Origin of the sequence: Neptunicoccus cionae, from assembly GCF_014643735.1 — a bacterium.
In the GTDB taxonomy this organism is placed as follows: domain Bacteria; phylum Pseudomonadota; class Alphaproteobacteria; order Rhodobacterales; family Rhodobacteraceae; genus Amylibacter; species Amylibacter cionae.
In genome coordinates this window covers 1-56,740 of sequence record NZ_BMKA01000004.1, presented here as the reverse complement: position 1 = coordinate 56,740, position 56,740 = coordinate 1, and the positions used below count along the sequence as shown (strand labels likewise).

General features: G+C 55.1%; 58 protein-coding genes (1 of these 58 cut by a window edge). 29 read left to right on the top strand and 29 right to left on the bottom strand.

The features are described 5' to 3' along the window. The 8 genes from soxC to IEX10_RS14130 all read right to left on the bottom strand — a co-directional run. Positions 1–657, bottom strand: the 5' portion of a protein-coding gene (gene soxC / locus IEX10_RS14165) for a sulfite dehydrogenase (RefSeq protein ID WP_188676627.1). Its footprint begins 627 nt before the window's first position; the window shows 657 of its 1,284 coding nt (coding positions 1–657); the start codon lies at positions 655–657; the stop codon falls past the left edge of the window. 25 nt (positions 658–682) lie between these two features. After that, complete coding sequence (gene soxB / locus IEX10_RS14160; RefSeq protein WP_188676624.1) at positions 683–2,386, bottom strand: thiosulfohydrolase SoxB; 1,704 nt, start codon at positions 2,384–2,386, stop codon at positions 683–685. Positions 2,387–2,480: 94 nt separating this feature from the next. Continuing rightward, a complete protein-coding gene (gene soxA / locus IEX10_RS14155; protein WP_188676621.1) occupies positions 2,481–3,326 on the bottom strand; it encodes a sulfur oxidation c-type cytochrome SoxA in 846 nt (281 codons plus the stop codon). Between the two features lie 25 nt (positions 3,327–3,351). Next, complete coding sequence (gene soxZ, locus IEX10_RS14150; RefSeq protein WP_188676618.1) at positions 3,352–3,681, bottom strand: thiosulfate oxidation carrier complex protein SoxZ; 330 nt, start codon at positions 3,679–3,681, stop codon at positions 3,352–3,354. Between the two features lie 20 nt (positions 3,682–3,701). Next, entirely contained in the window at positions 3,702–4,121 is a 420-nt protein-coding gene (gene soxY, locus IEX10_RS14145) for a thiosulfate oxidation carrier protein SoxY (RefSeq protein ID WP_188676615.1), read from the bottom strand. A gap of 55 nt (positions 4,122–4,176) precedes the next feature. Beyond that, a complete protein-coding gene (gene soxX / locus IEX10_RS14140; protein WP_188676612.1) occupies positions 4,177–4,650 on the bottom strand; it encodes a sulfur oxidation c-type cytochrome SoxX in 474 nt (157 codons plus the stop codon). Between the two features lie 129 nt (positions 4,651–4,779). Further along, on the bottom strand, positions 4,780–5,334 hold the full coding sequence (locus IEX10_RS14135; RefSeq protein WP_188676610.1) for a thioredoxin family protein: 555 nt from the start codon (positions 5,332–5,334) through the stop codon (positions 4,780–4,782). Between the two features lie 15 nt (positions 5,335–5,349). Next, on the bottom strand, positions 5,350–6,090 hold the full coding sequence (locus tag IEX10_RS14130; protein ID WP_188676606.1) for a cytochrome c biogenesis CcdA family protein: 741 nt from the start codon (positions 6,088–6,090) through the stop codon (positions 5,350–5,352). 70 nt (positions 6,091–6,160) lie between these two features. Between IEX10_RS14130 and IEX10_RS14125 the strand changes: the two genes are divergently transcribed. The 14 genes from IEX10_RS14125 to IEX10_RS14060 all read left to right on the top strand — a co-directional run bounded on the left by IEX10_RS14125 (position 6,161) and on the right by IEX10_RS14060 (position 18,330). Further along, positions 6,161–6,529 carry a thioredoxin fold domain-containing protein gene (locus tag IEX10_RS14125; RefSeq protein ID WP_188676603.1) on the top strand — a complete coding sequence of 123 codons (369 nt, stop codon included), beginning with the start codon at positions 6,161–6,163 and terminating at the stop codon, positions 6,527–6,529. Between the two features lie 66 nt (positions 6,530–6,595). Continuing rightward, positions 6,596–6,931 carry an ArsR/SmtB family transcription factor gene (locus IEX10_RS14120; protein WP_188676600.1) on the top strand — a complete coding sequence of 112 codons (336 nt, stop codon included), beginning with the start codon at positions 6,596–6,598 and terminating at the stop codon, positions 6,929–6,931. A gap of 45 nt (positions 6,932–6,976) precedes the next feature. After that, positions 6,977–8,032 (top strand): YeeE/YedE family protein, encoded by a 1,056-nt coding sequence (locus IEX10_RS14115; RefSeq protein WP_188676597.1) that lies wholly within the window; start codon positions 6,977–6,979, stop codon positions 8,030–8,032. A 74-nt stretch (positions 8,033–8,106) separates the two neighbouring features. Next, positions 8,107–9,330 carry a PhnD/SsuA/transferrin family substrate-binding protein gene (locus tag IEX10_RS20125; protein ID WP_188676595.1) on the top strand — a complete coding sequence of 408 codons (1,224 nt, stop codon included), beginning with the start codon at positions 8,107–8,109 and terminating at the stop codon, positions 9,328–9,330. Between the two features lie 115 nt (positions 9,331–9,445). Then, positions 9,446–9,910 (top strand): DsrE family protein, encoded by a 465-nt coding sequence (locus IEX10_RS14105; protein ID WP_188676592.1) that lies wholly within the window; start codon positions 9,446–9,448, stop codon positions 9,908–9,910. Between the two features lie 254 nt (positions 9,911–10,164). Then, complete coding sequence (locus tag IEX10_RS14100) at positions 10,165–10,917, top strand: FadR/GntR family transcriptional regulator (protein ID WP_188676590.1); 753 nt, start codon at positions 10,165–10,167, stop codon at positions 10,915–10,917. Continuing rightward, the gene (denD, locus tag IEX10_RS14095; protein WP_188676588.1) at positions 10,914–11,888 is read left to right on the top strand and encodes a D-erythronate dehydrogenase; all 975 of its coding nucleotides are present in this window, start codon (positions 10,914–10,916) and stop codon (positions 11,886–11,888) included. The genes IEX10_RS14100 and denD overlap by 4 nt, the downstream gene beginning before the upstream one ends. Before the next feature lie 74 nt (positions 11,889–11,962). Next, positions 11,963–12,934 (top strand): TRAP transporter substrate-binding protein, encoded by a 972-nt coding sequence (locus tag IEX10_RS14090; protein ID WP_188676586.1) that lies wholly within the window; start codon positions 11,963–11,965, stop codon positions 12,932–12,934. A gap of 73 nt (positions 12,935–13,007) precedes the next feature. Beyond that, on the top strand, positions 13,008–13,514 hold the full coding sequence (locus IEX10_RS14085; protein ID WP_188676584.1) for a TRAP transporter small permease: 507 nt from the start codon (positions 13,008–13,010) through the stop codon (positions 13,512–13,514). Beyond that, positions 13,511–14,794, top strand: a complete 1,284-nt coding sequence (locus tag IEX10_RS14080) for a TRAP transporter large permease (RefSeq protein ID WP_188676582.1) — start codon at positions 13,511–13,513, stop codon at positions 14,792–14,794. The genes IEX10_RS14085 and IEX10_RS14080 overlap by 4 nt, the downstream gene beginning before the upstream one ends. After that, positions 14,794–15,678, top strand: a complete 885-nt coding sequence (gene ltnD / locus IEX10_RS14075; protein ID WP_188677356.1) for an L-threonate dehydrogenase — start codon at positions 14,794–14,796, stop codon at positions 15,676–15,678. The genes IEX10_RS14080 and ltnD overlap by 1 nt, the downstream gene beginning before the upstream one ends. Continuing rightward, positions 15,678–16,913 carry a 3-oxo-tetronate kinase gene (otnK, locus tag IEX10_RS14070; protein WP_188676580.1) on the top strand — a complete coding sequence of 412 codons (1,236 nt, stop codon included), beginning with the start codon at positions 15,678–15,680 and terminating at the stop codon, positions 16,911–16,913. Before ltnD ends, otnK begins: the two co-directional genes overlap by 1 nt. Then, positions 16,913–17,560 carry a 3-oxo-tetronate 4-phosphate decarboxylase gene (gene otnC / locus IEX10_RS14065; protein ID WP_373287515.1) on the top strand — a complete coding sequence of 216 codons (648 nt, stop codon included), beginning with the start codon at positions 16,913–16,915 and terminating at the stop codon, positions 17,558–17,560. Before otnK ends, otnC begins: the two co-directional genes overlap by 1 nt. After that, on the top strand, positions 17,560–18,330 hold the full coding sequence (locus tag IEX10_RS14060; RefSeq protein ID WP_188677354.1) for a hydroxypyruvate isomerase family protein: 771 nt from the start codon (positions 17,560–17,562) through the stop codon (positions 18,328–18,330). The genes otnC and IEX10_RS14060 overlap by 1 nt, the downstream gene beginning before the upstream one ends. A gap of 9 nt (positions 18,331–18,339) precedes the next feature. Here IEX10_RS14060 and IEX10_RS14055 read toward each other — a convergent pair whose 3' ends face one another. From IEX10_RS14055 to IEX10_RS14030, 6 genes are read right to left on the bottom strand one after another with little or no spacing between them, the layout of a single operon-like run. Continuing rightward, positions 18,340–19,428: a DmpA family aminopeptidase gene (locus IEX10_RS14055; protein WP_188676577.1), complete on the bottom strand. Its 1,089-nt coding sequence runs from the start codon at positions 19,426–19,428 to the stop codon at positions 18,340–18,342. Continuing rightward, positions 19,425–20,354, bottom strand: coding sequence for a MurR/RpiR family transcriptional regulator (locus IEX10_RS14050; protein ID WP_188676574.1), 930 nt, complete (start codon positions 20,352–20,354; stop codon positions 19,425–19,427). Before IEX10_RS14050 ends, IEX10_RS14055 begins: the two co-directional genes overlap by 4 nt. Then, the gene (locus IEX10_RS14045) at positions 20,351–21,955 is read right to left on the bottom strand and encodes a dipeptide ABC transporter ATP-binding protein (protein WP_188676571.1); all 1,605 of its coding nucleotides are present in this window, start codon (positions 21,953–21,955) and stop codon (positions 20,351–20,353) included. The genes IEX10_RS14050 and IEX10_RS14045 overlap by 4 nt, the downstream gene beginning before the upstream one ends. Then, positions 21,952–22,755, bottom strand: a complete 804-nt coding sequence (locus IEX10_RS14040; RefSeq protein WP_229678562.1) for an ABC transporter permease — start codon at positions 22,753–22,755, stop codon at positions 21,952–21,954. The genes IEX10_RS14045 and IEX10_RS14040 overlap by 4 nt, the downstream gene beginning before the upstream one ends. After that, on the bottom strand, positions 22,752–23,690 hold the full coding sequence (locus IEX10_RS14035) for an ABC transporter permease (protein WP_188676568.1): 939 nt from the start codon (positions 23,688–23,690) through the stop codon (positions 22,752–22,754). The genes IEX10_RS14040 and IEX10_RS14035 overlap by 4 nt, the downstream gene beginning before the upstream one ends. 56 nt (positions 23,691–23,746) lie before the next feature. Further along, positions 23,747–25,246 (bottom strand): ABC transporter substrate-binding protein, encoded by a 1,500-nt coding sequence (locus IEX10_RS14030; protein WP_188676565.1) that lies wholly within the window; start codon positions 25,244–25,246, stop codon positions 23,747–23,749. A gap of 313 nt (positions 25,247–25,559) precedes the next feature. Between IEX10_RS14030 and IEX10_RS14025 the strand changes: the two genes are divergently transcribed. Further along, positions 25,560–26,105 (top strand): TetR/AcrR family transcriptional regulator, encoded by a 546-nt coding sequence (locus IEX10_RS14025; RefSeq protein ID WP_188676562.1) that lies wholly within the window; start codon positions 25,560–25,562, stop codon positions 26,103–26,105. Positions 26,106–26,202: 97 nt separating this feature from the next. Next, complete coding sequence (locus IEX10_RS14020; RefSeq protein ID WP_188676558.1) at positions 26,203–27,147, top strand: LysR family transcriptional regulator; 945 nt, start codon at positions 26,203–26,205, stop codon at positions 27,145–27,147. An 8-nt stretch (positions 27,148–27,155) separates the two neighbouring features. Here IEX10_RS14020 and IEX10_RS14015 read toward each other — a convergent pair whose 3' ends face one another. From IEX10_RS14015 to IEX10_RS13995, 5 genes are all read right to left on the bottom strand, one after another. Continuing rightward, complete coding sequence (locus tag IEX10_RS14015; RefSeq protein ID WP_188676555.1) at positions 27,156–28,325, bottom strand: acyl-CoA dehydrogenase family protein; 1,170 nt, start codon at positions 28,323–28,325, stop codon at positions 27,156–27,158. Next, positions 28,322–29,491, bottom strand: coding sequence for a CaiB/BaiF CoA transferase family protein (locus tag IEX10_RS14010; RefSeq protein ID WP_188676551.1), 1,170 nt, complete (start codon positions 29,489–29,491; stop codon positions 28,322–28,324). Before IEX10_RS14010 ends, IEX10_RS14015 begins: the two co-directional genes overlap by 4 nt. A gap of 111 nt (positions 29,492–29,602) precedes the next feature. Next, positions 29,603–29,920, bottom strand: coding sequence for a hypothetical protein (locus IEX10_RS14005; protein ID WP_188676548.1), 318 nt, complete (start codon positions 29,918–29,920; stop codon positions 29,603–29,605). Then, the gene (gene ctaD, locus IEX10_RS14000) at positions 29,917–32,400 is read right to left on the bottom strand and encodes a cytochrome c oxidase subunit I (protein ID WP_188676545.1); all 2,484 of its coding nucleotides are present in this window, start codon (positions 32,398–32,400) and stop codon (positions 29,917–29,919) included. The genes IEX10_RS14005 and ctaD overlap by 4 nt, the downstream gene beginning before the upstream one ends. Further along, on the bottom strand, positions 32,397–33,107 hold the full coding sequence (locus tag IEX10_RS13995) for a cytochrome c oxidase subunit II (protein ID WP_229678561.1): 711 nt from the start codon (positions 33,105–33,107) through the stop codon (positions 32,397–32,399). Before IEX10_RS13995 ends, ctaD begins: the two co-directional genes overlap by 4 nt. On the opposite strand from IEX10_RS13995, the gene IEX10_RS13990 reads away from it, so the two are divergent. Continuing rightward, on the top strand, positions 33,084–33,599 hold the full coding sequence (locus IEX10_RS13990; protein ID WP_188676539.1) for a DUF2231 domain-containing protein: 516 nt from the start codon (positions 33,084–33,086) through the stop codon (positions 33,597–33,599). The two genes, IEX10_RS13995 and IEX10_RS13990, sit on opposite strands and share 24 nt — an antisense overlap. Here the strand turns inward: IEX10_RS13990 and IEX10_RS13985 are convergent. The 3 genes from IEX10_RS13985 to hutC all read right to left on the bottom strand — a co-directional run bounded on the left by IEX10_RS13985 (position 33,572) and on the right by hutC (position 35,697). After that, the gene (locus IEX10_RS13985; protein WP_229678560.1) at positions 33,572–34,066 is read right to left on the bottom strand and encodes a CopD family protein; all 495 of its coding nucleotides are present in this window, start codon (positions 34,064–34,066) and stop codon (positions 33,572–33,574) included. The genes IEX10_RS13990 and IEX10_RS13985 overlap by 28 nt on opposite strands. 8 nt (positions 34,067–34,074) lie before the next feature. After that, positions 34,075–34,776 (bottom strand): cytochrome c oxidase assembly protein, encoded by a 702-nt coding sequence (locus IEX10_RS13980; RefSeq protein ID WP_188676534.1) that lies wholly within the window; start codon positions 34,774–34,776, stop codon positions 34,075–34,077. A gap of 231 nt (positions 34,777–35,007) precedes the next feature. Continuing rightward, positions 35,008–35,697, bottom strand: a complete 690-nt coding sequence (gene hutC, locus IEX10_RS13975) for a histidine utilization transcriptional repressor HutC (RefSeq protein WP_188676532.1) — start codon at positions 35,695–35,697, stop codon at positions 35,008–35,010. A gap of 279 nt (positions 35,698–35,976) precedes the next feature. Between hutC and IEX10_RS13970 the strand changes: the two genes are divergently transcribed. Beyond that, a complete protein-coding gene (locus IEX10_RS13970) occupies positions 35,977–37,002 on the top strand; it encodes a hypothetical protein (RefSeq protein ID WP_188676531.1) in 1,026 nt (341 codons plus the stop codon). An 11-nt stretch (positions 37,003–37,013) separates the two neighbouring features. On the opposite strand, the gene IEX10_RS13965 is transcribed toward IEX10_RS13970, so the two are convergent. Further along, complete coding sequence (locus IEX10_RS13965) at positions 37,014–37,916, bottom strand: LysR substrate-binding domain-containing protein (RefSeq protein WP_188676529.1); 903 nt, start codon at positions 37,914–37,916, stop codon at positions 37,014–37,016. A gap of 374 nt (positions 37,917–38,290) precedes the next feature. Between IEX10_RS13965 and IEX10_RS13960 the strand changes: the two genes are divergently transcribed. Then, complete coding sequence (locus IEX10_RS13960) at positions 38,291–39,331, top strand: aromatic ring-hydroxylating dioxygenase subunit alpha (protein WP_188676526.1); 1,041 nt, start codon at positions 38,291–38,293, stop codon at positions 39,329–39,331. Positions 39,332–39,466: 135 nt separating this feature from the next. Here IEX10_RS13960 and IEX10_RS13955 read toward each other — a convergent pair whose 3' ends face one another. Beyond that, positions 39,467–40,603, bottom strand: a complete 1,137-nt coding sequence (locus tag IEX10_RS13955; protein ID WP_188676523.1) for an S-(hydroxymethyl)glutathione dehydrogenase/class III alcohol dehydrogenase — start codon at positions 40,601–40,603, stop codon at positions 39,467–39,469. A 105-nt stretch (positions 40,604–40,708) separates the two neighbouring features. On the opposite strand from IEX10_RS13955, the gene IEX10_RS13950 reads away from it, so the two are divergent. Next, the gene (locus IEX10_RS13950) at positions 40,709–41,296 is read left to right on the top strand and encodes a HutD/Ves family protein (protein WP_188676521.1); all 588 of its coding nucleotides are present in this window, start codon (positions 40,709–40,711) and stop codon (positions 41,294–41,296) included. On the opposite strand, the gene IEX10_RS13945 is transcribed toward IEX10_RS13950, so the two are convergent. Next, positions 41,257–42,615: a formimidoylglutamate deiminase gene (locus tag IEX10_RS13945; RefSeq protein ID WP_188676518.1), complete on the bottom strand. Its 1,359-nt coding sequence runs from the start codon at positions 42,613–42,615 to the stop codon at positions 41,257–41,259. The two genes, IEX10_RS13950 and IEX10_RS13945, sit on opposite strands and share 40 nt — an antisense overlap. Positions 42,616–42,957: 342 nt before the next feature. On the opposite strand from IEX10_RS13945, the gene IEX10_RS20210 reads away from it, so the two are divergent. The 3 genes from IEX10_RS20210 (at position 42,958) to IEX10_RS13930 (ending at position 46,913) form a co-directional block, all read left to right on the top strand. After that, complete coding sequence (locus IEX10_RS20210) at positions 42,958–43,341, top strand: FAD-dependent oxidoreductase (protein ID WP_373287506.1); 384 nt, start codon at positions 42,958–42,960, stop codon at positions 43,339–43,341. A 155-nt stretch (positions 43,342–43,496) separates the two neighbouring features. Then, a complete protein-coding gene (locus IEX10_RS13935) occupies positions 43,497–44,528 on the top strand; it encodes an amidohydrolase family protein (RefSeq protein ID WP_188676515.1) in 1,032 nt (343 codons plus the stop codon). A 48-nt stretch (positions 44,529–44,576) separates the two neighbouring features. Further along, positions 44,577–46,913 (top strand): molybdopterin-dependent oxidoreductase, encoded by a 2,337-nt coding sequence (locus tag IEX10_RS13930; protein ID WP_188676512.1) that lies wholly within the window; start codon positions 44,577–44,579, stop codon positions 46,911–46,913. 16 nt (positions 46,914–46,929) lie between these two features. On the opposite strand, the gene IEX10_RS13925 is transcribed toward IEX10_RS13930, so the two are convergent. Beyond that, positions 46,930–47,907, bottom strand: coding sequence for a DMT family transporter (locus IEX10_RS13925; protein ID WP_188676509.1), 978 nt, complete (start codon positions 47,905–47,907; stop codon positions 46,930–46,932). 633 nt (positions 47,908–48,540) lie between these two features. On the opposite strand from IEX10_RS13925, the gene IEX10_RS13920 reads away from it, so the two are divergent. The 4 genes from IEX10_RS13920 (at position 48,541) to IEX10_RS13905 (ending at position 51,867) form a co-directional block, all read left to right on the top strand. Then, positions 48,541–49,269 carry an amino acid ABC transporter ATP-binding protein gene (locus IEX10_RS13920; RefSeq protein WP_188676506.1) on the top strand — a complete coding sequence of 243 codons (729 nt, stop codon included), beginning with the start codon at positions 48,541–48,543 and terminating at the stop codon, positions 49,267–49,269. After that, the gene (locus IEX10_RS13915) at positions 49,270–50,079 is read left to right on the top strand and encodes an amino acid ABC transporter permease (protein WP_188676503.1); all 810 of its coding nucleotides are present in this window, start codon (positions 49,270–49,272) and stop codon (positions 50,077–50,079) included. It abuts the gene before it with no gap. 24 nt (positions 50,080–50,103) lie between these two features. Then, complete coding sequence (locus IEX10_RS13910) at positions 50,104–50,937, top strand: transporter substrate-binding domain-containing protein (protein WP_188676501.1); 834 nt, start codon at positions 50,104–50,106, stop codon at positions 50,935–50,937. Between the two features lie 63 nt (positions 50,938–51,000). Beyond that, positions 51,001–51,867 carry an amino acid ABC transporter permease gene (locus tag IEX10_RS13905; RefSeq protein ID WP_188676498.1) on the top strand — a complete coding sequence of 289 codons (867 nt, stop codon included), beginning with the start codon at positions 51,001–51,003 and terminating at the stop codon, positions 51,865–51,867. 64 nt (positions 51,868–51,931) lie between these two features. Here IEX10_RS13905 and IEX10_RS13900 read toward each other — a convergent pair whose 3' ends face one another. Beyond that, positions 51,932–52,924 (bottom strand): succinylglutamate desuccinylase/aspartoacylase family protein, encoded by a 993-nt coding sequence (locus tag IEX10_RS13900; RefSeq protein WP_188676495.1) that lies wholly within the window; start codon positions 52,922–52,924, stop codon positions 51,932–51,934. A gap of 275 nt (positions 52,925–53,199) precedes the next feature. On the opposite strand from IEX10_RS13900, the gene IEX10_RS13895 reads away from it, so the two are divergent. Beyond that, the gene (locus IEX10_RS13895) at positions 53,200–54,153 is read left to right on the top strand and encodes a fatty acid desaturase family protein (RefSeq protein ID WP_188676493.1); all 954 of its coding nucleotides are present in this window, start codon (positions 53,200–53,202) and stop codon (positions 54,151–54,153) included. A gap of 1 nt (position 54,154) precedes the next feature. Next, on the top strand, positions 54,155–54,472 hold the full coding sequence (locus IEX10_RS13890) for a non-heme iron oxygenase ferredoxin subunit (protein ID WP_188676490.1): 318 nt from the start codon (positions 54,155–54,157) through the stop codon (positions 54,470–54,472). Positions 54,473–54,716: 244 nt separating this feature from the next. Here IEX10_RS13890 and IEX10_RS13885 read toward each other — a convergent pair whose 3' ends face one another. Together IEX10_RS13885 and IEX10_RS13880 are read right to left on the bottom strand one after the other, a co-directional pair. Further along, entirely contained in the window at positions 54,717–56,015 is a 1,299-nt protein-coding gene (locus IEX10_RS13885) for a multidrug effflux MFS transporter (RefSeq protein WP_229678559.1), read from the bottom strand. Continuing rightward, positions 56,012–56,488, bottom strand: a complete 477-nt coding sequence (locus tag IEX10_RS13880) for a MarR family winged helix-turn-helix transcriptional regulator (protein WP_188676487.1) — start codon at positions 56,486–56,488, stop codon at positions 56,012–56,014. The genes IEX10_RS13885 and IEX10_RS13880 overlap by 4 nt, the downstream gene beginning before the upstream one ends. Positions 56,489–56,740 lie beyond the last annotated feature (252 nt).

Genomic DNA, 56,740 nt, shown 5'->3' with positions numbered 1-56,740 from the left:
AGAACGACCATTCGACGACGCATCAGCACCTTCGACGTAAACCCATTTGCCCGAAACGTCGCCTGACGTGTCAAAGCCTGCCTCTTCCAGAAGGGTACGCAAGGGGACGCCGGTATATTCCATGTTATGAATCATGCCGTGCGTAAACTGTGCGCCATTCAACTGCGCGCCGGCCCATTCCATACCAGAATTGGCAGCGCATTCGCAGAAATACACGTGATTTTCACGCGGGAAACGTTCAAGATCGGCGTAAGAGAACACCAGTGGCGTATCCACCAGACCGTTCACCATCAGCCGGTAATCTTCTTTTTTCAGCTCTATCGCACCGGAGTGGTGCCGTTCAAACGCGCAGCCTTGCGGTGTAATGGTTCCATCCAGCGCGTGAATGGGAGTGAAATTGATCGAACTCACGGTGTCGGCGGTCAACCATTCAACGTTGCGGCGGATGACGTCGCCTTCGTACTGAATGGGCAGACCGTAGGGTGTTTCGTCCACGCCGTCGCCAAAACCCTGTGCCCATGGTTGGACTTCAGTGATCAGTGGATCTGCCGCCTGCGCTTTGGCAGCCGATGCGGAAACCGCCCCGACGCCAACGGCCGCTGCCCCTTGAAGGAACGAACGACGTGTCGTTCCGGTGCGGGATTTATTCTCTGACATTCCGGGTGTCTCCTTTCTTACCGGTTTAGGCACCGACAACCTTTACACTGTTATTTGGATCGAGAGAGATGACCCCTTGCTTAGCGATGTGGGCCTCGACAACATCCCAAATTGCTGGGCCTTCGGTGTCCTCGTTCACAGAGGCCCAACCGGCCACCTGATACGTCTTCGATGGGTCGATTTTCTCGCCGGTTTTCAGCAGCGTCATATCTGTAATCCGGCTGCCCTGCGGCTTGGTCACATCAATCCGGTAGCCCAAACCACCAACCCGCACCATATCACCGCCTTGCTGGTAGTAGGGATTGGGGTTGAACAGGTTGTCCGCCACATCTTCCAGAACAATATGCAAAAACTCGCCCGTCATTTCGGTGCGGTATGCTTCTCCGTACGTCATAGAGGTGACATTCCAGATATCTTCACGGGTGATGTCCTGACCCGGCAGAATGGACGGCCCCCAGCGCACGCCGGGAGACAGTGCGATGTCTGCATCGCGTTCGGAAATCAGGGCGTCGCAGATCAGGTCGTCCCACGTCCCGTTAAAGTTCCCGCGCCGATACAGCAGTTGGTCGTCGCCGGTTTTCCCGATCACCTCGGTCAATGCATCCAGATAGGGCGCGCGTTGTTCATCTATCAGTGCGGTTATGCTTTTGTCAGGGGTAATCACGTCAGAGAAGATCGGTATCAGCTTGTGACGGAACCCCATCATGCGCCCGTTCTGTACATTCAAATCAACACGACTGACAAATTTTCCGTTAGAGCCGGAGGCCACGATGATGGTTTCGCCCACCAGAACCGGTTCGGGCAGCGCGTCGTGGGTGTGTCCGGACAGGATCACGTCGATGCCTTCGACCGTCCCAGCCATTTGCTTGTCCACATCAAACCCGTTGTGGCTGAGGCAAACAACCAGTTCGGCGCCTTTGCTGCGGACTTCGTTAACCATTTCCTGCATCCGTTCATCACGGATCCCAAAGGAGTATTCGGGGAACATCCAGCCCGGATTGGCAATTGGCATATAAGGGAAAGCTTGACCGATCACGGCGATTTTGACCCCACCGCTTTCGTAAAACTTATATGGGGGGAAAAGCTCTGTCGGTTCGTCCCATTCGGCATCGAAAATGTTCTGGCCCAAAGCCGCAAATGGCAGACCTTCTACAATTTCATTGACCCGATCCGAACCAAGGGTGAATTCCCAATGGAAGGTCATCGCGTCCGGCTTCAGGGCGTTCATGACATTCACCATGTCCTGCCCTTCAGTATGATAACAGGTGTAACTGCCGTGCCATGTGTCGCCCCCGTCCAGCAATAGGGCATCGGGACGTTCGGACCGGATGGAATTGATGACGGTTGCAACACGGTCAAGCCCACCAACCCGACCATAGGTCTTGGCGAGAGCGGAGAAGTCTTCATAGCTTAGCACATAGGCCGAAGGGCTGCCGTCGTTGATCCCGTAAAGCTTGCGGAAATCCGCGCCAGTGACGTGCGGCACCACACCTTTGTTATCGCCCACACCTATGTTGATTTCCGGCTCTCGGAAATAGATCGGTTTCAGCTGGGCGTGTATATCCGTGATATGGATCAGCGAGACGTTTCCGAACGTGTCGAATTCCAGCAGCTTGTCTTGGGTAAGCGCCTGTTGCGCTGCAAGCCGCGCCCAGTTTCCAAATCCGGTAGAGCCGTATATGGCGGCAGTCGCCATAGAGGTTTGCATAAAGTCGCGGCGGGATATCATTCGTGTCTCCGGATCATACGCTTATATGCGCATTTATGAATAAGTTATGGTAAGAATAGTCCCGCAACCGTAAGATCGCGAGACTACATTCGTTTTAGTTGCGGATGGACGGACCTTCCACGCTCAGCCCATTGCCACGGGACGTGACATACAGCTCCAAAGCGATGAACTCGGGACTGCCAGGCTTGTAGGTCTCGGCCCTTGTGTCCCGGATGCAGCCCTTAAAGCGAGAATGCGACCCGTTCAGTTTGGTATTTTTAAGCCGATAAACCGGAAATCCGTTGATTTGCCCCTGACTGAGATGATCCGCACGGATCATATTGCCATAGTTGTCTTCATGGCAATTCGCGCAAGACAGTTCGAGCTGACCCGTGCGGGTATAGTACATGTCCTTACCCTGTTCCCAAGTCTCCTTGGCGGGTCCATCAATGGCAACGTTAACAGGCAACCCACGAGAGACCGAAGACAAGGCTGCCTCCATATTGATCGCATTGCCCTTGTCGTATGGCCATGCCTCGGCGCCCATGCGTTCGGTCCGGCATTCGTTCACCTGCATCTGCAAGGTTTGAACTTTGCCGGCGGCCTCGTCCCACTTAGGATAGGTCGCTTTCACACCGGCCATAGTCTCCAAACCGTCGTGACAGGATGCACAGGACTTGCCTTCCGACCCGTCCACTGCATTCCAACTGTCCATGGCCTGTTCAACAAAAATCATGCCCGGATTGTCGAAGTCGTCCGCCTGCATGGCGCGGGTTTCCTTGCCGCGGAACAGCCAGCCGGACATTACTTCATCCAGCGAGTCCGAAAGATGATCCGGAGCGGCAGTTCGCGTCACTATCTCAGTCTCTTCGTTCAGGACCAGTGTATCATCGACCGGATCGGCAAAGGCTACGGGTGTAGTCAACAATGTCGCCAGTATGGCACCTGTCAATTTTCTCATGATGTCCCTCCCAAGACTGTGATAATCAGCCAATCGCAATTTTTTTGGATGTTTCGTAAACCGAGCCGTCATCGTCGTACCACGTGAACTTGAACTCGCCAGCTTCTGGAACCAGAGCTTCGAATTCAAAATATGGGTTGGTCGAGATCGCAGGGGCCAGTTCCACGTCAACGACGTTCTCGCCGTTGAAATCGCACGTAAACCTGTTGATGATCGAGCGCGGAATGATGTTGCCGTCGCTATCTTTACGCTGACCGGATTCCATCTTGTGACTGATCAGAGTCTTAATTGTAATAGCCTCACCCGCGGCAGCGGATTTTGGAACTTTGACGCGGGGTTTTACACCAGATGCCATGATATTTTCTCCTGAATTCTTTAACCGCCGCAGCCGCCAATAGTGACTTTTACGGTGCTTGATGCTTTGACGAACGAGCCATCCTCAAGCTTCGCAATGGCGACAACATCCTGAGTGCCTGCAAGGCGGATACGTGTCGATGCGGCGCGGGATGCTGCAAGTTTGCCGAATTTGAAGGTCGCAACGCTGGGCGTCGGGTTGCCCATCGCAAGCACCAGAATTTCCGCGGCTGAACCGGATGATACTTCGATTGGAACGGTGTTGCCGTTTTCTGCAATTTCCGGTGCAACCAGCTTCAGGTCACCCTCACCAACTTCGGCACCGCCGGTAAATTCGGCGATAAGATCATCACCGGTCGCTGCAGCACCGATCTTTGGCAGGCCTGCGACAAAGATCGCGCTCGCACCAAGAAGGATTGCACTTCGTCTTGTTAGTTCCATTTATAACTCTCCTCCACCCCGAGGGGCTGTACTTCAATACCCCCTTGGGGGCAGGTTACTCTTTCAGTGTGGTCAGATACGCCACGACATCTTCAATTTGTTGCGCGCCCAACAGCGGGCCGAATGTGTCATCGGCAGCCTTGCCTGTGTAGGCTTTGCCCGGCCGAATGAAGCCTTCGGTTTTGTAAAAAGACGGCATCATACTGTCCTCAAACATGATTTTTGCGTTCGCGACAATTCCGCGTAACTCTGCTTCGCTCCACCGTTCGCCAGCGCCGTCCAGTGGCGGGCCGATTTCCCCTTGAAAGGGAACGTCTGCTAAATCGGACACCTGATGGCAAGCTACGCAGTTGCCCTTCTTCTTGTCACCAACGATCAATCGTCCGTTGGCGGCGTCGCCGGGCATACCGGAAAGGGATTGTTCGACTGCCCCGTCGGTAAAAGCCACTGCGGTTGGCAGAACTTCCCCAGCGTATACCGCCGAGGCCATGACAGCACCAAAAACTGCTCCGGTTAATGAAATTTTCATGAGTCCTCCCAAACACTGTTTTGCGGTAGAGTAGCGTACAGACGCTGCTATACGCAACAACAAATTCATGTACGTGAATTATTTCATATGTAGCTGAACGAACATTTACCCCCGCCGCAACTGCTTCCCTTACTCAGCGAGCATGCGGGCGTGATACTTTTGGAAGGTTTCTTCGCCATCGTAGCCTTTTTCAACCACCCAGCGCAGCAGATTTAACGTCATGTCAGGGCCAAATGCTCCCGGCATTGTGGCCACTGTGGCCTGAGAAGCGGTAAGCGCCGGATCTACGGTTTCGGGAAAAAACAGGATCATCGGCGTAAACAGGACGCCCCATTTTTTCACCATCTCCTTTTCCGGTAGGGCAGTTCCATCGAAATCAGTCATTTCCACGTCGCCAAACATGTTAACCTGCACCACAAAGAAATTGTTTTCGATGTAGGATGCAATCTCGGGGCGCGGGAAAACCTCCTCGTGCATTTTCTTGCAGTAAATACAGCCCCGTTGCTCGACCATAACAATAAGTCGTTTACCTTCGGAATTCGCTTCCGCAAGATCCTCGGACAGGTCTTTAAACGTGTCACGCATCCATGCGGTTTTGTGCAGGCCATCGTCGCCAAGCTCCGCAGCAGATGCGCTGGTGAACAGATTGAGCGAGACAACCAATGCGAGAAATAAACGTAACATCCGTGATCCTCCGATTTAACGCAGCACGCCGATGTCTGGACCAACCTCCAGCATCCACTGCGCGATATAGTTCATTGAGTTTGTTGCGATTAGCAGGCCAAATACGATCAGCATCCCACCCATGATTTTTTCAATCAGGCTAAGGTGCCTGCGAAAGCCGGACATCCAGCGCATGAATGGCCCGATAAAAAGGGCCGCCAAAACAAAGGGGGCTGTCATGCCCAGACCATAGACAAACAATAGTGCAGTCCCGCCGGACAGAGCGTCAGCGCCCGCTGCGGTGAACAGGATTGCTGCCAGCACGGGACCGACGCAAGGTGTCCACCCAAAGGCAAAAGCCAAACCGATAACGTAAGCACCGGCAAGGCTGACATTGGATGTGTTGCCTGCATCAGCGCGCAATTGCCGGTACAAAAATCCGATCCGGATCACGCCAAGAAAATGCAAGCCCATCGCAATTATCATAGCAGCAGCAAGCCAGCGGAGGACATCGAAATACTCGCGCACGATCTGGCCGAACAGGGTAGCCGCCGCCCCGAGCCCTATAAAGATCGTGATGACTCCGGCAGAGAAAAAGCACGCTGCAAGGACCGCTCGCCTGCGGGTTTTCCCGTCAATCGCGGCATCTGCGGTTATCTGGTTCATACCGACCCCAGCCAGATAGCTGAGATAAAAGGGGACAATCGGCAGGATGCAGGGGGACAAAAACGAGAGCAAACCGGCGAAGGCCGCGCCGAAATAGGTAATTTCCATCATGTGACTGTCTCGCCCTTGAATAATTCACATATTCATATTACGTTGTATATTAAGAAAAGGTCAATTACACATGTTCCTCAGGTCCTTGATTGTCAGCTTTGCCTTGCTTGCCCTGTCTCTGGTGCAAGCCTCTGGTCAGGTGCGACTTGTCATGGTGGAAGAACACGGGTGCATTTGGTGCGCGCGATGGAACGACGAAATATCCCATATTTACCCGAAATCCGAAGAAGGTCGTGCAGCGCCATTGCAGCGGATTGACATACACGCAGAGCGTCCGGATGATATCAAGTTCGCCAGATCGCTACATTTTACGCCAACCTTTGTGCTGGTTGTGGACGGGCAAGAGGTCTCGCGGATTGAGGGTTATCCCGGAGAGGATTTCTTTTGGGGATTGCTTGGCAAAATGCTTCGAGACGCTGATGTTGATATGTCAGGATGAGGACTGTATAGGAATTCGCCAACCACTACCCGTTTAACGACAACATTGCACAAGATTGAGAATTCTATGGGTCTTCCAACTTTCGACGTAAACATGTGTGCCGAAGACATGGATAAAATGGCTGCCAATGCTTTGGAAGCGTCCAACTTTCTGAAAGCGATCAGTCATGAGGGTCGTTTAATGATCCTGTGTCATCTGGCATCCGGCGAGAAGTCGGTGACGGAGTTGGAAAACCTTTTATCGTCCCGTCAGGCCGCAGTGTCACAGCAATTATCGCGGCTCCGTCTTGAAGGTTTGGTGACACCAAGGCGTGATGGTAAGGCGATCTACTACAGGCTGACAGACGACCGGCCAAAGCAGATCATGGAAGTGGTCTACGATCTGTTTTGTCGCGAAAAGTGACCTAGGAGCCAGCGTGGTTCCTCAATCTACACGTGGGGGGCGGGTATGTTTGACCATATTTCAGAACCGGCTTTCACCGCGTTGGTTGGCCTGTTCGGTGGTATCATTCTGGGACTGGCCGCCCGCATGGGGCGCTTTTGCACCTTAGGTGCGATCGAAGATCTTTTTTACGGAGAGAATACCCTGCGGTTGCGGATGTGGGGCCTTGCTATCGGAGTCTCGATTGTCGGGACTTTCGGCCTGGCGGCAGTCGGGCTGCTCGATCTTCAGCAAACTCTCTATCTTTCGAGGCAGTGGAATCCGCTGGAAAGTATCGTTGGCGGCTTGGTCTTTGGCTATGGCATGGCGCTTGCTGGCAACTGTGGATATGGCGCGCTCGCCCGCGTAGGGGGCGGCGACTTACGCTCTTTGATGATAGTTCTGGTTATGGGCGTATCGGCTTACGTCACATTGGGTGGCCCTTTGTCGGCGCTGCGTGTCTGGATATTCGGTGACACCGTCGAGGCGACAAGATCCAATTCGCTTGCAGATTTTCTGGCACAGCAAAGCGGTGTATCGCCCGAAACGGCCGGTATAACGGTCGGTATAGCCATTTTAATCATCACTTTAGCGCACCGCCCTCTGCGTCGTTCCTATAGTCATATGTTTTGGGGTGCGGCCGCTGGGGTAGCGATTTTATCAGGTTGGGCCGGGACGCAGTGGGTTGCAAGCAACGGGTTTGATGCAACCCGTGTGGTCAGCCATACGTTTTCTGCCCCCATTGGTGAAACGATACTCTATGCAATGACCTCTTCAGGTAATTCCATCAGCTTTGGCACCGGATCGGTTATCGGAGTTGTCGTCGGGGCGTTATTGGGGAGCATGATAAAGGGTCATTTCCGCTGGGAGGCCTGCGAGGACCCAAGAGAATTGCGCCGCCAGATGTTCGGGGCGGTTCTTATGGGGATCGGTGCGGTCGTAGCGGTAGGTTGCAGCGTCGGACAAGGATTGTCTGCATTTTCTGTGTTGGCTTACAGCGCGCCTTTGACACTGGTTTTTATCGGTATCGGAGCAGCAATCGGATTGCGGCAACTGATATTGGGCTATGCGCCTTCAGTTTAGGCGGGTGATGGTGGGCTATGCCCGTGCGCAAGGATCATAGGGGTAGAGCAAACGCGAATTGGGGAGGAGAGTTAGTGACCCGTATTCCGGTTTATTTAGTGTTCCTCTGGTGCGCTATGGCGCTTGGGAGTCTGGCACAAGAGCCACCCCGCGAAGCCCGTATCGGGGTTCTTGCCTTTCGGGGTTCTGATCAGGTCCAAGATAAGTGGCAAAACCTAAGCACCTATCTCAATGCGACCATCCCCGAGTGGACCTTTTCCATCATCCCGATGACCCTGTCCTCGGCGTTTGAACAAATTGAGACTGAACAGCTAGATTTTGTAGTCACCAATCCGGGACATTTCGTGGATCTAAATGGCATCCACCGGATGAGCGTGATTGCGTCACGATTGCAACGGAAGTCTGACGGATCGTTAACAGGCAAGTTCGGGAGCACGATCTTTGCCCTTAAACGGAGCGGTATTTCCACATTGCAGGACGTGAAGGGTAAAACGGTGGCCGCGGTGGACCGATACGCTTTTGGCGGATTTCAACTGGCTTGGAGTGAATTTGATCGGGCGGGTATTGATCTTCACACAGATCCGGCCGCATTGCGGTTTGTCGGGTTTCCTATGGATCAAATCGTGAGGCTGGTGCAGGAGGGTGGTGTTGATGTTGGGATTGTGCGCAGTGGATTGATCGAAGAGCTGGCCGCAGAGGGTCGGGTCGATCCGGCAGAGCTGGAATTCCTGAATTCAAGCGCCACTTATGGTCATCCCGACATCACAAGCACCCGCTTGGTTCCCGAGTGGACGTTTTCGGCACTTGCCACAACCGACCCCGTATTGAGGGACCGTGTAGCGTTAACTCTCTTGCAGTCAGGCAGCAGTCCCGCCGCGCAAAAGGCAGGAATGATAGACAATTGGTCTGCACCAGTATCTTATCACAGCGTTGTAGAGTTGCGGCGGCGGTTTGATAGCAGCCTTGCTGTAAACGCGCAGCGAGAGAACGGATTAACCAGACTGAAGTTTTGGATTGTCTTTGCAGCCCTGCCTATTGTGCTGCTCGCTGGATGGGTGCTTTGGCTGTTTCATTCAAAGCGCAAAGAGGCGGGCCGGTCTGGCCCTGTCAACGCAGGCGGAGTTTCCCTGACCCAGCGGGAGGAACAGGTTCTAAAATTCGTCGCTCAGGGACACTCAACCAAAGAGATTGCCAAAGAATTGGGGATCAGCCCAAAAACAGTGGAGTTTCACCGCGCAAATTTGTTGAAGAAATTCGGTGCGCGAACCTCTAGCCAGCTCGTCGCTATGGCGACCTAGGGTATACCCTAGGCGATTTTCTCCCGAACATCGGGGCTTATGCTAGCTGGCGTGACTGCACGGGCGTGGCATCCTGTAAAGACCAGAATGAACTGGAATTTTCAGGGAGGAAACTATGAAATTCTTATATTCGATCGCCACAGCACTCATGCTCTTTGCCGTTGTGATGTTGTCTTCAGGGCTTAATGCCGAGGCTAATGAACGTTATGGAAAGCAAAAGGTGGTCTACCACATCAACTATGATGGTGGTGCAGATGATAAGAAATATCGCGGCGCCATGCGGAACATCCAGAACCACATCAACGCGGTTGGGGCGGAGAATATGGAGATCAAAGTTGTTCTCCACGGCAATGGTCTCGGGTTGTTATCGCAGGCCAAGACAAATGAATTGTTGCAAGGCCAGATTTTGGAACTCAAAGGTCAGAATGTAGCCGTGCACGTCTGTAATAATACACTTAGAGGGCGCAAAATTTCCTACAACGATGACCTGTTCGACGTGTTTGAGGAGGATATCGTGCCAAGCGGAGTTGCTGAGTTATCCCATCTTCAACAGCAGGGTTATACCTATATAAAACCGTGATGTTGGTTTGACATTTTTATAATGCGTTCGGGGCGGGGGCGATTGTTCACCGTCCCGAATGCAGCACCTCCGTGTCTTTCGACACGTAGAGGTCAGAACGATTTTGGCGTCGATGCCATTCCTGAACCCATTGAATAACCCGCACAGAACAAAACTTGGCTTTCGCTCTAATTAAACCGTTTGACTCCACTCTGGTCTAGTGGTCTAGTAACCAGACCAGTTAGCTGGGAACTGGTTTTGGACGGAGGACTTGGATGGGCGAAAACGCTCTTTTGGCAGGACAGAATGCGCCTTTAAATAAGGTAACGCATCGCTCCGTTAAGGACGAGGTTGCCGCACGCTTTGCAACACTGATCGCGTCGGGTGTCATGAATGTCGGCGATACGCTGCCCAGTGAACGTGAGCTGGCCGCGACGATGGGCGTCAGCCGCGAAACCATTCGTGGCGCATTGCTAATCCTTTCGACCAAGGGCCTTGTTTCTGTCGTTCAGGGCGCACGCACCAAAGTGATTTCTGATGACGTGGGGGGGCTGGGGTTGTCGGCTCTCTTTAACGGTCGCGTCACGGATTACGAGTTGGAAGACGTTCACGAAGGTCGTCTGATGGTGGAGGAACGTGTCGCAAGGCTGGCAGCGCAGCGGGTGCAGTCCGCGACATTGGCCGAACTGGAAAAACTGATCGAAGCGCAAGTGGCTGCTGGGAATGATCCGGTGCGTTTTCTGATCGCCGACCGTGCCTTTCACACGACGATCTATCAGGCGTGTGGCAATGCGGTTTTATCCGACCTCGCCACGACACTTTATTCTTATCAGCTGAATCACCGCCGCCGCGCAATCGAAGCCACGGGCGCCATAGCGCAAAGCATCGAGGACCACCGCGTCATTCTTGCCGCCTTAACGGCAGGGGATGCGGATGGGTTGGCCGACGGCTTGGGCATTCATGAAAGACGCATTTACGACAGCACGCGCGCCGTGCTTGCGACACCACAAAAGAAGGCATCAGAATGAAAATTACAATTATTGGCGCAGCGGGCATGATCGGGCGCAAGCTGGCAGAACGCATCGCACAAACCGGCGCAATCGGCGGGCAGACAGTGGACGCCATGACCCTTGTGGATGTGGTAGCGCCTGATGTTGCGACGGATTTTACAGGCCAGCGCGTGTCATATGCGGCTGATCTGACCGAAGCCGGAGTTGCTGCCAAGCTGGTCGCTGACAAGCCGGATGTAATCGTGCATCTGGCCGCGATTGTGTCCGGAGAGGCCGAAGCCGATATGGACAAAGGCTACCGCGTCAATCTGGACGGAACACGTGCGCTGCTAGAGGCCATTGCGGGCGTGCCCGATTATTGCCCTCGGGTGATCTATGCCTCGTCGCTTGCCGTGTTTGGCGCACCTTTCCCGACAAAAATTTCCGACGATTTCAACCTCACGCCGCTGACCAGCTATGGCACGCAAAAGGCGATGGGAGAGCTGCTGCTGAACGATTATTCCCGCCGTGGCATTCTGGACGGGGTAGGCATCCGCTTCCCGACCATTTGCATCCGTCCGGGCAAGCCGAACAAAGCGGCCTCCGGCTTCTTTTCGGGCATCCTGCGGGAGCCTTTGAACGGTCAGGAAGCAATTCTGCCGGTAGACGATGACGTGCGCCACTGGTTTGCCAGCCCCCGCGCGGCTGTGGGTTACATCGAACATGCGGCAATGATGGACACGGCCCCGCTCGGGGCGCAGCGTTGCATGACCATGCCCGGCGTGTCTGCAACTGTGGCCGAACAGATCGAGGCCCTGCGCGCAGTGGCCGGAGACGAGGCCGTCGCCTTGATCCGCCGCGAACCCGATGCGACGATTGCCAGCATCGTCGCGGGCTGGCCCCGCGATTTTGACACCGTACGTGCCCTTGAAACAGGGTTCCGTGCCGAGAATTCTTTCGAGGAAATCATCAGGATTTATCTCGAGGATGAGATGGGCCAATCGGCCTGACTGGGAGGGGCGCGTTCACATTACACCGCGCGTCACAAAGACCCTAAGACATTAATACCATTGGAGGAACCAAAATGAAACATACAGTATTCGCAGTGGCGAGCGCATTGGCTGCCCTAAGCTTTACACCTGCACAGGCAGAGCAATCCATCGTGATCGGCCACTCGTTGTCGCCCACGTCCCATTACGGCGTTGGCGCAGATGCATTCATCGCCAAGCTCGAAGAATTGTCGGGCGGAGAGTTCACCGGCACGCAAGCCCCCGCAGGTCAGCTCGGCGGTGAGCGGGACATGATCGAAGGTCTGCAAATCGGCTCTATGGATGTGGTGATCACCTCCACAGGCCCGCTTGGCAACTTTGTACCCGAAGTTTTCGCGCTCGACCTGCCGTTTCTGTTCCGTGGCTATGACCACGCGCGCAAGGTACTTGACGGTGACATCGGTCAGGAACTGCTGGCTAAAGTTGGAGAAAACCAGCTGGTTGGTCTTGCGTGGACTGAAAACGGCTTCCGCCATGTGACCAACTCCAAACGCGCGGTAAAAACACCTGCCGATCTGGACGGTCTGAAGCTGCGCACAATGGAAAACAAGGTCCACATGGAAGCCTTCTCCGGTATGGGCGCATCTCCGACCCCGATGGCCTTTCCCGAACTGTTCACAGCCCTGCAACAAGGGGTTGTTGACGGTCAGGAAAACCCTGTCACCGTGATCACATCCTCCAAATTCTGGGAAGTGCAAAACCATGTTTCCCTGACAGGGCACGTGTATTCTCCGGCGATTGTTCTGGCCTCTCCGATCCTGATGGACGGCCTCACAGACGAGCAAAAAGGCTGGTTTGACGAAGCGGCCAAAGCATCGGCTGCGGCGACACGGGCCGAAGTGAACCGTCTGGAAGAAGCTGGCGTTGCCCTGCTGCGTGAAAACGGCATGGAAGTGATCACTGATGTGGACAAAGCCCCCTTCGCCAAACTGGCAGAGCCTGCCTACGCTGTTTACACCGACAAATACGGCACCGAACTGGTGACACGTATCCAAAACGTCGAGTAATCCTACAAATGGCAGGCGCGAGATACGAACCGCGCCTGCCAGTCCTTTCCCATAATTTCCATGAGGCACCGACATGCGCTTTTTCCTGCGCCTCGAAAATTTAACGACAGGAGTCGCGCTGAGGCTCTCCATCGCCTTTCTGGTGATCGCTGCCAGTCTGGCGCTTTATCAGGTTGTCACCCGCTTTGTCTTTGGCGCCCCCTCTACATGGTCCGAGGTGATCACCCGTTCAGCCATGATCTGGTCGGTGTTTCTAGGGGTCGCCGTGGCGTTCAAACACGGTGCCATGATCTCTGTTGATATGATCCAGAACGCCCTGCCGCCGCGCCTTGGTCTTGCGCTTTATGTGCTGGCGAGCATCGGGTCCCTGATCTTCTTTTCCTTTCTGTTCTGGCAGGGTTACCTCATGACCCTGCGCGTCATCCCGCAAAGCCTGTCGGCGCTAGAAATCTCTATTGCTTGGGTCTACGCGGCGCTGCCCACCGGATCGGTATTCATACTTGTGGCCATCGTGGCCTCCATCATCCGTGCAGTCCAAGGCGACTGGTTGATTGCCCGCAACGAGGAGGACGCCCTATGAACAGCGCTCTTGGTCTTTCACTCGCAATTCTGTTCGTGCTTGGCGTGCCGATTGCGGTTTCGATCGGTCTCGCATCGATCATCGGTATTCAGGCAGAGGGCCGCTTGCCGCTGTTGCTGATTGCACAACGTATGTTTACCGGCATCGACAGCTTCCCGCTAATGGCGATCCCGTTGTTTATCCTTGCAGGCAACCTGATGTCAGCGGGGGGGATTTCCCACCGTCTGGTGGAACTGGCCAAATCGCTGGTCGGGGGCATTCAGGGCGGGTTGGCCTGTACCTGTGTGCTGACCTGCATGCTGTTCGCGTCGGTCTCCGGATCGTCCGTGGCAACCACCTTTGCCATTGGTGCAATCCTTATTCCCGCAATGGTCAAACATAACTACCCCAAACCGCTGGCCGCATCTATTCAGGCGTCATCGGCTGAACTGGGCGTTTTGATCCCGCCGTCCATTCCGTTGATCCTTTACGGTGTGTCCACCGACACTTCTATCGGCAAGCTGTTCGTCGCAGGCCTTGGCCCCGGTGTGGTCGTTGCCGGTTCTCTGATGGCACTGGTTCTGGTGATTTGCCGGATGCGTGGTATCGGTAAGGATGACGGCATGGGCCGCGCAAGTCCGGCTGCTGCTCTGAAGGCGGCCCTGCCTGCAATGCTGGTGCCTGTGGTGATCCTTGGGGGTATCTATTCCGGTATCTTCACCCCAACCGAAGCCAGCGCCGCCGCTGTTGCGGCGGCCCTGATTGTTGGCATGGGCCTGTATAAAGAGCTTAAACCGTCCCATCTGCCAGAGATCCTTAAGAAAACCGTGATCTCCACCTCTGCTATTATGATCATTATCTCCGCTGCGTCGCTGTTTTCCTTCCTAATCACACGCTCCGGTCTGCCAAATGAAATCGCCCAGTGGTTCAAGGAAATCTTTGAAAGCCGCATCGCCTTTCTTCTGGCTGTAAATATCCTTCTTCTGATCGTTGGCATGTTCATCGAAACCTCGGCAGCGATCCTTGTGCTGGCACCAATCCTGACGCCTATCGCGCTCAGCTATGGGGTGGATCCGGTGCATTTCGGTCTGATCATCGTGGTCAACCTTGCGCTTGGCATGATCACGCCGCCCCTTGGGGTGAACCTGTTCGCAGCTTGTTCGGTAGCGCAATTGAAGGTGGAAAAAATCATTCCGCAACTGATCTGGTTCGTGCTGACGGTGTTCGCGGCATTGATGGTGATCACCTATGTTCCGGCAATCACACTGTGGCCGGTTGAATGGATTTTCGGAGGAAAATGATGTCTGTTTATTGTGTTGGTCTTGGCTCAATGGGGCTGGGAATGGCCAAAAGCCTTGTGCGAGCGGGTTTTGAGGTGCGCGGATTTGATCCGGCAACAAGTCAGGTTGATCTGTTGTGCGAAGCAGGCGGCAAGCGGGTGGCAGACGGGGATGCGCCCGTAGATGTTGTTGTTTGCACGGTGCTGAATGCGCTCCAAACGCGGACGGCGCTGTTTGGTGAAAACGGTGCGGCAGCGCGATTGCGCAAGGGCGGGGTCATTATCTCTTGCGCCACAGTCACGCCGGCCTTCGCATCCGAAATGGAGGCAGAGGCTGAAGCCCTCGGTCTACTTTATCTTGATGCGCCAATTTCAGGTGGCGCAATCAAAGCTGCTGAAGGACGCCTGTCGATCATGGCTTCCGGCACACAGGCCGCCTTTGACGCGGCGGAGCCTGCCCTGGACGCGATGGCCGAAACCGTGCACCGCTTGGGGGAACGCGCGGGGCCAGGTTCTGCGATGAAAGCGGTGAACCAGCTTCTAGCAGGGGTTCATATTGCTGCGATGGGCGAGGCGCTGGCGTTTGGCGCGTCCCAAGGGCTCGATCCGGCGCAGGTGGTGGATGTTGTGTCCGTTTCCGCTGGCACGTCTTGGATGTTTGAAAACCGTGGTCCCCATGTGGTGGAGGGCGATTACACGCCCCATTCCAAGGTGGATATCTGGCTAAAGGATCTGGGCATCGTCGGGGAAGTCGCCGCTGCATCCGATCTGCCTGTGCCGATCTCGGCCAATGCACTTGCGCAGTTCAAAGCCGCCTCTGCCGCCGGTCTCGGGGATGAAGACGACGCGGCCATCGCAAAATATTTTGCCCGTCAGGGCGGCGTGAAACTTCCGGGGGATCAATAATGTTACTGGGTTGTATTGGTGATGATTTCACCGGATCGAGCGATCTGGCAAACACGCTAGCCAAGGCGGGTATGCGCACGGTTCAGTATAGCGGCGTACCGACAGACCCCGCAGGCGCGGATGTTCAGGCCGGTGTGGTTGCACTGAAATCCCGCTCCATCGACCCGCAGGAGGCGATCCGCCAATCGCTAGAGGCTTTGGCATGGTTGCAAGCACAGGGATGTGAGCAGATTTTCTTCAAATACTGTTCCACCTTTGACAGCACCGCAGACGGCAACATCGGCCCCGTTGCTGATGCGCTGGCGGATGCTCTGAAGGCGGATAATGTGATTGTCTGTCCGGCGTTTCCGGGGGCGGGGCGGTCGGTCTATCAGGGGTATCTGTTCGTCAAGGATGCGCTGCTGAACGAAAGCGGCATGGAAAACCATCCGCTGACACCGATGAAGGACGCAAACCTGCGTCGCCTGATGGCAGCGCAAAGTGGAAACAGCGTTGGCCATGTCCCTGCAGAGGTTGTGTTTGAAGGGACCAAAGCGATCCGTGCGCGGATGGAGGCTGAAAAAGCCGCTGGCCACCGGATGTTGATCGTTGATGCGCTGCGCGACAGTGACCTGATGGAAATCGGCGCGGCGGCCAAAGGTCTGCCCCTGATCACGGGCGGTTCCGGCGTGGCACTTGGCTTGCCCGCGAATTTCGGAATCGCTCCCGCAGATGTGCCGTGGACCCCGCAAAACGGTAAGACGGCGCTGCTATCCGGTTCGTGCTCTGTCGCAACGCGGGGGCAGATTGCCTATCACGTTGCCCGCCACCCAAGCCTGAAGATTGATCCCGCCGATGTAATCAGCGGCGCGCAAACACCACAAGCAACGGCGCAGTGGTTGTTTGAAAACGATGGTTTGCCCCTTGCCTACAGTTCCGCCGATCCCGCAGATGTGGCTGCGGTTCAGGAAAAATTTGGCAGCGATACAGCGGCAAATGCGATTGAAACCTTCTTTGGTCAAACGGCTGTTTGTCTGGCGGAATTAGGTGTGACACGTATCCTGACCGCCGGTGGCGAAACATCCGGCGCTGTGGTTGAGGCGCTCGACATTCAGACACTTGAAATCGGACCGGAGATCGACCCCGGCGTGCCAGCCTTACGGGCCGGAGATGATTTGGTCATTGCGCTGAAATCGGGTAACTTCGGGGCCGAGGATTACTTTGAAAAAGCCGCTAATGTGTTGGGGCAAAACTGATGTCGGAAACCGCCCTGCGTGAACACATCTGTCTGCTGGCCAAATCCATCTTTGATCGTGGGCTGACCGGCGGCAGCACCGGCAACATTTCGGCGCGCACCGAAGACGGCGGTTTGCTGGTATCGCCTACAGGGACCAGTTTCGGGCGGCTTGATCCGGCGCGGCTGTCCCGTTTTGATGCCAAAGGCACCCTGATCGGTGGCGATCAACCGACCAAGGAAATGCCCCTGCACAAAGCTTTTTACGACACCCGCAGCACGGCGGGCGCGGTGGTGCATTTGCACAGTTGCCATTCGGTGGCGCTCTCGATGCTGCCGGATACGGACCCTGAAAACTTTCTCCCGCCGCTGACACCCTATGGTATTATGAAGCTCGGCAAAGTGCGGCTTCTGCCTTACTTTATGCCCGGTGATCCGGCGATGGGGAATGCAGTGCGCGGTCTAGCGGGGAAACGCAGTGCTGTGATGCTCGCCAATCATGGACCGGTCGTGGCGGGCAAGGATGTAGAGGCCGCCTGCAACGCGATCGAAGAACTGGAAGACACTGCGCGGCTTGCCCTGATGTTGCGCGGCATGAACGCGCGCGGCTTGAGCGATCCACAGGTGCAGGCCTTGGTGACGAAATTTGATGTGGAGTGGGACGATTGATAAAATTCTCTGCCAATCTGGGGTTTCTGTTTACTGAACTGGATCTGCCCGAAGCCATTCATGCGGCAAAGGCTGCCGGATTTGACGCGGTGGAATGTCACTTCCCCTATGAAACACCGCCCGCACAAATGAAAGGCGCATTGGCGCAAACCGGACTCCGGATGCTGGGGTTGAACACCTGGCCCGGTGATCGCGGGGCAGGGGATTTCGGGCTGGCCGCTTTGCCGGACCGTGTTGCAGACGCCCACACCGAAATCGCCCGTGCGGTGGATTATGCAGCTGCGGCAGGGGTCGAGGCGGTTCACGTCATGGCTGGGCGCACGGAAGGCGACAAAAAGGCGGAGGATTGCTTTCGGACCAACCTCAACCATGCCTGTGATCTGGCAGAGGCGCGCGGGATCAATATCCTGATCGAACCAATCAACACCCGCGATGTAGCGGGCTATCATCTGTCCACCACGGATCACGCCGAACGCATTCTCGACGCGTTGGCACGGCCCAATCTGAAGATCATGTTTGACTGCTATCACATGCAGATCATGCAGGGCGATCTGGCCAGAACACTGGAGCGCCTATTGCCGAAAATCGGTCACATCCAGATCGCTGCTGTCCCCGACAGAGCAGAGCCGGATCATGGCGAAGTGGATTACCGCTGGCTTTTGCAGCGGATTGCGGAACTCGGCTACGACGGCTTTATCGGGGCAGAGTATCAGCCAAAGACCACGACCAAGGCCAGTTTGGGTTGGCTGAAAGGTTTCTGTGAAAGTTGAAGCGGGGGCTTAGCCCCCCTTCACCACCTCAAGCAGTTTAGCGGGGTCGATGGCTTTGACGACTTTGCCAGCGGGTTTCACTGCAACCCGATCCTCTGCGGCGATCATGGCGTTTAAAATTGCCTCTTCAATCGATTGAACTGCGGCTTCGTAGAACAGATCGAGATGGACGTCGTTGAGGATTTCAAGCTTCATCAAATCGGGTGCGCGCCACGGATTATCGTGTCCGTTGGCGGTGCTGAAAGCAAGGAAGATGTCACCGCTGTTGTGGCCCCCTTTACTGCCGTTGCGACCGATCCCGATGGAGCCGCGCCGCGCCAACCGGTTCAGTTGATGGGGTATCAGCGGGGCATCGGTTGCGATGACAATGATGATCGAGCCTTGTTCATGGCCGAACACCATATCGTCGCGCATGTGCTGTCCCACCGGCACGCCGGAGACTTCAAACCAGTCGCGGGTCCCGTGGTTGGCTTGTACGACAACACCCAAAGTGTATTCGGATCCCGCCACCGTAACTTTACGGGATGCGGTTCCGGTGCCGCCCTTGAATTCATAAGCAATCATGCCGGCGCCGCCACCGACATTGCCTTCGACAACCGGCCCGTCCGTGGCGGTGTTCAGCGCTTCAACCACATGATGTTCTTGCACGCCACGGGCGTTGATGTCGTTCAAAACACCGTCGTAGGTTTCTCCGACGACGGGAAGGCACCACATGTGATCCTCGGTGAAAGTGTCTTTATAGCGCTCTACCATCCATCCCACAGTTGCGTGGCTGGTCATGCCCACCCCGTGGGAATTTGTGATCATAACCGGCCCGAGAAACCAGCCTAAATCGCGGATCAGATGGCTGCCGGTGAATTCGCCGTTGCCGTTGAAGGAATCGATGCCGGCCCAAACGGGTTGGATGCTGCCAGACCCGCCACGCGGTATAATCGCTGTCACACCAGTGCACAGACCTTTGTGAACGCCCTCGATCGGGTCTTCCAGAATGGTGCTGTAGCCGATCGTGATACCGGGCACATCGGTGATCGCGTTATGGGGGCCGGGCGTGCCGGAAAAATTCAGGCCGATGTCGCGGGCGCGGGAGGGCTGGTTCATTCTGGTTTCTCTCTTTTGTCGCTTTGCAGCGGGCGTGTTTGCGTGCCCGGTTCAAAGGTGTAGGCGGCGAAATGCTGGCCGAGCATGCCCATCTTTTCAATCCGCTCGTTTGCGGATTTTCCGGCGCGGGCCGTCATGCCGTTCAGCATCAGGTTCAATAGCGCGGACAGTCCGGCGGTACTGTCCAGAAAGGTTTTGGTGACGGTGCTAACAGACAGGGCATGGGGCGTGTACTGTCTTGGCCAAGGATCAAAACGATCTGTGACCGTCACCAGCGGAATAGAGCGGCGCAAGCATAGCTCTGCAATCTTGAGCGAGGTTTCGGCGTAGGGCACAGTGTCCACAAGGATGACGCAACTGTCCTCTACATCGTCCTCAAAAATCTCGGACCAGTTACCGCTGGTGCCGGGTACATATCGCACACCGGAGCGGGCGTATTTCAGACGGGTTGCGAAATCCATCGCAAGCCCCATTGACCCCTGAAAGCCGCAAACCTTGATGTAACGGGCCTGCATCGCGGTATCCATAGCCGCGTGCCACTGATCGGTGCTTGCAAGGCGGTATACCTCCACGATGGCCTCGATCTCTAACTCCAACTGGCGGGAAAGTTCGTCCTCGGTGGTGAGCGGAATGGCAACGCGCAACTGGCGTAAGGCGCTGCTCGATACGATCTCCGAGCGCAGGTCAGCGTTGACCGCGCTCATGAACGCCTTAAAGTTTTTATATCCCAAGCGGCGTACAAATCGGGTCACGGTCATTTCGCTGACACCGGCGTATTTCGCGAGTTCACCTGCTGTATCAATCGGCACATCCATCAGGTCTGTTTCCACCCAGCGTGCAACGGTGCTTTCGGCTTTGGACAGGTTGCTAGCCCGAGCAACCCGTTCAAGCACAGTACCTGTCAGCTCTGGTTGAATGCTGCTCATGGATGCGCTGCTTCTAGTCTCGGGATCGCATCAATCAGGGTGCGCGTGTATTCTTGTGCCGGATCGTCAAAGACCTGACCGGTCGGGCCGGCTTCGACGATTTCGCCCCGCCGCATCACAATCACGGAATTGCACAACCGGCGGATCACAGCGAGATCGTGGCTGATAAAAATCATCGTCAATCCCCGTTCCTTTTGCAGCCGGATCAAAAGATCCATTACCTGCGCTTGCAGGGTTACGTCCAGTGCCGAAGTGACTTCATCCGCGATCAGAACCCGCGGGTCCATCGCCAGCGCCCGCGCAATCGCGACCCGTTGGCACTGTCCACCCGATAGCTGCGCAGGCAGTCGGTCCCCGAGTGTGGGGTCCAGATCGACCTGCGCCATCAGATCGGCAACCCGTGCGGGAACCTCTTGCGCAGGGCAGAGTTTGTGGCGGCGTAGCGGTTCGGCGATGGCGTCGCGGATGCGCATCCGTGGGGACAAGGCTTCGTAGGGGTGTTGGTAAACCAGTTGCACATCGCGCAGATAGGCAGCCCGATTGCGCCCCAATGGTTTGGCGGGTGCGCCCTCAAACAAGATTTCGCCTGCGGCAGGTTTCACCAGCCCCACCAGTGCACGCGCCATTGTGCTTTTGCCTGATCCGCTTTCCCCGACAATGCCAAGGGTCTCTCCGGGTTGCACGGTAAAATCAGCGCCTTTCACAGCCAGAAAGCCGCCAGCGCGTTTGGTGAGGATGTCGATCAACCCGCCGCCACCATATCTGATCTGCATCCCGCGGGCCTCTATCAGGGGGGTGGCTTGGGGGACGGGTTGCGGCGTGTGCAATGTCAGGCGATCGGGGTGGGACGCGATCAACATCTGTGTGTATTCATGCTGCGGTGCGTCAATAACTTCGCGGGTCTTGCCCGTTTCAACCACGCGGGATTTCCGCATCACGATAACATCTTCGCACACCCGCGCTACTGCGCCAAGGTCATGGCTGACGAAGATCATCGACAGACCTTGGGATTTGCGCAGGTCCACCAACAGGTCCAGAACGCTCTTTTGCACGGTCGCATCAAGCGCCGTTGTCGGTTCATCCGCCAGCAGCAAATCAGGCTTACACGCGAGCGCACCAGCGATCATTGCCCGCTGCTTCATCCCGCCAGACAACTGATGCGGATAGGCCTGCGCCCAGCGTTCCGGTTCGGGAATGCGCACCACATCCAACAGGCGCAGGACCTCTTGGTGAATGGCGCGGCCTTTAAGGTCTGTGTGTTTGCGCAGGGTTTCCGCAACCTGGTCCCCGATCCGCATCAGCGGATCAAGATGAGACGCAGGGCTTTGAAAGATCATCGCAATGCGTTTGCCCCGCAGGGTGTTCAGTGTGGCTTCGGACGCCCCCAGAATATCCTGCCCGTCGAAATTGATCTCGCCTTTCGCAAGGGCCGTGGTGGGCAAGAGTTTCATCAGCGCACGGCATGTGACAGACTTTCCGGACCCGCTCTCGCCGACGATACCTAAGGCACCGCCTTTGGGAAGATCGAAAGAGACATCGTCAACGGCAAGGGTCTCGCCAAAGCGTACGAACAGGTTGCGCACAGACAGTAAGGGGTTCATCGTTCGATCCTCAGCATTTTGGCCAGTCCGTCACCCATCAGGGCAAAACCGACACCGATCAGCACCATTGCCAGCCCGGGGAAGAAACTGATCCACCACGCCGAAGAAATGTAAATCTGTCCCTCGGCAATCATCACGCCCCATTCCGCAGCGGGCGGAGAAACCCCCATCCCCAAAAAGCCGAGTGCCGCGCCAAACAGGATCACCAGTGTGACATCCGTCATCATATAAACCACCACCGGTGACATGGCGTTGGGCAGAACGTGGCGGAACAGGATGTAGGGGTGGGAAAATCCCATCGTTCGCGCTGCGAGAACGAATTCAGAACTGCGCAGGACAATGGCCTCGGCCCGCGCAAGTCGCGCATATCCAACCCAGCCGACCAGTGCCAGCGCGATAAAGTAATTCTCAATCCCTGGCCCGAGAACCGCAACAATGGACAAGACCAGCACAAAAAACGGAAATGGCACGGTAATGTCCAGAACACGCATGGCAATCGTATCGACCCAGCCGCCAAAATACCCTGCCAGCAGACCAATGGTCATACCAATAATCATCGGCGCAATCACTCCGAGCAGCCCGATGTACAGCGCAAGCCGCGAGCCATAGATCACACGGCTGTAGGTATCGCGTCCCACATTGTCAGAGCCAAACCAGTGGTCTGCACTTGGCGGGGCAAGAAGTGCCTCAAAGTCGATAGCGTAAGGATCATGGGTCGCAAGCAAGGGCGCTGCGAGGGCAATCAGGCTCCACACCGCGACCAGTGTGGCGCCGCAAACAAACATCGGTGACAGCTTCATGTGTTGATCCTCGGATCGATGAGGGCGGACAGAATGTCTACAGCCAGCATTACGACGATGGTTGTCAGGGCAAAGACCAGCGTGGCCCCTTGAACAACGAAATAATCTCGCGCGAGTATGCTATCGACCATGAGTTTTCCCATACCGGGCACGGCGTAAACGGTTTCAACAATGACCGAACCGCCCAGCAGGTAGGCCACGATCACGGCGAACAGGTTCAGCGTGGGCAATAAAGAGTTGGGAAAAACATGGGTACGGAACACTTGCGGCGCGCCAAGCCCCTTGGACATACCAGCGGTCACATAATCGCGGTTCATTTCATCCAACAGCGCAGATCGCAGGTTGCGGGTCAGGATAGGCACCACCCAGATGGCAGTTGTCAGGGAGGGCAGGAACAAGTGGAGAAAGTGCTCGGGGATTGTTGTGCCAAAACCACTAACCGGAAACAGGCCGAGCGTGACGCCAAAGAAGCGGGCAAACAGCAAGCCGACCCAGAACACAGGCATCGCCAGACCGATGACGCCGACAATGCGGATGATCTGGTCGGCCGGACCGTTCGGCCGTTTTGCAGACCACACAGACAACAGGATCACCGGGGGCAGGATCAGCACGATTGAATAGACGACAAGGAACAAAGTGACCGGATAGAATTGGGCAACCAGTTCGGACACAGGCACTTTAAAGCGTAAGGAAGCGCCGAGATCGCCCTGCACCAAATTGCCAAGGTAGGTGAAATACTGCGAGAGGATCGGATCATCGAGACCATAGCGGTCGCGGATGATCGCGATAGTCTCGTCAGAGGCACGGACGCCGACAAGCAGGCGGATCGGGTCGCCGGGGGTGTTCACCATAAGCAGGAATGTCACGATGCTGACACCCAGCAAAACCGGCACAGATTGCAGCAATCTGGAGACGATGAAACGTAATATTTTCAAGGGTATGCTCCGCCAAAGGTCTCCGGCCTGCCGATCTGACAAGCCGGAGCGTTGGATCAGTTAACGATCTCTGTTTCTTCCAGTGTCCATTGCAGCGCCGGTGTCAGGGTCAGGCCCTTGATCCGTGTGGAATAGGCATTGGCAAACGGAGGATAGTAAAGCGGGATTTGCGCCAGTTCTTCGGTGGAAATACGCTGGATTTCCTTATACAGCGCACCACGTTTGGCATCGTCCTGTTCGCGCAGGGCGTCTTCTACCATCTGGTTTACATCTTCGTTGTTGTAGTTAGTGTAGTAGGAATTGTTACCACAGCTGCCACAAACGGCCCAACGAACTGCCAGATCGGGATCCTCGGTTTCGTTGTACCACCAGTTGATTGTCACCTGATAATCACCCTTAGTCAGGCGATCCCACCACAGGCCACCGTCAACACGCTCGACGGTCGTTTTAAAGCCTGCAGCGTCCCATTGTGCTTTCAGAAGGGTAGCAGCCTGTTCAAAGGTCGGGGTGATCATCAGGGTGATTTCAGCCCCAAGCGCATCTTCGGACTCCAACAACTCTCGCGCTGCCGCCGGATCGTAAGCGGGCGGGGCGATGTCAGCATTGTGATAGGTCAGCGCGTTTGGCAGGGTGCTGTTCGCCACAACCGCTTTGCCAAGGGTCATCGCCTTTGTCGTTGCCTCGCGGTTCAGCGCCATTGCCGCAGCCTTCCGCACATTCAGATTGTCAAACGGCGGTTTGGTGTGGTTTGGCATCACGCCGTAGATCAGCGTAGACGGGGACAGCGGCACATTCACAGAATCGCTGGCATCAACTTCATCCACCTGAGCAAAAGGAACGCCGCGGTTGGCGTCAATTTCGCCGGCAAGCATCATGGATGTGCGGGTGTTATCGTCCTGAACCTCGATCAGGTCGGCGCCGGCCACTTTGGGATAGCCTTCCCGCCAGTAATTCGGATTTGCCTTAAGGGTGAGGCGGTCATTTGGTTTCCAGACGTCTACCATAAACGGACCGGAGGACACGGGATCAGCGGCGAAAGCATCTTCGCCGCGGGCTTCGACATCATCCTTGCTGACGATACCGGCGTTAAAAATTTCCATATAGGATAGCATCGGTGCGCTTGGGTAATCGAGTGTCAGAGAAACCGTATCTTCATCGACCGCCGTGAACGCGGAAACCGGTGCATAGGCCGCAGGATAGGCCGAAGCTTCGTCCTTGGCGACACGGTTCAGGCTGAAGGCAACGTCTTCTGCGGTAATTTCTGAACCGTCCGAGAACTTCGCGTCCCGAAGCTCAAACGTATAGGTCAGCCCGTCATCCGAGACTGTCCAGCTTTCTGCCAGAGCAGGCTGCAATTTGCCTTCTGCGTCCTTGCGCAGCAGCCGCGCGTATAGCTGGCCGAACGCTTCGATATTCCCCGCCGCTGCGGATGCAATCGGGTCAAGCGTCGTAACTTTGTTAGGCGAAGCGATGCGAACGATGTCCTGCGCAATCGCACCTCCGGCGAGTGTGGCAGTCGCGAACGTGACGATCACCAGTCCCTTGGCATTGATCATAATCAATCTCTTTCCGTGGTTAGAATCAGAAATATGGTGCCACTCTATCATTATTGAGTAGAATTGGTAGAAAAATAACAATCTGAGTTTAGGCGTCGATTTTCGGTGAAAGCCTTCCGTTTTTGATTTATATGGCTTTCCAAAATTTTTGCGCAATTTGTCATTAAAAAATTGAAAATGAATGTATTTTTCAATCGTATATGGTTAAACAAGAAACTGTCGACCGTGCATCTGAGGCCAAAAAAAACTCTCGCTGTGATTTCATGCGCAGGTCTGCCGCGCTTGGCGTTGCGGCAGCAGTTCAATCACCGCGATGATTTACAAGCGCGAAAGCCGGAAACGCGAAATCGCCCAGAGCGCGATCAATGCGCTAAGGCTTTATGGGTATGTGCGCACCACCTTACGCAATATTGCGGCCCAGTCGGACATGTCTATGGGCAGTCTGCACTACTACTTTGAAGATAACGACGAGCTGCTGATCTATTGTGTCCAGCAGTACAAAAGTGCCTTTGTCGAAACGATCATTGCGGCTGTGCAAGGACTATCGACACGCAAAGATATAAGGACCGCATTTTGTCACGCGATGGCCGAGACAAACGCCGGAGAAGCTGAATTGCACCGGCTTTGGTATGATATCCGTAATCAGGCAATGTTCGATAATACCTTTGTGCCGGTGGTTGGTTCTATCGAAGATCAGTTGATCGAAATGGTGAGCCCCTTTGCAGACACGCGCGCGCAAAAAGAACTGTTGTATCTGCGGTTGGACGGCGCGTTCCGCTATCTTCTCCAGCTACAGCTAACCGATAATCCGCGCAGTTTGGCTGAAATGACCTCTGTTTTCGAAGCGATTGCCGAATAAGCCTCTGCATTCTATTCAGGTGAAGTGGCCGTTTTGGTCTAAATTGGAAAGGGCAGGGCGCGGGATCGTCCGGTCACCGCCTATTGAAGGAGCCTTCGTGGATATTCGCCAGCTTCGGTATTTCATCGCAATTGCAGAAACCGGCTCTGTGTCGGCTGCGGCATTGCGTCTGAACATTGCACAACCCTCGCTGTCCCAGCATTTGGTGAACATGGAACAAGATCTGCAGGTTCAGCTGGTGGTCCGGTCCCCGCGTGGTTCCACCCTAACTGCCGAGGGCGAATTGCTGCTACGCCACGCCAAGGAGATCTGCGAGGCGATGTCGCGCTGCGTGACCGAATTGCGCGAAACAGGTCAGCATGTGGCGGGTAAAGTCCACTTCGGAATGCCGCCGTCGGTTTCTATGGTCATGTCGGTGCCCCTGTCTGAAACTGTCCGTCTGGAACTGCCGCAGGTCCGCCTGCGGGTTAGTGAAGCGATGAGCGGTTTTATAAAGTCGTGGATTGAGGACGAAACAGTAGAAATCGGCTTTCTCTATGACCTTAAAGACATATCCCGATTGCACGCCACCCATGTGCTGAACGAGCAACTTTACTTTTTTTCGGCACCGGATGCTTGGCCCTTAGACACCCCACCCGGTGCCGCAGTTCCCCTGAAAGCCCTAGAGCAGTTGGATCTGATCCTTCCGGGCGAACCCCACGGCCTGCGCCGGATCGTTGAAGAGGCCGCCGCACAAAGCGGTGTCAGCCTGAATGTGGTGACAGAATTGGACGCGATGACCCAGATCAAAGAGCTGGTCGCGCGGGGGTCGGGGTTTTCGATCTTTGCACCTGCGGCCTGCCATGACTATGTCCAAGAAGGCAAGCTGCTAAAATCCCCGATTGTTGACCCGACGATTTCACGGCCCGTGTATCTGGTGAAGAACCCGCTGCGCACCCAAACCCGCGCGAGTGCTGCTATTGAAAAGATGACCCTGAAAGTCGCCGCTGAAATGGTCGGGCGTGGGATTTGGGAAGGAGAGCTGGTCTGGACGCCGGAATAGCCAATCCCCTAGAAAGATCTGGGCAAACCGAGCACATGCTCTGCCACATAGCTTAGGATAAGGTTGGTTGAAATCGGCGCAACCTGATAGAGTCGTGTTTCGCGGAATTTGCGTTCGATGTCGTATTCCTCAGCGAAGCCAAAGCCGCCGTGGGTTTGAAGACATGCATTTGCCGCCTCCCAAGACGCATCGGCAGACAGCAGCTTTGCCATATTGGCCTGCGCCCCGCAGTCTTCTTGGGCATCAAACCGGCGGCAGGCTTCAAAACGCATAAGATTGGCAGCTTCGACATTCACATAGGCCCGCGCAAGGGGGAAAGACACGCCCTGATTTTGCCCGATGGGGCGATCAAAGACCACCCGTTCGTTGGCATAATCTGCGGCATGTTCCAGAAACCAGTAACCGTCCCCGATACACTCCGCAGCGATCAGGGTTCGTTCAGCATTCAATCCGTCAAGGATATAGCGAAAGCCCATGCCTTCCTCGCCGATCAGATTTTCGGCGGGAATTTCCAGATTGTCAAAGAAGACCTCGTGGGTTTCATGCCCGACCATGTTGCGGATCGGCAGGATATCCATCCCTTGACCAAGCGCTTTTGACAGTTCGACAATAAAGATGCTCATCCCATGGGATTTCTTTTTCACCTCTGCCAGCGGGGTGGTGCGTGCCAGCAGGATCATCAGATCGGAATGTTCCAGCCGGCTGATCCAGACCTTCTGGCCGTTGATCACATAGCGATCCCCGTCACGGCGTGCAGTGGTTTTAATCTTGGTGGTGTCCGTTCCGGTCGTCGGCTCTGTCACGGCCATGGATTGAAGCCTAAGCTTGCCAGATGCGATGTCCGGCAAATAGCGGGCTTTTTGGGCGTCCGAACCGTGGCGCAAGAGCGTACCCATATTGTACATCTGCCCGTGGCAATGGCCTGCATTTCCGCCACCACGGTTGATTTCTTCCATGATGACAGAGGCTTCGGTCAGGCCCAGCCCTGCGCCGCCATAGCTTTCTGGGATCATCGCAGCCAGCCAGCCATCGCGGGTCAACGCGTCGATGAATTCTGATGGATACGTCCCGTCCTGAGCGTGCTTGCGGTGGTATTCTGGGGCGAAACCGGCACATAAGGCACGCAGCGCGCTGCGCAAATCGTCATGGTTGGGGGAGGCGCTGGTGGGCAGGGTCATGTCAAGTTTTCTCCGGTTTCAGGCTTTGGTTTAGTGTGCTTTGCAGGAGATGAAAACTCATCCCGCAGGGCTTCGGTATGCGCACCAAGCGCGGGGACGGGGCCAAAGTCACGGGACTCCCCGTTGATCCGGGTGCCCGGTGCCAAAAGACGTACAGGGCCCGAGGGCGTGTCCGCAGTGACAAAACGGTTCTGCGGATGCGCGGCCAGATCTTCCATCGTAGATACCTGACCAAAGGCAATCGCCGCATCGTCGAGTATCCGCGCAACCTCTGCCCTTTCGCGCAGAGCAAAAGCGCCAGCGACAAGACCATCCAGTACCGGCTGGTTTTCAACCCGCAGCGCATTGGTGGCAAAGCGGGGATCGGTGGCCAGCGTGTCATCGCCCAGAACGTCCGAACAGAACCTTATCCATTCCCGTTCATTCTGGATCGACAGCAGGATCTGACCGCCGTCCGCACAGGTGAACACCCCGTAAGGCGCGATGGTGGGATGGGACAGTCCGGCCCGCGCTGGTGTTTTGCCGCCGTAGGCATATTGCAGATAGGGCACGTTCATCCAGTCGCTAAGCGCGTGGAACAGGCTGATCGACAGATGCCGCCCCTCGCCGCTGGTGCCCCGGGCGATAAGCGCCTCAAGAACCGATTGATAGGCGGTCATCCCGCAGGCCACATCACAGACCGACACACCGACACGGGCAGGACCGGATTCATTTCCGGTGATCGCAGACAGACCGCTTTCCGCTTGCACCAGCAGGTCATAGGCTTTGCGATCCGCCATCGGCCCGTCTTCGCCGTAACCGCTGATGGATACGGTTATCAGACGTGGGTTTTCCGCCCGCAGTGCCTCTGGCGCAAAGCCCAAACGTTCGATTGCGCCGGGGGCGAGGTTCTGGATGAAAACGTCTGCGCGGGCGATCAGCTTTGACAGCAGTGCCTTGTCCTTGTCATCGCGCAGATCAAGACAGACGCTTTCCTTGCCGCGATTGAGCCAGACGAAATAGGCGCTTTCTCCGTGAACAAGTGCGTCGTAGTTTCTGGCGAAATCTCCCTCGGGACGTTCGACCTTTATGACACGGGCGCCGGCCTCTGCCAGACGGGCAGACACATAGGGGGCTGCCACGGCTTGTTCCACAGACACCACAAACAATCCCGATAAATCCGCCATTTTTAGTCCTCGATTCAACCTTTCGTGCCCTCTTGCCAGAAACTAGGCGCGTGGGCATCATTCAACAATGCGTGGGGGGATATAGTATTAGCCTATGGCGCTTTGATACGCTTAAAAGCAGGTGGGTAAGGCAACCACCGGAAACAGCGTCCATACTGACGCAATCAGCCCTGTCCAGCCGCTTGCACGGCTGACAAACCTTAACAGTCCAGAAGGGGCGGCAAAGCGGGGGTGATGTAATATCCACAGCAGTATGATCTGTAACGCAATGGCCACCCCGTAGGCCGCCATCAGAACAGCCCGCTCGGCAGGGAAGCCCGCGACTGCGGCAAGCGCGTTTTGGCACAACAAACCGTGCAATCCATAAATCGCACTGAAGGAAGCCAGCCACACCAGTGGCGCGATCAGGATGCGCAGAACCTCCGTCACGGGATGAGCCCGGGTAGATGGGCCGCCAGAAGGATGATAACACCTGTCGCGCTGGTGTACTTGACCCAGAGCCCAACTATCGGAAAGGCTGCGCGTCGATTGGCCGAGGTGTACCCGCTTCGGATCTGTGCTGTCAAAAAGCCCCCCATCAAACCTGAGATTGCTGTGTGGAACGTCCCGTAGCCCCCAAGCACCAGCATGGTTGCCCCGTAGGCATGTTCATTCGGGGTAGGTGCGCGCCACATCAAAGAAGCGCATGCAAAGCCAAGCGCGACGATCCCACAGAGGGCTAGGATAACAGTCGGAAACGGAGTGCCTCCGCTCTCATTCACGCGGGTTGCGTGACGTATGGCTAAGGGCGCAAGTGCCGCGCCGCTGATGCCAACGCCGAGTTCGAATATGGAAGGAGTAAACCATGCGGGTGGCGGCCAACCCGGCGCAATGGTCCATAAAAACGCAAACCCGAAGAGAAGCGCACCAAAGAACGTAGCATTTGCAGTCAGCAGGAAGGCCGTTCCCCACCAGCCCGGTGATCGTGCAACTGTGGCGGCATTCGGGAGGCTTAGCCCGTGACCAACGCTCTGCACCGCCTGATCCTGCCGCAGGCCCAAGCCCCAGACCCATTTCCACGCCAGAAATGCAACGCCCCCCATCGCCAGCGGAACGGTCCAGTAGAATTTCATCAGCAATGACAGAAAGAACAGGCCCGTTACCGCCGACATCAGGATGGGCAGCCTGGTGTTTGCCGGATACAGGACATGCATCTCGGGTTTCCCGCTGGCGATATCCACGGCCAAAGTCTCGCGCCAGTTGTGTCGCGGTGTTCCAAGATACCCTTCGCCGCGCGCCAGACTTACGGCAAGATCCGGTTCAGCGCTTAACGGGTCTCGCCACGTGATGCGCGGCAGGCTTGCAAATGTGTAGGCAGGTGCAGGAGTAATCATCGCCCACTCTAGGGTTGTGGCATTCCAGGGATTGCGCCTGCCGCGATGAGCGGTGACGATGTGCAGGACCACATCGACCAAAATCATCGCGATTCCGATGGCCAGAATAAAGCTCCCCACAGAAGAGATCAGATTAATCGCAGTCCAGCCGTCCTCTGGCGCGTAAGTCGGGATGCGCCGCCGCTGGCCGAGCAATCCGACCCAGTGCATCGCCAGAAACGTGACGTGAAATCCAACAAAGACCAACGCGAATGCCAACTCTCCCAAACAGAAAAACCGCTTACGTCCAGTAAAATGGGGCAGCCAATAGTAGACCCCCGCGAAGATCGGAAAAACAAAGCCGCCAAACAGCACGTAATGCAGGTGTGCCGTGATGAATGCGGTGTCATGGGCTTGCCAGTCGAAGGGCACAACCGCTACCATAACCCCTGTCAGCCCGCCAATCACAAAGGTAAAAAAGAACCCGAGGATGTGGAGCATCGGAAGGTGCAATTCGGGGCGGCCTTTCCACATGGTGCCGATCCACGCGAATATCTGAACACCGGTTGGCACTGCCACAAGGGTTGAGGCCGCAGAAAAGAACGCCAGTCCCATGTGCGGAATGCCTGTTGTAAACATGTGGTGGACCCACAACCCGAAAGACAAAAACGCCAGTGCTACAGCGGCAGACACGATCCAGCCATAACCAAGAAGTGTCGTGCGGCACATCACCGGCAGCACGGTCGAAATCACCCCCGCTGCAGGCAGAAAGATGATATAGACCTCAGGGTGGCCGAACAGCCAGAACAGATGCTGCCAGAGCAAACTATCCCCGCCGAGGTCCACCTGAAAGAACGGCAAACCAAACGCGCGTTCCAGTTCCAGCAGGACAGAGCCAAGGATCAGCGGCGGAAACCCCGTCAGGATCATCAGTGCCGTGATCAACGCATACCACGCGAATATGGGCATCTTGGCCAGCGACATGCTAGGGGCGCGGTATTTCAGCACCGACACGGTAATTTCCACCGCGGCAGCGATGGCGGAAATTTCCACAAAGGTGATGCCGATCAGCCAGAAATCCGCGTTGATGCCGGGTGAATGGATCGCGCTGGTCAGGGGCGGGTACATAAACCACCCCCCATCCGGCGCGATACCGAACAGCATGGCAACAATCAGCATCGACCCACCAAAAGCATAACACCAAAAGCCATAGGCCGTGAGGCGCGGGAAAGCCAGATCGCGGGTGCCGAGCATCTTGGGCAGCAGATAAATCGCCAGCCCCTCAAACGTCGGGATAGCAAAGAGAAACATCATCACCGTGCCGTGCATGGTGAAAATCTGGTTGTAGATTTCCGGTCCTGCAAACGCCGAATGAGGGGTCGCCAATTGCACGCGGATCAACATTGCCAGCAATCCGCCGACAATGAAGAAAAAGAAGGCCGTGACCAAAAACATCCGGCCAAGATCGTTGTGGTTGACCGTTGAAAACCAGCCCTTGAATCCTTTGTCAGAGGCCCAGATTTCAGTGAGTTTGCGATGTCTCTCTAGCGCGTTCATTCCGGTTGTCCCTGTAAAAATTTGGTCCATCCAGCTTCGGTGTGCGCGATGACTCGAAAGGTAAAGGCTTCATATCCCGCGCCGCTAAACTCTGCGCTGACGCCTTTGTAGGTGCCCGGCATATCCGCCTCCAGCCGCAGGGTATTGATGTGGCCGGGGATCGCGTCAAGCTTGCCTGCCAGACGGGGAACCCAGAAACTGTGGATCACATCCGCAGTGGTGATCGCGATATCCACAGGGCGACCTGCCGGTATATGCAGTGTGCCTGTTGTCTCAAGCGCGGGGGCATCGGCGTAGGTGAAGCGCCATTCCCAGCGACGGGCCTCTGCTGTGACCTTCACCGCGTTAGCGCCGTTTTGCGGCGATAGTTGCGCGCCAATCACCAACCCATAGGCAAGCAAGGCGCCAAGAATAACCGCTGGAAAGACGAGCCCGAAGCCCAGTATCCAAATACTTTCCTGCCTCGCTTCTACACCGCTTTCGCTGTTGCGGCGGAAGGAGAATACCAGCAAGATCATCACCAGTCCGAATATCCCTGACGCGCCTGCCAGCATCACCCACCACAGTGTCGTGATGGAACGTGCGGCCGGTCCTGCCGGATCAACAGTTGAAAGCGCCCCCTCGCACCCTGTAAGCAGGATGAACAACGTGGCAGGCACGAAAAATCGAAGGATGGCGGCGATATGGCGGAGCAGACCAAGGATCAAAACACCGAGGACCTGATCGACCCGATCAGCGAGATGCCGGGGTTTGACCAGACGGAATCGCGCATTGCTATTCACGGCCATCCCATCCACGCAATGAGCGTCGCCTTCCCTGTGGCGCTGACGTTCTGTGTGCTCGGCGCGGATGCTATCTACTGGTGGACCGGGGATGTCTTCTGGGCGCGGGCCGCGCTTTGGGCGGCGGGGACAGGGTTCCTGTTCGGGATGCTTGCCGGTGTTTCGGGCACGGCGGAACTGTTGCTGGTGCCCGGCATTCGCGCCCGTGCACCAGCGTGGACCCATTTTATAATTGCCGTCACACTCCTCGCTTTGCTGGGGGCGAACTGGGGCTACCGGCTTTTCGGATATGAAGATGCGGTGCTGCCCTATGGTATTCTGCTGTCGGGCCTGTGCGTGTTGGTGGTCAGTTTCACTGGCTGGCATGGTGGTAAGTTGGTGTTTGACTATCAACTTGGCACCTCAAAAGGCAACTGACCGCCGCGGGGTTCCAGCAACCAGTCCGGAAATGTGATCCCGTCTAACGCAGGTTTGGCAAGCACGAGGATCAGGATCGCAACGATCGGCACACAAACGGCCAGCAATGGCAAGGTCGGACGCGGTGGTGTGTGATCTTCGGGCAGTTCGGCAACCTTCGCAACGATATGCCCAATCCAGACATGAGCCACCACAAGCAGCACCACAAAGACAAGTTTCGCAAACAGCCAAGGCACGAACACGCCGCGCAGAAAGATCAGCCAAGTTCCGGCTATCACAGTGAACACGGCAGCAGGTGTAACAACGAGAGTGTAAACATTATGGGTTGCGTGACGTATCCGACGGTAATCCTCCGCCAGCCCGTCAGGATCGTGGCGGGACAACATCAATGGTAAGGCCAGCAATCCGCCGCACCACGTCAGAAGCGCTGCGATGTGCACCACTTTGAACAGAGGTATCGTTGACAAAATCCACTCTACCACGCGGCACCGCGCGTCAGTTGGCCCCAGTGATGGCGCGCCAGCAAGGCAGCGGCCATCGCATAAGGCAGGCCTGCAGGAACCCACATGATCAACCCGCCAAGCTGTTGGTCCCGCAGCGGGGTCAGCCCCCAGTCGAACGGCGCAAGCGCATGGGCAGCGAACAGGGCAGCGGGGGCAAAGGTCAGGACCGCGCCCAGCATCCCCATCTGCGCGAACCCGGCGACGATATAGGCGATCCGCTCCACGACTGCATCCTCCCCCGCAAGGACCGCTCGCCAGAACCAGATGGCACTGGTTAGAAGGCTAATCTGCATAAGCCAGTAAACCGCAACATTGGACAGGGCGAGGTCGTAAGCAACCGGCAGATGCCAGCCCCACAGGATAACGCTCGAAACAACGAAGGGGACGGCTATTGAAACCGGCTTGCGGGTGTTGATCGCCAAGGCCAGCAGGGGTGCTGCAACCGCGATAAGAAGCACATGATGCACCACACGCGCCGAAAACAACGCCGATGACAGCGCACACAGCGGTGAGATGAACGCCACAATCAGGACTGCGACTGCCGTTAGACCAACTGCACTGCCCCGTAGCAGATATGCCATGCCCGCCAGACACAGCAAAAGCAGTGGATCAAAGTTCCAGCTGCTCCAAAGCTCCTGTGGCAGGGGCGGTGGCCCGCAGTAGATCCTCTCCATGTAAAGCGCTCCCTTATGCTCGTCCCAAAGCAACGGTCTGTGTCAGTCCTAGCCTTCGTGCAGCACAACTGCAACGGCGACGCATGGCTGCGCGCCTGCCGTCCTTGGACATAAACCGAAACGTAAGCGGGTCGAGGAAATGACCACTTCAGGTGATTTGCATCGGACAGGCTGGCAAGCGTCGGTTGCAGAGTCTTCAAGAAGAGGGCCGTGCAAGTTCACCAAGTAGCGTCAGATGTAGGTGGTCATTTTGTGATCACGGGCAAAATAAAGCTGCGCGTAAGTGACGCTTTTGTCTTCCAGCCATGTGGTCCGTTCCACAGAAAACAGGGCCGTATCGACGGGGGCCTTTAAAAAGCGCGCTATGCTTTCCGGGGCGTTGGTGGCAGAAAAAACCAACTCACCCGTGGAAAACGGTATCTGCTGGATCAGCCATTCGTTCGGACCGACGTCTTCAAAATCGAACTCCCGCGCGGCGGGGACCACGTCCAGATTGATCCAACGGTCTTCGAACTGATACGGGTTTTTTCCGGAGTAGTGCATGCACTTCAAGTGTAAGATCGGCGCATCTTTTGCGACTTTGATCCGTTCACGCAGCCATGCAGGTGCAGGGATCAGTTCACGCTCTATCAGACTATAGGAATAAACAGAGCCGGCTTGTTCCACCTCCTCGCGCACGATGGAAATGGAAAATTGCGCCTGACGCACCGGAGACTGCTTTACCTTGGTGCCAGCCTTACGCTTGCGTTCCAAAATACCATCATCAACCAGATCGCGCATGGCGCGGTTCATGGTGGCGCGGGCACAGCCGAATTCCTTAGCCAGTTCGATTTCACCGGGTAGGTTTGTCCCCAGAGGCCAGGTGTTGCTTCGGATGCGATTTAGGATTTCTGCTTTAACATCGCGGTAACTAATGCGCATCTAACTGCCCTGAATGTTTATTATGTCTATCTTTATAATTTATTTGACCAATTAAGCAAGGATTTGCCACCTCCCATAAGGTAATCGAATGCAGAGCATAACTTCTCGTATATAGCTAGGAATTTTGCCCCTTGGTAGGTCTTCTCCAAATGCAGACCGCCCGCCTGTGTAGCGTGGCAGAAGGAGAAAACCGTGCACGGAGATGTTCAGGACCGTTTGGCCAGAAGCGCGCATAACCTGTTGGTGAATTGTGCCGGATGCCGAAAGGGGCAATCGGTTTTGTTTATTCATGAAACGGAAGAAGACGGTTATTATGATCCCGAACTTGCGCGGGGGCTTGCCAAGGCTGCAGCTGATCTGGGATTTGAGGCGCAGCTTTACGGCGTACCTGTGAACAAGCATGCGACTGTTCTGGATCCGGACCTGTCTGCACGCATCGAAGCCGTTGATTGCGCCGTGTTTTTGGCCCGCCTCGGAGATCAGATCCGGTTCCGCTCCAACAGTTGTAAAACCACACAAGTCATGAGCTACGCCTTGGATTGTAATATGATGGGATCGCCCTTTGGCGAAACAAATTACGCAGCTTTTGCCGCCATAAAGCGGGTCATCGACAACGCCTTGGCGACAGCAGAGGACATCCATGTAACCTGTTCTGCGGGCACGGATTATCGCGGTTCGGCGCTCGATTTTAACACAACATGCGGTGATACAACGCTGAAACGCTTTCCTTTGTCGGTCTTCACGCCCGTGCCGTCCAAAGGGTTCACCGGACGGATTGCACAGGTGGGGTTCTTGACTGGCACGGGTTCCAATTTCTACACCCCGTGGTCCTGCGAAGTGAAGGACATACTGTTCGTCAAGATTGAGGGCTCTCGCATTGTCGAGTTTGATGGCGCAGAGGCTGACGTGGATGCTGCCAAAGCCCACTATGAATTTGTAGGTAAGCGGTTTGATATCGACACATACGGCGTCCATTCATGGCACGCCGGTATCCACCCCGGTCTGTCGTATGAACAGGAAGCCGCGCGCCATTTTGAACGCTGGAGTGGTGGCGCTTTTGGCAACCCGCGCATCCTGCACATCCACACATGTGGCGGTTATCCTCCGGGTGAAATTTCGCTTAACGTACTTGACCCGACAGTGCGTCTTGATGGCGTTGCTGTCTGGGACGAAGGGCGTCTTCACCCCGAGCGTTTGGAAGGCGGGACAGAGGTTCTGTCACAATTCCCCGAATTGAAAGAAATTTTCGATCACCCTAAAACGGCAGTCGGTCAAGCCCCATGCGGGCGACTGGCCTACGCCTGAGCCTTAACGGATCAGGCGTTTAAGGGTTCCGCCTGATCGTGCAGCCAATTGCGGAATTCCTGCATGAACTTTGAATGTGCCTTGTTGTGGGCGCAGACAAACCAATAGGAAAACTGCGATTGCGCCTCTTGCCTGAAGGGGCGCACCAATTGCCCGTTCTCAAGCGCATCAATCACCAGCGGGCAACGCCCCATCGCCACGCCAGAGCCGTTGATCGCCGCCTGAATGACCATATTGGCCTGACTGTAGACCTGTTTTCTCTGTGTAATTGGCAGCTTAATCCCAAGTTCAGAGGCCCAGAATTCCCAGTTGGACAGATGTTCGGTCTCGGACTGACCGTCTTGCAAAATTGTATGATGCTCCAAATCTTGCGGGGATCTTATCTGCTCCGCCAGCTTGGGTGTGCAGACGGGAGACATCCGTTCACTCATAAGTTTTTCTGAATGAAGGCTGGGAAAGCCACCGGTGCTGTATGCGATAATCACATCTGCTTCGCTGGTGGTCGGATCGAGCGATTTTGGATCCGTTGAAAGTGAAATCTGAATGCCCGGATGGCTATCGTTAAAATCAAGAAGCCTTGGCAGCAGCCAGATAAAAGCAAAGCCAGGCGGAGCGGCGACAAGGAGCCCTTTGCTCGCGGATTTTTTGCTGTCACGAAGGCTGTCGCAGACCGCTTCTACCATACCAAATCCATTGCGCGCAGCATTGGCCAGACGGGTGCCATCATCGGTTGGAATTACTTTGGGGTTCTTGCGAATTAAAAGCTGATGCCCGAGCCACTCCTCAAGTTGTTTTATGTGTTGACTAACAGCACTTTGAGAGATGTTAAGTTCATCCGCAGCCCGCCCGAAACCGCGAAGTCTAACCACGGATTCCAGTGTTCTAAGGGCATTGAATGGCAGGGTTTTCAGCATGGCTAGACACTTTTTCAAATAGACTGTTTGGCGCGGGACCTTACATCGTAAAATCGCCGGTCAATCAGGGATGGCGCACATCCCAATCGGGTGTTGGCGACTGGAACCTCCCATTCCCGCTTCACTGCAAAGTTTCCGGATCCGGCGTATTTGCTTATGTTATGTCTGTGCAATTTAAATGGCAAGCCGGTCCAATGGGACCAATTTTCGCGCCGATATCTGCGGTCATATATTGGTTAGTTCCCGTTAAATTGACAGCCCGATACGCAGTCATCCGTCATAAGACCAGCTAAACTTGCGCATAAATAGAACTGCATGGCACTTGCAGAGTTCTGGGCTTATCCTGCGGTTAAACGAATAACTAGGAGAACCCGATGTTTTTGCGCAATTGCTGGTATGTTGCCGGATGGAGTAGGGATTACGGCCGCGATTTGAAGGCCCAGAAATTGCTCGGTGAAAACGTCGTTTTCTATCGTCAGTCAGACGGCAAGCCAGTAGCCCTTGAAGACGCCTGTCCCCATCGTAAACTGCCGTTGTCGATGGGGCAGTTGGAAGGCGATAACGTGGTGTGCGGATACCACGGTCTGACGTTTGACTGCACCGGCAAATGCACGGATTCCCCCACCCAGCGCGGAATGACACCGCGTCGCGCGGTGGTAAAATCCTATCCGGTCGTTGACCGCTACCGCCTGCTGTGGATTTGGATGGGCGATCCGGACAAAGCTGATCCAAACGACATCTTTGAGATCGAAAACTACGACAACCCATCGTGGGGCTATACGGATGGTGGCATGTTGCCGATTGCGTGCAACTACCTGTGGGTCTGTGATAATCTGCTCGATCCAAGCCATGTTGCGTGGGTTCACGTGACATCATTCGCCGGCGGAGGCACTGATGACGCGCCCCTGCAAATGGATCAGACGGATCGCGGAGTGATTGTGTCACGCTGGATTCACGACCAGCCACCTTCGCCCTATTATAAAGATCTGGTGAAGTTCAAAGGCAATTGTGACCGCAAACAACACTACGAACTGTGTGTTCCGTCCACCGCGCTGAACAAATCAATTTACACGCCTGTTGGCACAGGGGGTGAGGATGCGCCGCTGACAGATGAGACCTATATCAACATCTCTTACAATTTCATGACACCCGTCGATGAAAACAACACCCAGTACATCTGGTTCCAACATCGCAACACTGATCCGCACGATGCTGCAGTGTCTAAAAAGATGAACGATGGCGCAATCATGGCCTTTAACGAGGACAAAGAAGTTCTTGAAGCTGTGCACAAACACATGGCGGAAAAAGTCACGCCGAATATCGATCTCGGGCTTGATCTCGGGGCAAAGACCTTCCGCATGAAACTGCAACGTTTGATCGATGCAGAGCAGGTCGGCGAGACCGTGCTTGCCTGAATGATGAATTAACGTCCCATTGAAAAAGGCCACTCCCTGGTGCGGGGGTGGCCTTTTCCTATGGCGTAGTCGCTAGGGGGCTGCGTTCGGGGTCCTAACGAAGGGCGCCCTAACGCAGCATTTGCCAAACGACGTTTAGAATTCCACAACTGCGCGGATTGATTTGCCAGCGTGCATCAGCTCAAAGCCTTCGTTGATGTCTTCAAGCTTCAGCTTGTGGGTGATCATGGAGTCGATTTCGACCTTGCCTTCCATGTACCAATCCACAAATTTCGGCACGTCAGTCCGCCCCTTCGCGCCGCCAAACGCCGTGCCTTTCCAAACACGCCCTGTAACCAGTTGGAAAGGACGGGTCGAAATTTCAGCACCCGCCGGTGCAACACCGATGATGACCGAAACGCCCCAGCCGCGGTGGGAGCATTCCAGCGCATCGCGCATCACATTCACGTTGCCGGTTGCATCGAACGAGTAGTCCACGCCGCCGAAGTTGTCTTTTTCCGACTTGGTAATCTCGACAATCGCATCCACCACGGTTTGACCCTCGGGCAGTTTGGACGGGTTCACAAAATGGGTCATGCCAAACTTTTTGGCCATTTCCGCTTTGTCGTCGTTAAGATCGACACCGATAATAATGTCCGCCCCAGCCATGCGCAGGCCCTGAATCACATTAAGGCCAATACCGCCGAGTCCGAAGACCGCAGAAGAAGCGCCCAGTTCGACGCCAGCAGTATTGATCACGGCACCAATGCCAGTTGTGACACCACACCCGATGTAGCAAATCTTATCAAACGGCGCGTCTTCGCGCACCTTGGCGAGCGCGATTTCAGGCAGTACTGTATGGTTCGCAAAGGTAGAACACCCCATGTAGTGGTAGATCGGCGTGCCATCCAGCATTTTAAACCGCGTCGTCCCATCAGGCATCAAACCCTGACCCTGTGTGCCGCGGATCGCAGTGCAAAGGTTGGTTTTGCCTGACAGGCAGGCATAACATTCGCGGCATTCCGGTGTATAAAGCGGGATCACGTGATCGCCGGGCTTCAGGGTTGTGACGCCCTCGCCAACTTCCATGACAACGCCAGCGCCTTCATGCCCGAGGATGGTCGGGAACAGGCCTTCGGGGTCCGCACCGGAGCGTGTAAACTCGTCCGTATGGCACAGGCCGGTTGCTTTCACTTCGATCAAGACCTCTCCGGCCTTCGGGCCGTCCAGTTCTACATCCATGACTTCGAGGGGTTTGCCAGCTTCCAACGCGACGGCTGCACGGGTTCTCATAATGCGCTCTCTTTTTGTCTGTACATATTTACCTAATGCTTATTATTCTGTGTCGAATAGTGTCAAGTAACATGGCGGGCCACTAAGGTCATTAGGAGCAATTTTATGCAAAAACTTCGACGGAAAGATCTAATCGGCGTCCCTTGGAAAAACGGCGGGGGCATCACACGCAATATCGCGACGGGCATGCGTGGTGACGCGCTCGCCTGGCGTATAAGCCGGGCGGATGTAGATATGGAAGGGCCGTTTTCCAATTTCGAAGGTTTGACACGAATCCTGACGGTTGTGTCTGACCATTCAATGGAGTTGCGCCATGATGACGGGGTACTGCATGCCCACTCGTGGACTCCGTTGAAGTTCGACGGAGGATTGGAGGTTGTGTCCCATCTGCCGGACGGCCCGCTGACCGATCTTAACCTGATGTTTGATCCGACACTTTGCAGGGCACATGCAAAAGTCAGCCGTGGCCCCGATCAAATTGCCCCCCCAACGGACCAAAGCATCTGTGTTTTGCATGTGCTGCAAGGCACCCCGCAGAGTGAAGCGCAGGGGTTTGGGGTAGGGGACAGCCTGTTTCTGACCTCGTCAGACCAAGCGCCGGTGGTGCTTGATCAGGGGGATGCGGTGCTGGAAATTCTAATCCAGCCGTTAGATCAAAGTGCAGACATCAGGCTTTGCATAGCAGAGCGATAATCTGCAACAATCCGCTCCCGTTGCACATGCTGGCCGCCCTTGACCGAGTGGCGACCGGCGGACCACACATCGGTGACAACGCGGTCTCTTCCGGCAAAGCAAATCCCATCCAGAAGTTGGTGGGATTCCAGCGCGCAGAGTGCGGTGTCAGTGCTGTCTATCGCCACCAGATCAGCCAGTTCACCAACAGAGATTTCACCCGCGCCACGGTTGAGCGCCTGTGCGCCACCACGGGCCGCACCGCAATAAAGTGTCTCACCAATAGAGCCTTCCCCCACCACCATAACATTACGGGCAACGTCCCGCAGTCGTTGGGAATACTCAAGGGTTCGCAGTTCTTCTGTCAAAGAGATCAGTACGTTAGAATCCGAACCGACACCAAACCGCCCGCCGTGGGACAGATACTCTGGACCATTGAACGGACCATCCCCCAGATTGGCTTCCGTGATCGGACAAAGCCCAGCCACGGCACCGGATTGGGCCATGTTTTGTGTTTCACTTTGCGTCATATGGGTCGCGTGGATCAGGCACCAGTTTTTCGAAACATCCGCGTTTTCCAACAGCCATTCGACAGGGCGCGCGCCAAGCCATTTTGATATATCTTCTACTTCTTTCGGCTGCTCTGCAATGTGGATATGGACAGGGCCATTGCCGTGGTCTTGAAGCACTACGGCCAGAGCTTCGGGACAAGTGGCCCGCAGGGAGTGGGGCGCAATTCCGACCTGACAGTCCGCAGACAGGTTGCTAACCAGATCGCGGGCACGCTCAACAAGTGTGTTAAACCGTTCAACCGGATTGCCAAATCTGGCCTGACCGGATTCCAGTGGCACCTGACCTGCGCCGCCATAGGAATACAGAACCGGCAAGTGGGTCAGGCCAATGCCGGTGTTCCCAGCCGCCGAAGCAATACGCCCCGACAGTTCACCAAGGTCGTCATAGGGCGAGCCATCGGGCTGGTGGTGGATATAGTGAAACTCACCAACGCTTGCATACCCCGCTTCCTGCATCTCCATAAACACCAGTGCGGCAATCGCTTCGATCTGGTCTGGCGAGAGGTGTTTGGTAAAGCGGTACATTAAATCGCGCCACGTCCAAAAGCTGTCTTTTCCCGCTTTGCGATACTCTGTCATCCCCGCCATAGCCCGCTGAAAGCTATGGGAATGCAGGTTGGCGAGTGCTGGCAGCAGTACATCAACTTGCGTGTCACCGTCCTGCGCGGTTTCGTCTGTGTCAAGTGATGCAATGCGCCCCTCTGAGAGCGTCAAACGCACATTTTTCACCCAACCGGTAGAGATCAGAGCTTGTTTCGCAAAAATCATTTGAACGACTCCCGTATTTTTATGTATGCACATATAATGCATACGCTTGTACTTAGAAAGAAGATTTTAAGGTCTGTTGGAACGAATTTCCCAATCGACTAGCTTCTTTCTACTACCGCACGACTGCGATGCACAAAAGAGATGGTTTGCCCAATCGGTCAACACCCAATTGCTTCTGACAACATTTAGTTAACAGGGGCAGGGCTGGCAGGGTCTTCTGCCGCATTCAGGTTGCGGGCATTGGGGCATACTGGCGGGATCACCCTTATCGGTTAAGAAAACGCCCCGCTGTATCAGCGTCCACCGCTGTCTACAGCCTATCTTCTGGGGGAATTGGACAAAGTGCTCACCATTCGCTCGCTGGCCGATATTAACCGGATGACGCCTTTTTTTAAAAAGCGTGCACGGGTTCTTATTGGCGGTGGCGGGTATATCCGACCGGAAGCGGCGTCAGTTGCGGCGAAAAGTGGGCCCAAAATTACGCTGGTGGAAGTGGCAGATCGCATTCTGGAGCGTGTTGCGGCTCCGCAGACCTCTGGCTATTTTCGGGCGTTGGACCGATCTTATGGTATGGAAATTACCGAAGGCGTTGATCTGTCCAAATTGCAAGGTGACGAACGTGTGCAAAGCGCGCAGCTGAGCGGTGGCACAGTGCTTGACGTGGATTTCGTGATTGTGGGAACGGTTCTGTCTCTCATTGGTATTTCAATGAACCGCAACTTTTGACCGTTGACGCATAGAATGCGCCGCGGGAATATATACTTGGCAAGAAACTGATCGAAGCCGGTAAAACCGTTGCACCCCTGTCTGTGGATGGTCCCGCGACCGATCTGAAAGCGTTCCTTTGAGCCAAAGCCACAATGAAAGCTATGGGGCCTAACATGGATGAAATCACCCAACGCATTGATATGCATTCGCATTTTTACGGTGGGGGATTGGTTGAAACCTTGATGTCCCGCAGTGAGCGCCCCTATCTGCGCCGCCGCGATGACGGTGCCTTGATGATGGTGGCGATGAACGGTGAATTTGAATTTACCGATCATTACCACGACCACCGCGTTGGGTTGGAGCGGATGGAGGCCAGCGGTCTGACCCGCCGCTTGTTGACCTTTCCAGGGGCCTTAGGCGTTGAACTTTTGCCCGCAAACCAAATTGCAGAGTCGATTTCAGTCTATAACACCTATCTGTCCCAACTTACCAAAGAAACGAATGGCGCGTTGATCGGCCTTGGTGGTGTACCGTTGGCAAACATGGATCTTGCCTGTGCAGAAGTCACCCGCGTGCGCCGGAATCTTGGCCTGCCAGGGATCATTCTGCCTTCGAATTATTTCAATTCTCTGGCTGAAGCCGAGGAGATGCGCCCTTTGCTGGTGGCTGCCAATGAATACGGCTGCCACATCATGTTGCATCCTGGCCTGAAGGTAGGCGAAGCAGTGCCACCGCGTCCGGCGGACAACGTGCAATACCGTCTTTCAGCAGTAGAATTGCAATCGAGTGCCTCGCAGGTGGCCCTGACGGTGATCCTCTCGGATATGCTGGACGCTTACCCGAACATTACCTTCCAAGTGGTCAATCTGGGTGGCACTTTGCCGTTTATCTTTGAACGTATCGAAAGCATCGCGCGCCACAGGACACCGGATCAGCCTTTCCCGACCGACCGTTTGCGCCGTTTGTGGTATGACTGCGCCTCGCTCGGTCCGCGTGCGCTAGAAGCCGCTGTGCAGCTGTTCGGCGCGGATCGGTTGATGCTGGGGTCTGACTATCCGATTTTCAAAGATGACCCCTACGCCCATGCGCTGGCACCCGCCAAGCTGAGCGATGCAGACAAGCAGCAGATCGCGTGGAAAACCGCGCAAGATTTATGTGACAGACTTGATGCGCTACGATCCGAAAAAGTCCAGAGTATCGGGTAAAGCCATCAGAACCGGCCGGTTGGGTTGGTACAGGTTTCAGGAGACCAGATGACATCCCCCAAGACGTTTCCGCTTACCAGTTTCCACTGGGGCACCTACCGCGCCGAGCTGGACGGTCAGGGCAAGCTTTCAAAGTTACACGACTTTGAACATGATGACGATCCTTCGCCCATCGGTGCAGGTATTGTGGATGTGTTGGACGGGCCAACGCGGATCACCCAGCCAATGGTGCGCAAGGGCTGGATGGAAAACGGGCCGCAAGCGGGTGATACCCCTCGCGGGGAAGATAGTTTTGTCCCGGTAAGTTGGGACACGGCCATCGACCTTGTTGCGCGCGAATTGCAGCGGGTGAAGAAAAACTATTCAAACGAGGCGATCTACGCCGGTTCGTATGGCTGGGCTTCGGCGGGACGGTTCCACCATGCGCAGGGCCAGCTTAAACGGTTTATGAATGGCATGGGCGGATTTGTGCGATCGGTCAATTCCTACAGCCTTGCTGCCGGCGAGGTGATCGTTGATCATGTGCTTGGTAACTACAACGAAATGATTTACCGCCAGACCAGTTGGCAAAGCATCATTGATGACACGGAACTGTTCGTGGCTTTTGGCGGGTTGCCTCTGAAAAACGGGCAGATCGGGCAGGGTGGTGTCGGGCGGCACCGGCAGGCCGAGGCGATGCAGCAAGCGCGGGATGCGGGCGTTAAGTTTGTTAATGTTTCGCCCATACGTGCAGATGTCACCGGAGACCTTGATGCGGATTGGATTGCTTTGCGCCCCGGGTCGGACGTGGCCTTTATGCTGGGGCTTGCGCATACATTGGTGTCGAAAAACCTGCACGCGCGCGATTTTCTGGAACGATGCACAGTCGGCTTTGACCAGTTTCACGCCTATCTTTTGGGGGAAAATGACGGCCAGCCGAAATCGGCGGCTTGGGCTGCGGAAAAGTCCGGCATTCCCGCCCAGCAGATCATCGACCTTGCGCACCAGATGTGCAGCAAACGGACCATGCTGTCCGCCAGCTGGTCCCTGACACGCCAAGAACACGGAGAGCAACCGTTCTGGATGTTAATCACATTGGCGGCGATGGTCGGGCAGATCGGCCTATCCGGTGGCGGGTTCGGTCTTGGCTATTCTGCGGTGAACAACATCGGGCTGGAAGGCAAGGACATCAAACTGGCCGCCATGTCACAAGGGCACAATCCGGTCGACAGCTTTATCCCTGTCGCCCGCATTTCCGATATGCTGCTGAATCCAGGCACGGAGTTTTCCTACAACGGTGCGCAGTACAGCTATCCTGACATCAAGCTGATTTACTGGGCGGGCGGCAATCCGTTCCACCACCATCAGGATCTGAACCGGCTTCGCAAAGCTTGGGCGAAACCTGAAACCATCATCGCCCATGAATGGTGCTGGAACTCCCATGCCAAACACGCGGACATTGTGCTGCCTTGCACCACCCCGCCGGAGCGGGAAGACCTGTTGTTGAATCCCAGAGATCCCTACCAGATTTGGATGCAAAAAGTAGTGGAGCCGCCAAAAGGTGTGCTGGACGACTTTGAAATTTTTCGGATGCTTGCCGCTAAATTGGGGTTCGAAGAAGCCTTTACCGAAGGGCGGACGCAGCAGGAATGGTTAGAGGTACTTCAGGACCGGTCCCGCGCGATGAACACCGATCTGGAAGAACCAATGTTCAAGCTTTCCGAACTGAAGGACGCAGAATACCAGCATATCGCCCCGCCGCAGGACGCGTTCATAATGTTGGCCGACTACCGGCGCAATCCTGAGGCGCATCCTTTGAAAACCCCCAGTGGCAAAATTGAAATCGGCTCTCGAACGATTGCGGGTTACAATCTGACTGATTGCTATGGCCATCCCGCATGGTTCGAACCGCAAGAATGGCTGGGCGGTGACACGTCGCGCCATCCGCTGCATATCCTTTCCAACCAACCCAAAACCAAGCTGCATTCGCAACTGGATCACGGGTCATACAGCCGCCAGCACAAGATTTCAGAACGCGAACCCCTTACCATGCACCCCGATGACGCCGCCCGGCGCGGCGTTCAATCCGGTGACGTTGTGAAGGTCCACAACGACAGGGGCGCCTGCCTCTGCGGGGTGATAGTCAGTAGCGAAGTGATGCCGGGTGTCGTCCAGCTAAGCACCGGAGCATGGTATGATCCCGAAAAAGGGGCGGACGGAAACGCAATGTGTAAACATGGCAACCCGAATGTTCTGACCCTTGATCGGGGGACTTCAACGCTGGCCCAAGGGCCGATTGCCCATTCCTGCCTTGTTGAGGTTAGCCTGTTCACCGACACGCCACCAAAAGTCACAGCCCACCAACCACCCGAGATTTGCGCTGTTAACAAACGTCCCGACAGCTAGGATTTAAGTCGGTCAATTACGGTGACATCCGGCGCCTTGGCGGCGGCGGCGCCCCCTTTTTAGCCTCACGCAGGGCAACGAATATCCCGGCGCCAAGGATAAGGGCAATGCCAAGACTGGTCCAGATATCGGGAATTTCGTTCCAAAAGATCACACCCCAAACAACCGCCATCAACAGGGCCACATATTCAAAAGAGGCTATAAGGCTCGGCGGGCCGTCGCGGTAGGCTTTGGTCATCAGCAATCCGCCCACGCCGCTAATCAAGCCAAAGCCGACAAACATCAGCATGTCAAAGACGCTGGGCCAGCTCCAAGGGCGCAAAACAAAGCTGAGGATTTCACCTTCGCCGCCAAAAAACCGGCCGCTGCCGATCATAAGCCCGATCAGAACTGCGAAACTGTTGTGTCCGATCTGGCCATAAAAGGACATGGTCACGGTGCTTTCGGTCTTGCCCAGATTACGGGTTAAAATCTGGCTAAAAGCGTAGATAAAGGCGGATAGTACCGCGATCAACGCCGCGCCTGTGTAATCCGCCCCCGACGGTTTCACGATCATTAACATCCCCAGCAATCCAAGACACACTGCCAGCCAGCGCATCGGGCCTACGAACTCTCGCAACAGTATCGTTGATAGGAACGTGATGATCAGCGGGGCCGAATAGAAGATCGCAACGGCATCCGCAATCGGCATCGCTGCGAGCGATATGTAAAGGGTCGTATTGGTGGCGATCATCAACAACGCACGAACAGTATGCAGCGCAGGCCGCCGCGTTTTCAGCGCTTGGAAACTGCCGGTGGTCCAGTACAGGTAAACGCAGATTACGATTAGGGCCACGGACGAACGGACGGCAATCATTTCGTGAAGAGGATAGGTGCTGCTAAGAAGCTTTAACGCCACATCGTGAATGGAAAACACAACAGAGGCGATACATACGCAGATAATCGGGATGAGATTGTTAACACTTAACACATCATGGGATGCCGTCGTCTTCAAAAGAGTCCCCCGTTCGGGTTGCACGCGCCTTGTCGGCGGTCGGATCTGGTTTGCAGTATGGGTGAGCTCTGGCATCGCGTTCCCCAGCAAGGGTGTGCCGTTAAGGCAAACCTGGTGCGCAGAGGGCCAGAATAGCGTCTTCCTTGCCCACCTCTAGCAAGGAGAGTGCCAAGGCATGACCACAATCTTCTTATGTTGCCATTAATCTGGCTTATGGCCATTGGGGCGCTGTTCAATACTGCATAGCTCAATGCAACCCTTGATATTACAAGCATTTTTAAAATTCGGAGATGCCCGCCGATATGCAGGTCGAAGAATGTTCAGTGCGATTGACCGGACCGCTAAGGCTATGATTTGGCGATGTTTTAGGAACAGACGGCACAGGGATAATACGCGCAATCCATTGTTGCTGCACTCCTTTAATAACGACACTGCGCGGTCTGCAAAAAGGGGTGATTGGCCTGTCGCCCTTAACTTGTGCGAAACAGGAAGTTCTGGCACCTTTTTGTGCAGTCGGTTATGAAGGATAAGTGGGCCTTAAAAAAATATCTTGCTTTGAAATATTAACCACAGACATATTACCGTTAAGCAATTGTTAATCTGTGGGGACTCGCCTTGGAAGCTCAAGAAGCAATGATATCAGTCAACAATGTTGATAAGTTCTATGGAACATTTCAGGCGTTGACGGATGTAAGTCTCACAGTACAGCAAGGCGAACGTGTAGTGATCTGCGGACCGTCCGGTTCTGGCAAGTCTACTTTGATCCGGTGCTTTAACGGCTTGGAATTCCACTCTTCCGGTTCAATCAGGATCGACGGGATCGAGGTTGAAGAAGACAGTAAGGATTTGCGTCGCCTGCGTCAGGAAGTCGGCATGGTTTTCCAGCAGTTCAACCTGTTTCCCCATCTTACGATCCTTGAAAACCTGACTATTGGACCGATGAAGGTGCAAAAGATCGGCAAATCCGAAGCAGAAGCCCGCGCCCGCAAGTATCTGGAACGGGTCCACATCCCCGAGCAAGCGGATAAATATCCAGGGCAGTTGTCAGGTGGTCAACAGCAGCGGGTGGCGATTGCCCGTTCCTTGTGCATGGAAACGCGGATCATGCTGTTTGACGAACCCACATCCGCCCTTGATCCAGAGATGATTAACGAAGTGCTGGACGTAATGGTAGAGCTGGCCGACACAGGCATTACCATGGTTTGTGTGACCCACGAAATGGGTTTTGCCCGCAAGGTTGCCGACACGATGGTGTTTATGGAGTCTGGAAAAATCGTCGAAGTGTCCCCCCCTGAGAAATTCTTTACAAACCCCGAAAGCGAGCGTTGTAGAATGTTCCTCAACCAGATTCTGGAGCACTAAATGGCTTCGGCAAAGCGCAGGACGCTCAAAGGTTTTTTGAACGCTGCTCCAGTGGCGATCGGTCTCTACATTGTTGTAATTTTCGGAATTTTTTGGCTGGCTTTTAATGGCGCGCAGGCGATGGGCTACAACTGGCAGTGGTATCGTATGCCGCAGTATTTTTACCGCCTGACCGAAGACGGGTTCCAGTGGGGGGAGATCGTCATCGGTCTGATGAAGACGATACAGCTTTCGGCGACGGCATTTTTTTTCGCAACGCTTCTCGGGCTTATTGTGGCGCTGCTACGGTTGTCCGGTCTTGTGGTTGGCACTGCTGTTGCAGTGGCCTTCCTTGAATTTGTGCGCAACATGCCGATCCTTGTCTTGCTGTACCTGTTTTACTACGTCCTTGGACCGATCTTCAAACTTGACCGCTACACGGCGAGCATTCTGTGTTTGGCGGTCTTTCATGCTGCGCTGATCTCGGAGATTTTCCGCGCTGGCATCAACTCGGTGCCCAAAGGCCAATGGGAAGGCGCAACCTCTATCGGGATGACCAAATCACAGGCCTACCGCTATATCGTCCTGCCCCAGTCAGTAAAATTCATGTTGCCCCCGATGACGGGCGAATTGGTTCATCTGGTAAAGAGCTCTGCCATCGTAAGTGTGATCGCGGTGGCGGAACTGACAACTATCGGGCGAAACCTGATTTCGGACACCTACATGAGCTTTGAAATCTGGTTCACAATCGCAGTTGTGTATCTCATCCTGACACTTGCATTATCCATAGGCGTGACCCGCATTGAAAAGAAATTCGCTGTTCAAAACTGACAACAACCAACAAGGAGAGACATAATGAATTTTACCAGACGCATGGCAGGGCTTGCCCTTGCCTCGGCCACCGCACTTGCACTAGCGGCGCCGGCTTCCGCGCAAAATACCCGCCAGGAACTGTCCAGCAGTTCGGTGATTGAAAGCATCAAAGAAGAGGGCGTGATCAAGATCGGCCTGTCCCTTTTCACACCTTGGTCCCTACGCGATATGAACGGTGAACTGATCGGCTTTGAACTGGACGTAGGCCGCCAGCTGGCCGAAGATATGGGCGTCGAAGTGGAATTCGTGCCGACTGCATGGGACGGCATCATTCCTGCCCTTGTTTCGGGAAAATTCGACGTCATCATCTCGGGGATGTCGGTGACACCGCAGCGGAACCTGACGGTCTCTTTCTCTGATCCTTATGCTTACTCCGGTCAGACAATTTTGGCGAATACGTCAATGACCGAGGGCTTTACACTTGAAGACTATAACAGCCCAGACGTGACCTTTGCCGGCCGTCGCGGTGCGATTGCTGTTTCGGTGATTGAGTCCATGTTCCCAAAAGCAAAGATCCTTCAGTTTGATGAAGAAAGCGCAGTGACACAGGAAGTCCTGAACGGCAACGCACATGCTTTGATGTCCTCCGAGCCGGTGCCCTCCGAAGCTGCGCGTCGTTATCCCGATACGGTGAACGTTCCCTTTAATGAAGCCTTTCAAGCTGGCGGTGAAGCCTTTGCCTTTCGCAAGGGTGACCCAGATGCAGAGAATTTCTTTAACAATTGGATCGGCGTCAAAAACCGTCAGGGTTGGCTGAAAGAGCGTCACGATTACTGGTTCCGTGGCAATGAGTGGCATTCTGAGGTTGCCCAGTAAACTCCGCTAAAACTATCGACGGACGGGCTTCCTGCCCGTCCACCATAGCCCAAGGTTGCGCGCATGCGAAGAATACTCAAAAAACTCCATTGGATGGACGCGGTGATCCTTCTCGTGGTTGTCGCTCTCGGGGGGTATATTGCCACCCGCATCGGCGCGGAGCTGAACTACAACTGGCGGTGGGACAAAATCCCGAACTACCTTTACCGCTATAAAGCGAGCGAAGACGCCTGGGTTCCTAACCTGCTGATGCAAGGGCTGTTCGCGACAATCCGGATCACGATTTATTCCAGCATTCTGGCGCTGATCCTCGGGGTGATATTGGGTGTGGCGCGGGTATCTGAAAACCTGACCATCCGCATGCTGGCACGCACGTATCTTGAATTTCTGCGCAATGTCCCACCCGTGGTCATCATCTTCATCTTCTTCTTTTTCCTGTCCGAGCAGCTTATCTCGGCGTTGAATATGGAACGCTGGGCCCGTGGTATTGCGCGCAGTGAGAATAATGAAATCTGGAGCTTCCTGTTTGGCGACATGCGCCGTTTCCCTGCGCTTATTTCAGGTGTCATCGTTCTGGCCCTGTTTGAAAGCGCTTTTGTAGGTGAGATTATTCGCGCTGGTATCCAGTCCGTTCCGAAAGGACAACGCGAAGCCGCGCGCTCTATCGGGATGAGCAGGGGTCAGGAATTGCGGTACATTGTTCTTCCACAAGCACTAAAAAAAGTTATACCGCCGCTTGCGAACCAGTTCATCACCCTTGTGAAAGACAGCTCTTTGGTATCGCTGATTTCGGTGCCGGACCTGACGTTCAAAACCATTGAATTGGTGGCATCCACGCGGATGATCTTTGAGGGCTGGTTTACTGCCGCTGCTTTCTACTTCGTGATTTGTTTCGGGCTGTCCATGCTGTTCCGCCGCTTGGAAAGGTAGCACCAAGTCGGACTTTCCTTGTCATGGAGATCAAGGCTGGCCCCGCAGAGGACCAGCTTTTTAGTCAGTGATCCTGCACAACCAGCACCAATGCGTCACCCCGCTGCACAAACCCGCGATTGCTGTGCGCCAGCACAAAGCCGTCGTATTTGAAATGCAGGGTCTCAGCGCCGCGTTCCGGTTCGCAAATGTAGTGAAACCGCCCCGCAACCTGACCGGCCTTCACAGATTGGCCCGCGTTGACCCCACGATCAAAGATGCCTTCACCGGTGGCAAAAAGGCTGTGATCCAAAGATTTGCTGGCCACCCGCTTGGGATTTAAAGCAGGAGTCGGCGCGCCATTTAGCATCCCAAGATGGCAAAATATGGAATAAAGTCCGCGTTCGGTAGCGTTGGTAATATCAGGATCGACCCCACCACCGCCGCCCAGTTCCGTGGCAATCGCCGGCACACCGCAACGTGCCGCAGCAGAGTTCAAGGATCGTGGATCATTCAATCCAGTCAGAACCCAGATCAGCGGCAGACCAAAGACATTGGCAAGCTCTAGGTTCTTCTCGAACAAAGCGCGATCTTTGGTTTGCGTGGCTAAAGTGCAGGTTGCAAAAACCGAAGCTTTACCACCGGAGTGTAAATCAACCGCAGCATCTGCAAGGGGCAGTAATTCGCTTTCTACATAGAAGGCAATCTGCTCGGTAATACTGCCCCTTGGATCACCCGGAAACGCTCTGTTCAGATTGACATTATCTAACGGAGACACACGAGCGGATGCCTTAAGAGCTGCAAAGTTAAGCGCTGGCAATATGATAACCTGACCTTGCAACTGATCCAGGCGCAGATCAGCAACCAACCGCATCAGGGCCGCCGGACCTTCAAATTCGTCGCCGTGGGTACCGGCACACATCAACACGACCGGTCCGTCGCCGTTCTTCAAACTGATCACAGGTACAGGGTGAAACCCGAGCGGGCAGGAGTTGTCCGACCAGGGAACTCTTAGATCGCCAATATTACGACCCTCCGCTTTGAAATCGATCGTCGCAGTAACAGCCGTTTTGGTCATAAAGTGTCGCTTTCATAATGGTGAAAATCTCGGTAGCTTTAAAATCGATGTTTCGAGATATAATCTATTATTATTAGCATCTTACCCTACCAACCCACTCCGTCAACTCTACCGCTTGAATGGCTTTTTTATTTGACTTGGATTAAAGAGATCGGGTAATTTGGAGCCAACAAGACGATATTTTCTGATCGATCTTGTGGTGCGGAGCACTCCCGTCTCCGAAGTTAGTATCGCAGGGCAGGGCCCGCATACGAGCAAAAATTTTAGGAAATCACGTGTCACAACAAATCGTAACGCCGCTTACTCAGGCATTGGCCGAGGGTAAGCTTTCCCGTGAAGAATTGAAGGAACTCATGCAAAGGTCGGATGCCATATCGCTGCGACGATTGGGCGTTTGGGTTCTGGTCTTGATCGCAACAACAACAATAGTCGTATTGGCTTGGAATTCTTGGTTGATCTGGCCTGCTATGTTCATCCATGGCATCGTTTTGGTACATCACTTTTCGCTGCAGCATGAATGCGTGCATTATACCGTGTTTCGCACCCGCTGGCTGAATGATCTGGTCGGACAGATTTGCGGCTATATCATTATGCTGCCCCATCGGTTCTTTCGCTATGAACATTGTGATCACCACACATACACCCAAATTCACGGCGATGATCCGGAGCTTATTCCGGCACCGAAAACCTATGGTGAATATCTTCTTTACCTCTCCGCCATTCCCTACTGGCGCAATAAATTTGTTGAGATCTTTCGTCACGCGCGCGGGCAGCTCAACGATGTCGAACGCAAGTTCATTCCAAAAGAAGAATACGCCTCTGTCTACCGCGATGCCCGTTTGATGCTAAGCGTCTATGCCCTGCTGTTTGTCGGCATGGCCGTTACAGGCTGGTGGGGTTTGATCTGGCTCTGGATCATTCCGGTGATAATGGGCGAACCTGTAATGCGGTTTATTCGGATGACGGAACATGTTGGCCGCCCGACAGTGGCACAAATGCATGAAAACACGCGCACAAATATCGTTTCTATGCCTTGGCGTTTTTTGTGCTGGAACATGAACTACCACGCAGAACATCACTATGTGGCATCGGTGCCCTATCACACATTGCCCAAACTGCATGAGAAATTGAAAGACCACATTCATGTGGAAAAATACGGCTATGTCGGGGCGCATGTGGATATTATTCGCCATATCCGGTCGCAGAAAACAGCTGCTGAGGGGGTGTAATATGGCGCGTGAGAAGATCTGGAAAGACATTCTACCGGTGGAAAAGCTGGAAGAAAAATGGGTCACGCGGGTGGACTTTGGTGCGCGAAAGCTGGCTGTGTATGACACGCCCAGCGGAATATATACCTCTATGGCGCTGTGTAATCATGGTGGTGTCGATCTGTGCGACGGGTATTTTGACGGTCACGTCATCGAATGCCCGCTGCATCAGGGCGCCTTTGATGTGCGCGATGGACGGCCGGTCGGGGCCCCGGCAACTCGCCCAATGATGACTTTTCAAACGCGCGTGCATGAAGGCATGGTGCAGATCAAAGCCTAAGGCGCTCACACGCGGGAATGTTAGAAGGGGCGCACAGGAAACCGTGCGGCCCCACTTCTTGTGCTCCCTCACGCCACGCTAATCTGATTGCGGTGCTATCGAACGATCAAGGAAAAGGACGCGCAATTGCACGTCCTTTTGATCTGGCAGAAGAGAATTTGTTGTGGCCCGCCGCTGAGAACGATCTGTTTCTTGCAGCTTTTGGCGGGTCGGGCAGGGCATTCTTCCACTCCCCCTTATCAACCTAGTCCTTTTGGGTCGGCATCCAGGAACGCCCCATTGGCGGCCCGCTGATTGCATCCTTGCGGGGTTCAGGTTCAGTCAGATGGGGGTTTCTGCGGTAGTAGACATAAGACAAACACGCAGTAGAACCCATCGCCGGTATCAAAACGGCAAGGGCAATTACCGGATTGCCGAACAAAGCAGCCAGAGAGCCGACAAACAGCCCTGCGCCCATCTGAAAGAAGCCCATTAACGACGAAGCCGCGCCCGCAATTTGGGGGAAGGGCGCCAGCGCAGCGGTTGACATGGCAGGCATCACAAAGGCGATCCCAAAGGTGTAAACGCCGACCGGCACCATGACGCGCAGGACCGAAATTTCGCCAAACAACAGCGACAGGATCAAGGCGCTGCCGATCATGATCACAACCAGTCCCGGCGTAACCAGCCGGTAAGCGCTCTGGTTCTTCATCAAACGGCGCACCAGCAGAGATGCAACAAAAAAGCTGCCTGATTGTGACAACATCCACAGCCCGAACACCGTTGGGCTTAGGCCCAGCCTTTGCATCAAAATGAAAGGAAGGATTGTCGCCAGCGCGTATATCGCACCGATGGAACCGGCAATGGTCATCGTGGTCGCCATGAAGTGCCGGTTTGTCAGCAAGGTCAGATAAGACCGCCCAAGCGCATTCAGGTTGAGGCGACTCCGATCCGGCACGATGGTTTCTCTCAGGCCCCAAATTGCCAGCGTGATAACCACCAGACCAAAGATCATCATCAGCCCGAAAACAGAATGCCAACCGGCATGCGTGACAGCCATCCCCCCCAGCGCAGGGGCCATTGCTGGCGCAATCGCCAGAATAATCCCCATCAAGTTCATGATCTTAGAGGACTCGTCCCCTTCAAACATGTCGCGCACCAGTGCCCGTGAAATCGCGACACCCGCACTGGCACCGACCCCTTGGACAAAGCGCGCTGCGATCAGTGTTTCAATGGACGGGGCGATCAGAGCCAGCAGGCTCGCCGCCACAAAAAGCATCATAAAACCGATGATCACAGGTCTGCGCCCCAATGCGTCTGACAACGGGCCAGCGATCAATTGCGCCGTCGCAAATCCCGCAAAATAGAGCGTCAGCGTCATTTTCACCAAAGAGTTCGTCGTGCCATAGGCTGTCACCACCTCTGCCATTGCAGGCGTATACAGCGCCATCCCAATCGGCCCCGTCGCAATAAACAGCGCGCCAAGCAGGCTAACGCGGCGCATGGACATCTTGGGCGCATCGCTGGACGCCTGTCTGTCAACATTTGTCTCTGCGGTGCTCATGTTTCTGCCTTTCCCGAAATGCGTCTGCTGTGATGCGCGCTCAGGTGGTTGTCGCGTGCTGATTTTAACAAGCGGTGGAACGTGTCCCATTCTTCGGTTGAAAGCCCGCCGCGAGAGATTGCGCGGACGTCCTCACCGATCCGGTGAAGATCCTCCAGCAACGCATGCGCTTTTTGCGTAATCTGCACCTGCTTGGCGCGGCGATCGTCGGGATCAGGCGTGCGTATCACAAGACCCGCTTGTTCAAGGTTGTCGATCATTCCGGTCACGCTCATCGGGCCGATGCCGGTCAGATTGGCCAAATCATGCTGCCGCAACGGGCCGAACCGCGCCACATTGGCAAGGGTCCGTGCCTCTCCAGGTGTAATCCCAAGCTCGGCCCCCGCAACACGGCGTTCAAAATCCGCGCGAAGCAGCCGTGCCACATCCAGAAGCAGAAAAGAGAAGTTATCACTGTCGATTGACTGTTTCACGGCAAGGCTCCGAATGTTGAAAGCCTTGCATATATTAAGTCGACCTTACTATGCAAGCGTGTTCGGTTTCCGCTCCCGGTTTTGTGATGGGAGATTTATACGTTATAATTAACATAACTATCATTATGCGAGTTAAGTAGGTGTAGCGGGCACATTCCATTTTGGATTGCATCACTAGATAAATTTCTGATGCAGATCAGGAGGTTGTGATGAGACGACCCTACCGCAAATTGAACATAGATGAACGCAGAA

Bases quoted from the DNA above. Each gene is read 5' to 3' on its own strand.
- soxB (WP_188676624.1), bottom strand. From the start codon at position 2,386: ATGATATCCCGCCGCGACTTTATGCAAACCTCTATGGCGACTGCCGCC.
- soxA (WP_188676621.1), bottom strand. From the start codon at position 3,326: ATGAGAAAATTGACAGGTGCCATACTGGCGACATTGTTGACTACACCC.
- soxZ (WP_188676618.1), bottom strand. From the start codon at position 3,681: ATGGCATCTGGTGTAAAACCCCGCGTCAAAGTTCCAAAATCCGCTGCC.
- soxY (WP_188676615.1), bottom strand. From the start codon at position 4,121: ATGGAACTAACAAGACGAAGTGCAATCCTTCTTGGTGCGAGCGCGATC.
- soxX (WP_188676612.1), bottom strand. From the start codon at position 4,650: ATGAAAATTTCATTAACCGGAGCAGTTTTTGGTGCTGTCATGGCCTCG.
- IEX10_RS14135 (WP_188676610.1), bottom strand. From the start codon at position 5,334: ATGTTACGTTTATTTCTCGCATTGGTTGTCTCGCTCAATCTGTTCACC.
- IEX10_RS14130 (WP_188676606.1), bottom strand. From the start codon at position 6,090: ATGATGGAAATTACCTATTTCGGCGCGGCCTTCGCCGGTTTGCTCTCG.
- IEX10_RS14125 (WP_188676603.1), top strand. From the start codon at position 6,161: ATGTTCCTCAGGTCCTTGATTGTCAGCTTTGCCTTGCTTGCCCTGTCT.
- IEX10_RS14120 (WP_188676600.1), top strand. From the start codon at position 6,596: ATGGGTCTTCCAACTTTCGACGTAAACATGTGTGCCGAAGACATGGAT.
- IEX10_RS14115 (WP_188676597.1), top strand. From the start codon at position 6,977: ATGTTTGACCATATTTCAGAACCGGCTTTCACCGCGTTGGTTGGCCTG.
- IEX10_RS14105 (WP_188676592.1), top strand. From the start codon at position 9,446: ATGAAATTCTTATATTCGATCGCCACAGCACTCATGCTCTTTGCCGTT.
- IEX10_RS14100 (WP_188676590.1), top strand. From the start codon at position 10,165: ATGGGCGAAAACGCTCTTTTGGCAGGACAGAATGCGCCTTTAAATAAG.
- denD (WP_188676588.1), top strand. From the start codon at position 10,914: ATGAAAATTACAATTATTGGCGCAGCGGGCATGATCGGGCGCAAGCTG.
- IEX10_RS14090 (WP_188676586.1), top strand. From the start codon at position 11,963: ATGAAACATACAGTATTCGCAGTGGCGAGCGCATTGGCTGCCCTAAGC.
- IEX10_RS14085 (WP_188676584.1), top strand. From the start codon at position 13,008: ATGCGCTTTTTCCTGCGCCTCGAAAATTTAACGACAGGAGTCGCGCTG.
- IEX10_RS14080 (WP_188676582.1), top strand. From the start codon at position 13,511: ATGAACAGCGCTCTTGGTCTTTCACTCGCAATTCTGTTCGTGCTTGGC.
- ltnD (WP_188677356.1), top strand. From the start codon at position 14,794: ATGTCTGTTTATTGTGTTGGTCTTGGCTCAATGGGGCTGGGAATGGCC.
- otnK (WP_188676580.1), top strand. From the start codon at position 15,678: ATGTTACTGGGTTGTATTGGTGATGATTTCACCGGATCGAGCGATCTG.
- otnC (WP_373287515.1), top strand. From the start codon at position 16,913: ATGTCGGAAACCGCCCTGCGTGAACACATCTGTCTGCTGGCCAAATCC.
- IEX10_RS14055 (WP_188676577.1), bottom strand. From the start codon at position 19,428: ATGAACCAGCCCTCCCGCGCCCGCGACATCGGCCTGAATTTTTCCGGC.
- IEX10_RS14050 (WP_188676574.1), bottom strand. From the start codon at position 20,354: ATGAGCAGCATTCAACCAGAGCTGACAGGTACTGTGCTTGAACGGGTT.
- IEX10_RS14045 (WP_188676571.1), bottom strand. From the start codon at position 21,955: ATGAACCCCTTACTGTCTGTGCGCAACCTGTTCGTACGCTTTGGCGAG.
- IEX10_RS14040 (WP_229678562.1), bottom strand. From the start codon at position 22,755: ATGAAGCTGTCACCGATGTTTGTTTGCGGCGCCACACTGGTCGCGGTG.
- IEX10_RS14030 (WP_188676565.1), bottom strand. From the start codon at position 25,246: ATGATCAATGCCAAGGGACTGGTGATCGTCACGTTCGCGACTGCCACA.
- IEX10_RS14025 (WP_188676562.1), top strand. From the start codon at position 25,560: ATGATTTACAAGCGCGAAAGCCGGAAACGCGAAATCGCCCAGAGCGCG.
- IEX10_RS14015 (WP_188676555.1), bottom strand. From the start codon at position 28,325: ATGACCCTGCCCACCAGCGCCTCCCCCAACCATGACGATTTGCGCAGC.
- IEX10_RS14010 (WP_188676551.1), bottom strand. From the start codon at position 29,491: ATGGCGGATTTATCGGGATTGTTTGTGGTGTCTGTGGAACAAGCCGTG.
- ctaD (WP_188676545.1), bottom strand. From the start codon at position 32,400: ATGAACGCGCTAGAGAGACATCGCAAACTCACTGAAATCTGGGCCTCT.
- IEX10_RS13990 (WP_188676539.1), top strand. From the start codon at position 33,084: ATGGCGGAGCAGACCAAGGATCAAAACACCGAGGACCTGATCGACCCG.
- IEX10_RS13980 (WP_188676534.1), bottom strand. From the start codon at position 34,776: ATGGAGAGGATCTACTGCGGGCCACCGCCCCTGCCACAGGAGCTTTGG.
- hutC (WP_188676532.1), bottom strand. From the start codon at position 35,697: ATGCGCATTAGTTACCGCGATGTTAAAGCAGAAATCCTAAATCGCATC.
- IEX10_RS13965 (WP_188676529.1), bottom strand. From the start codon at position 37,916: ATGCTGAAAACCCTGCCATTCAATGCCCTTAGAACACTGGAATCCGTG.
- IEX10_RS13960 (WP_188676526.1), top strand. From the start codon at position 38,291: ATGTTTTTGCGCAATTGCTGGTATGTTGCCGGATGGAGTAGGGATTAC.
- IEX10_RS13955 (WP_188676523.1), bottom strand. From the start codon at position 40,603: ATGAGAACCCGTGCAGCCGTCGCGTTGGAAGCTGGCAAACCCCTCGAA.
- IEX10_RS13950 (WP_188676521.1), top strand. From the start codon at position 40,709: ATGCAAAAACTTCGACGGAAAGATCTAATCGGCGTCCCTTGGAAAAAC.
- IEX10_RS13945 (WP_188676518.1), bottom strand. From the start codon at position 42,615: ATGATTTTTGCGAAACAAGCTCTGATCTCTACCGGTTGGGTGAAAAAT.
- IEX10_RS13935 (WP_188676515.1), top strand. From the start codon at position 43,497: ATGGATGAAATCACCCAACGCATTGATATGCATTCGCATTTTTACGGT.
- IEX10_RS13930 (WP_188676512.1), top strand. From the start codon at position 44,577: ATGACATCCCCCAAGACGTTTCCGCTTACCAGTTTCCACTGGGGCACC.
- IEX10_RS13920 (WP_188676506.1), top strand. From the start codon at position 48,541: ATGATATCAGTCAACAATGTTGATAAGTTCTATGGAACATTTCAGGCG.
- IEX10_RS13915 (WP_188676503.1), top strand. From the start codon at position 49,270: ATGGCTTCGGCAAAGCGCAGGACGCTCAAAGGTTTTTTGAACGCTGCT.
- IEX10_RS13910 (WP_188676501.1), top strand. From the start codon at position 50,104: ATGAATTTTACCAGACGCATGGCAGGGCTTGCCCTTGCCTCGGCCACC.
- IEX10_RS13905 (WP_188676498.1), top strand. From the start codon at position 51,001: ATGCGAAGAATACTCAAAAAACTCCATTGGATGGACGCGGTGATCCTT.
- IEX10_RS13900 (WP_188676495.1), bottom strand. From the start codon at position 52,924: ATGACCAAAACGGCTGTTACTGCGACGATCGATTTCAAAGCGGAGGGT.
- IEX10_RS13890 (WP_188676490.1), top strand. From the start codon at position 54,155: ATGGCGCGTGAGAAGATCTGGAAAGACATTCTACCGGTGGAAAAGCTG.
- IEX10_RS13885 (WP_229678559.1), bottom strand. From the start codon at position 56,015: ATGAGCACCGCAGAGACAAATGTTGACAGACAGGCGTCCAGCGATGCG.